Origin of the sequence: Pseudomonas multiresinivorans, from assembly GCF_012971725.1 — a bacterium.
GTDB classification, from domain to species: Bacteria; Pseudomonadota; Gammaproteobacteria; order Pseudomonadales; family Pseudomonadaceae; genus Pseudomonas; species Pseudomonas multiresinivorans.
On sequence record NZ_CP048833.1, the window covers coordinates 2,258,067 to 2,312,132 of the forward strand.

Genomic DNA, 54,066 nt, shown 5'->3' on the forward strand with positions numbered 1-54,066 from the left:
TTAGTCTTCTATATACAGACTCGGCTTAATAGCAAATACTAATACCGGACATCCGCCGGCACCTCCACCGAGAATTCGGGGCTTCAGCTTGTTGAAATGTGTAGTTGAAGCGCCGTAGGACGCACCTTTCCCGAGTTCATTAAAAATGCGCTGCAGCTCGCTGCTTCTGGTAATGATTACGCCGACACTGAGTGTCTTGAGCTCGAATAGAAGCCGGAAGTTATTCAAGTCACGATCATAGAACGGGTCTTTGTTATTCCATTCAATTTCGAGACCTATTCTATTCTTAAAGCAGTCAATGCTGTGCGTTGGTGTGATGCGCTCGATGTCGTCGACTTTGATCCTGGTGTCGAATTTCTTTTCCACCCATCCCATCTCATAGAGCGTGCCATCGAGGCCCTCAGATATTGGCGACTTTCTACCTCCGGGCTGCAAAACAGCGCTTCTATGCAGTCGAAAATTCGTCAACACATTGCATATTTGCTCCCACTCTTCTGGGAAGTCTTTTTCCAGAATGGCAGTTGCGTGGTGCCACTCAAGTATCTCGTAGTTGTCGCGAATGAATTCTGGAAGAGCAGAAAGCGCCATCGGTGGTAAACCTGTCCTTTGTGTGCTGGAAAGTGCACGCCCGTGCACAGCGTGGATCCAATAACACAGAACTGGAAAAAGATCTAGCTTTTCTGTAGAATGCCGCCGCAATGTATGCGCTTAAATTGCGCAAGGTTTTAGGTGTAAAAATTAGTATGAATAAGCTAGTCGAACGTGTTGATTCAGAATTGGATGCAGTCTCTGTAGATTGCGTCAATAGTGTCACGCGTTTGCTAGCGCCTAGAACGTATCCCCAGGTGATCAAGTACATGGGGTCGAAGGCGGCTATTCTTAACTTCATTGGCGAAGGTTTTTCGCGGCTTGATACTCAAGGGAAAACCTTAGTCGACCTTTTTGCTGGTGCTTGCTCTATTTCTGGTGGTTTTGGTCACAGCCACAGAATGATCTCTAACGATATTCAAAGCTATTCGGCATCTATCGCGTCGGTATATCTACGTCGAGCGACTCACATTGGTGAATTTGATATTGTCGAGCTTGCGCGCCCTATTGTCGCTGAGAACCTAAAGTCAATCTCTGTTGATGTGAGCTATCCGGCGACATGCTCGTTGGCTGAATTCAACGAGATCGAGGCGAGAAATAAGTCGCTCATTAATCATGAGTTCTCGTCGCCTTACCATCTTTTCACGAAGTACTACTCCGGGACCTGGTGGAGTGCAGAGCAGTGTGTCTGGATTGATGCCATAAAGCAGGTGATTGATGGGCTCGCTTTAAGCGGAAAGATCGATGAGGCGGACAAGGCGCTTGGGATAACCTGCTTGATGCATGCTATGGCTTATACAAGTCAAGGGACAGGGCATTACGCGCAATATCGAGATGCAAAGACCTTGTCGTCGATGAAGGATATTAATAAGTATCGTCAGGCATCGGTGGGTGGGTATTTTTCTAGGAAGTTTAATGCGCTGTTGAAATGGAATATTGATAACGTTGTCGATCTAGGTCACAAGATCGTTGCGATGGACTATAAGGAGTGTCTGAAGGGCTTGGATGGTGCTGTGGTCTATGCTGATCCCCCTTATGCTTTTGTTCACTATAGTCGCTTCTATCACGCGATTGAAACTCTGGTAAAGTATGACTATCCCGAGCTTCAATATAAGGCTGGCAACCTTGTTAAAGGGCGCTACCGCGAGGATCGCCATCAATCGCCCTTCTGTATCAGCTCGCAGGTAAAAGGCGCCTTCACCGATCTATTTGACGGTGTGAAGGATTCGAATAGCGAGCTTGTGCTCAGCTATTCGAATACTGGGATGATTGATATTGACGATCTGATTGATTTGGCGCACCAGGAGCTGGGCGCGCGCTATCAGGTCTGGTATGAGAATATCGACCATGATCATATGACCATGGGTCGTCGCGAAGACAGGACTCGAGAAGTAAAAGAGTCGATTATTCTGGCAAAGCATATTTAGATTTTTTGTCGTAAATACTTTATTGGAATTCCAAATTCATTTCTGAGATATCGGAGATACTTTTCGCTGTCTAAGTCAATCTTGAATTGGCTTACGACTACCAGTTCTCTGACTTTTATTTCTTGGTCAGGCCAGTAGGCGTACTCTAGAAGTTGAGATATCGCCTGTCTAATGGAGGCCTTTACTGAGATATTTGATTTTATCTCATAAATAGTAATTGTGCCGTCATGGTGGCGAACGGCTACGTCAATGTATGTCCCGCTGCCTGTATGAAGCTCCGTTCCGACGTACTGCTTTCCATGCTTTTCGACAAGTGAATCGTACAGCTTGTTCTGAATTGCATTGTGCACTAGCTTGAGTTCATACGCGGATCGGGGATTGGCTGCTTGAGCTTCTCCTTCTTTTCTGGGTTTGTGCCCAGCGATAAACTTAAACTTTTCGTGAATTGAAGTGTTTCCTGCGTCAAGGAAGAACTCCAAGTCTTTGGATGTCTCTACTTTGACAAGGCTTACATCTGAGTCGTCAATGTCCAACCAGTTGATTAGTCTATTGAAGCTAACGCCAAATAGCCTGTCGAGTTCGAGTCGGCTTATTTCTTCTAATAGCGAACTCTCTGATGGTAGCCAATTGGCTTTTTTAAGGCGTCGTTCAATGAGGTCTTTTACAAGTGGGCCTAGTTTCTCCAGTTCAAGAATTTCTCGGATGTCGAACTTGAAATACACTGGAGAGCTTTCTGTGCAAAAGCCTAAGTTTTGGACGCTACTGGAGAGATTAGTAAATTTTTTTGTTGTAGAGTCACTTGGCTTCCTTTCCGGGTTGTTTTGTTCTTCTCTGCTGAAGAAGAATTGCTTGTAGATTATACGATTGAAATCAGATTGATGCTCTGATCTCGTGAATGCGGATATATAGTCTTCATGGCTGAAGATTATTCCTATCATTGTTAGCGCATTCAAATAAAGTGGGCCGAGTTCTCGCGCGATATCCCATATTTTGGCGGGTTCTTCGTTCTTATTGGTTGCGAGAACTGCACTTGCTTGACTTAGGTCGAGCTTGTCTTGTGTCTCATCTTCACGGATTAATCTATCGAAGATGCCTGCAGTACCATGTTCTTCAATGATCCTGGCGATCTTATATGCGCCGTATTTTGTATGAGAGGTATTAAGCCTTCTAAGCTCGATCATCCAGGCTCCTAGCCTTTGTTTTTCATGTCTAACTTCTGAGTGTCGCTCTTATCCCTTGCTGAACCAACGCAGCGCTGCTTTCCGTGTCAGCCTTATCCCGCGTTGGGAGCTTCTAATTTTTCATTTGCTTCGTCGTACGCTGGACTAGTTTGGCCTATTTCAGGGGCAATATTTCCTGTTGTAAGCCAGTAGGCGTATTGAGGAAACAGTGTTACCACTGCTTCAATTTCTACTTCTTTAATTTCTCTTTCAGCTTTATTGCGGACGTTTTGCCATGTATAGCGGCTAATCCCCGTAGCCTCTTCTAATTCAGGGTTCTTGATTCCTGATTCCTTCAAAATGGTTATAAGCCGCTCTTTTATCATCTGAAAAAATTCTCAGGGTCCTGTAGCCATTTTGGCTTAAGTTAAGTAACTTAAGCTGAAACGGCTAAAGCGATTAGCGCTTTAGCCATGCAATTCCAATAGAAAAGAATAGTGCAGGAATGTGCATGGAACTGGAAGGACTCAAGCCCGAGCAATTCGTGAACTGCCCGCCTCTGATGCCATGGCGGGAATTTGCAATCTGGATCCATATGGGGGAAGACCAGGACCGCGTTCGCGGTTGGATCGACAAAGGCTATCTGCCGACGATTCGCCTGGGCCGCCACCGCATGGTCAACGTCGCCCTGGTGGTTAAGCAACTGCTGGAGCAGGAGGACTACTGATGAAGAGTGGGCCTCTCTGGATCGGTAAGGAGGCGGCAGCATGCTGAATTACTTGCTTGTGACCGCTGCTCTCGCAATGGCACTTGGCCTGGCCTTTGAAGTCCTGCGTCCGGTCGAAGAGAGCCTTACCTTCCACCTGGTCACCAGTACCGTCCGCGCACTGGTGCTCTGGGTCATACCCGCGACGGCAATCGCCACTCTGTTCTATGGCGCTTATTGGCTCGCAATACAGGGGAGGGGGCTATGAGTCATGCAGACCCTCTCGCAATACCTGTATCGCCCGCACGCACCGGACTGCGACTGCTCTGTGTGCTTTGTCACAAGGCTGGGGCCCGTATTGCTCAACCAGTCTGTGTGCGCCGACTGCCAGCCCCCTGGGCGCCCTTATCTACTCGATGGCCGCTGGCATTGCCGTCGCCGTTCTTACTGCGTGAAGCACGACCCAAGCCGCCGACCGCCGAAGTACTGGCACGTTGTCTACGACAGCGGCAAGCCGACTCCATTTGTTCCCATCCTCGAACCCTTCGAGCTGGAGGGCTGAACCATGGTCAGTAACCCCATCCCGCACCTGATCTTCTGGCTGCTGCTGGTGGCCTGCGTGCTAGTGGTGGGCCGCTACCACGCTCGCCACACCGTCCGCGCCTGGGCTGATCCGGTCAAGGGCCGCCGTACCGGCTTGTCCGAACACGCTTTACCGCTCGGACAAACGGAGCGCCGGGCGAAGCGAACCCTTGAACGCGCACCACCCTGAACAGCCTGACGGTGGGTGGCTCCGGGGGCTCTGCACCCGGGCCACCTGCCTCCCGGCGAGGGCGGGGATGACAAGGGGCAGCGCCCCTTTGTCTTGACCTGACCTGCAACCAGCACCACCGCAATCAACGAGCACCAACACCCCCGCTGAATGAACGGCAAAACGCGCCGCATTGCAGCAGTGGGCTAACTCACGCCCGAAAAAGGCGAACCAGGAGAAACACCATGCAATTCGAACTCATTGCCCTGTGCCTCAACGTCAAGAAAGTCACCGTCGAAGGCCGTACCTACTGCTCCGCGATCATCGCTCGTGAACCCATGACTGAACAGGAACGCCTGCAGAACCGCGGCTACCTGGTGCAGAAGGTCAGCGCGGAAACCACCGTCTTCGACCAGATCACCGACCTCGATAAGCCTGGCCAGCGCAAGTTTCTGGCCACCCTCGTCAACGCGGCTGGCGGCAAAAGCCAACCGCACTTGCTCGGTGTCGTGCCCATGCCTTCGAACAGCAAGGCTGCCGCGTAAATGACCGGCGTAGTTGCCGTTCAGGTCTGCACCAGCTGGGCGTCCACGGCGGACGGCCTGATGCGCTGCCAGCAGATCGAGTGGCAACAGGCCTATCTGATTCCGCCCGAGGCCGCTGGAGCAATTGAAATCCTGGTCAATGGCGGGTTCTCCCTGGAGGCCTTCAGCATCGGTGCTGCGGGCGTTCTCGGAGCTTTCGTGACGGGGCTTTTGACTGGCTGGGTCGCGTCACTTCTTCGTAAAGCCAAGTAGAGAGGAAACACTATGAACGCCATGAAACAACAGATCGCCAAGTTCAACCCGATCCGCTCCTTCCGCAACGTCTGCATCGCCGGCACCGTCACCGCCGTGACTTCGGTTCCGGCCTTCGCGGCCAGTGTCATCGACACCACCGCCGTCGAACAGGCCATCACCGACGGCAAGGGCGACATGTCCAACATCGGCGGCTACATCGTCGGCGCCCTGGTCATCCTGGCCGTCGCAGGCCTGATCTACAGCATGTTGCGCAAGGCGTAAGTGCTCTGGTCGGTGTGGTTGGGGGCGTTCTTCGCCGGCGCCTTCATCACCGGGTACCGATGCGGCGAATTCTTCTAACCGCCTGATGGAAGCGGAAAGCCCCTCGGTTGATTCCGCAGGGGCTTTTTTCTTGTCCGGAGTGGGGAATGAACAGATTTCTAAGGGGGCTGCTGTGGTGTTTGCCAGCACTGCTGTTGCCGCAGCTGGCCCAAGCGGCGCTGTACGGATTCCAGTACGGCAACCAGATGTACAGCTCTGCCGGTGCGGTCTGTGAGGCTTACCGGGCTTTAAACCAAAAGAACGCCCCTGGTAGCCCGCTGGAAGTCATTGTCACGATGACTAATCCAACGACGGTGAAGTGTCAGCTCAAGTTCACCAACTCTGGTTTCAGCGGCAGCACCACGTTTGGCCGAGCGGGTGACTCCTGCGGCACCGGCGCAGCCTGGAGCGCCACCAACGGCCAGTGTGAATGCCCGGCCGGTCAGCAACAGGATGCGTCGGGTAGCTGCGTGGTGCCGCCTACCTGCGAAGTTGGCATGCCGCTGCTGACCCGTGGCCCGGACTCACCGACCACCACCATCGCCGGCCGCGTCACCATTCTCAGCACACCGCCTTCATCGGTGTGCAGCGGCAGTTGCCAGTATCAACTGAGCTCCAGCAAGGCCACCTCCTGCTATCTCGTTCCTGGCTCTACTAGCCAAGGCTTCTGCAACTACTCGATGTCCAGCGACGGCCAGAACTGCGCCACCGATAACGCCCTGCCGCCCTCAGTAGGCGACTCACCGAATCCGGCACCGCCCGGCGAGACCGATCCCAATACCCCGCCTTCCGATCCCAACGACCCTGGCTGTCCGGACGGCTATTCGTGGTCCGGCACCACCTGCGTCAAGACCCCGACCGATCCCGGTACCGATCCGGGCGAGGGGGGCGGAACAGATCCCGGCACGGGCGGTGGCAATGGCGGGGGAGACGGTGGCGGCACTGACCCAGGCACAGGCGGCGGTAACGGCGGTGGAACCGATCCCGGTACCGGTGGCGGTGATGGATCCGGGTCAGGCAGCGGTAATGGAAACGGCTCCGGTAACGGAAACGGGGATGGCGATGGCGAAGGCCAATGCGACCCCGCCAAAGACCCGAACGGCTGCCAAGGCAATGGCCCCTCCAGCGAACTGAGCGAGCCCAAAGCTGGCAACTGGGAGGAGGCCAACAAGGAGTGGGAGCAGAAGGTTCAGGACGCCAAGAAAGACCTCAAGGACGCGGTGAAAGCCAACATCGATCAGCTCAAGGGCTCCTTCGATCTTCAGCTGTCCACCGGCGGCGGCCAACTGCCCTGCGACTCCTTCACCGTCTGGGGCAAGTCCTACCGCCTGTGCGTCGCCGACTACTCCACCCAACTCTCCTACATGCGTTTGGCGCTGCTGCTGATGGCCGCGCTGATCGCTGCCTTCGTCATCTTGAAGGACTGACTTATATGGAATGGCTCTCCGGCTTTCTCGACCAGATCATCGGCTTCTTTCAGTGGATCTGGGACTTCTTCGCGCAGGGCATCTACGACTTCGTCAAAGACGGCCTGGTGGTCGTAACCAAGGCGATCATCTACAGCACCCTGCAGACCTTCATCCTGCTGCTCGATGTCAGCTTCACCGTCGCTCGCGAACTGATCGACGGCCTCGGTATCCCCGCCATGGTTCGAGGTATGTACGCGGCGCTACCGGCCCCCATTGCGGCCGGCCTCGCGTTCTTCGGCGTGCCCCAGGCGCTCAACATCATCATGACCGCCGCCGCCACCCGGTTCTGCATGCGCTTCGTGCCGATCATTGGGAGGTGAGTCATGTCCATCAAGATTCACCACGGCCCCAATGGCTCGTACAAAACCTCCGGCGCGATCCAGGACGATGCCGTGCCCGCGCTCAAGGACGGCCGCGTCATCATCACCAACGTCCGGGGCTTCACCCTGGAGCGCGCCTACACCGTGTTCCCCGATCTGCCCAACTCCGCGCAGATCATCAACCTCGATCTTGAATCGCTGGCCGACCTCGAGCAGATGCGCACGTGGTTTCAGTGGGCACCGCGGGGCGCGTTCCTGATCTTCGATGAAACCCAACTGCTGTTCCCCAAGTCCTGGCGCGAACGCGACCTGGAGAAGTTCGACTACCCCGGCGGCCCCGAGGCAGCGCACGAAGCGGATCGGCCGATGGGCTGGCTGGATGCCTGGACCCGGCACCGGCACTTCAACTGGGACATCGTCCTGACTACCCCGAACATCAGCTACATCCGCGACGACATCCGCATGACCTGCGAGATGGCCTACAAGCACTCCAACCTCGCCGTCATCGGCATCCCCGGCCGGTACAAGGAGGCCCAGCATGACGCCCAGCTCAACCGCCCACCCGCTGACGGCACCATCGTCGAATACAAGCGAATCAAGAAGCAGACCTTCCGGCTCTACCAGTCCACCGCCACCGGCAAGACCCAGGACACCAAGGCCGGCAAAAGTCTGTTCCGGTCGCCTAAGTTGGTTCTTCTACTGGCACTGCTGGCCGGCACTATTGGCTTTGTCAGCTATATGGGACCTCTCAAGGTCATCGGCGGTAAGCCTCCTGAAACCGCTTCCGCGCCTCACATGGCGGCTCCTGCGGCTAGCCCTGATCCCGCTGCGCAAAGCCCTGCTGTGGCTAATTCGGCGCGTCCTGCTGCGAGTAGCTTTGTTCCTGCTGGTCTTCTACCTGCTGGGCCAGCTGGTGCGCCTGTTGACCTGAGCGCTCATCCCTTCGCCGACCGCCGCATCAGCATCCTCGCCCACGCCTACCGACAGTCGAAGGGCGACATCTACATGTTCGGACTGGATGACCCGGAAGGTCGGCATCTGGAACTGACCAGTTGGCAATTGATGGGGGCGGGCTACCGGGTTATACCCAAGGGCGAGTGCATGGCCGAACTCGCCTTTGAGAAGTGGAAGCAGACCATCACCTGCACCGGCTCACCGCCCAGAACGATGGCCGGCGTGAATCCCTCTGCACCCATCGCAGCCGCTACCAGTCCGCCGCCGAGCACTGCCCCATCGCTAACGGTGGTGCCCGACTCCGAATACGCCTCACGCCCCTGGAGGAAGCAATGACCCTGCACGGACTGATCAACGCCCTTGGGCTGCTCGCACTCGCTTATGCGCTCGGCTTTCTCACCGCCCTGCAGGTGATGCAGCCGGTGTCGGCGTTTCCGTTTTGAGTCGGCGAGCCGCGCCGCCGGCCGGGAGCGCCAGGCACGAGCGGTAGGCCGAAGGCGCGGCCTAGACGGCCCTGTAGCACGTCTTTAAACAGTCTCTGTATCGACACACACCAGCACATGAAGGCATTAACAATGAAGGCACCCAAGGACCTGATCCGCATCCACTTCGACGACACGGGCAACTTTGAAGAGTCTGCCTCCGGACGGTTCTTCCTGGACCCGGGCAACGGATCCTCAGTCGACCTTTCTGCCGTACGAATCCTCGGCTGCCACGTCGACACGGTTCGTCAGCTGTACACCGGAGTGCTTCGTCCTGAGGTCCTGGCCCTGTTCGAAGCCACGGAGCTGGTCAACTTCGCTGAACGGCAATGGCATCCCGGACGGGTAGGGCGGGACTCCGGCTACCAGTTCAAGCTGCAGAACGCAGACCTTGGCCTGGTCCTGCTGATCAAGAACTACAACGTCAAAGCCGAGTCACCAGGTCCCCACCTGAAGATCGAAGTCAGCCCCCACCTGATCGAGCAGCATTCCCCGGCCAACCTGCAGGTGATGCTCGATGACCTGGCTCGCGAGATCCTAATCGCAGTCGAGCCCCGGCAATGCGCAGTCCACCTCGCCGTGGACTTCCAAGGCTGGACGCCACCTTCCAGCCTGGTCAGCCGCATGCGTTGCAAATCGCGCAACGTGCGCCAGTTCGATGGCATCGGCGACGTGGTTTTCGACGAGCTGGCAGCCACCTACAGTCGTGGCCAGTCCTTCCTGTTCGGCTCAGCCTCCGCCATGCAGTGCGCGCTCTACAACAAGACCCGCCAGGCTAAGGCGGTAGACAAGCTGGATTACTGGGAAAACCGCTGGCAGGACCAGGACAACCCCTTCGACGCGGATCCGTCAAACTACGATCCGGACCAGGAGGTCTACCGCCTGGAGTTTCGCTTCCATCACTCGGTGGTCGAGCAGTTCGCGCAAGGATCCTGCGACCCATCCGGTGCAGTACTTGGATCCACCACCTTCGCCGAACTGTCCACCCACCTGCAGGGACTTTTCGAATACGGCTTGGACAACTTCCGCCTTCTGCACCGACCAGGCTACGTGGACCCGCTGTGGACACTGCTGCACAGCGACGCCAGATTCCTCGCACCGGTCGACCGTTTCTTCTACCGCCGCTACTACAAGACTGCTCGGGGCTTCTCGGGAAAGAACATAGAGCTGATGCTGGGCAACGCCATCACGCTCTTCGCGCGTAACCGCATGGACTTCCTGTCCTGCTGGGCCGCACTCAAGTCGTTGCCAATATTCCCGCTGATCGAGGAGTACTACCGGGAAAAGGGCAGGTCCACTACCTGGCTGAAGAAGCACTTGGCCAAGAAGTTGGAGGAACGGTACGTCCGCTATGGAATGGCCGCTTGATCCGGGCGTGGTTGCTATTCGGTCTAAATTTGGCCTAACCTGCCGACACAGTTCCAAGCGCCTCCGACATCCACGGCGCTCCCAGTAAGGAGGTTCAACCATGCGGGTTGAAACGATCAGCTACCTCAAGCGGCATGCCGCAGATCTCGACCTGGACGAACCAATGGTCGTCACCCAGAACGGCGTACCCACCCTGGTAGTGGAGTCCTACGCCGAGCGTAAGCGCCGCGACCAGGCTATCGCCCTGGTCAAGCTGCTCGCCATGGGATCGCGTGAGTACGCCGAAGGCAAGCACTGCTCTGCAGACGAGCTGAAGGCCCGCCTGGCCAAGCGACGTAGCCAGCAGTAAGCCTCGATGACAGCACGCGAGATCCGCTTCACTGAAACGGCAGTCTTCAGCATCCAGGACCAGGAAGAACACCTGGCCGAGTACCATCCTCCCGAACTTGCTGCAGCAAAGATCGATGGCTTGATCGATGAGATCCTGACCAGGCTGCAGGATGCTCCCGTGGGCTACCCCGTCAGCCGCCAGGCCTCCGACCTGGGAGTGACCCGCTACCGGGAGCTCAACCACGACGGATACCGCGTGTTCTACGAGGTGTACGAGCACGACAACGTGATTGCCGTCGAGCTGGTACTGCGACAGAAACAGGACGTCGAAGCAGCCCTGATCCGCTACTGCCTGGTCGGTATCTGAGCCCTGGAACAGTGTCGAAAAAGTGTCGAAAACGCAGTGCGATACAGTGGCTAAGAGTGCGCTGCGCCAGTCGTAACTAATTGATAGTGAAGGAAATGTGCAGGCATGTGCGGATTTTTGAAGGGTTCAAATCCCTATCTCTCCGCCATTATTGCAACGGCTGAAGCCCCTGAAATTCCTAGAGTTTCAGGGGCTTTGTCTTTTGCGGTGTCTAATTCTGGCGTTCGCTAGGCATGCGCGAGGCGGCTTCCTGCGCGATGCCGCGCTTGAATTGGGCGGGGGCAGTCATGGAGGCGGTCGCGGCTCTGCCCAAAGTACGCAGGTCGCAGGTACTTATCAGGTGGGTGTTTTTTATCGCAAACCCATCTTTAATTTCAGCCGCAATCTCATATTGTAACTCATGCGAAGAATGTTGTTGGCGATCAGCTGCCAACCCTCCTCTTTCCACTCTTTCTTGCAGGGTAAGGCAAGGTGGTGTGGTGTTCTGACCCTCTCGCTTGTTTTCTCGATTATGATGAATTGATCGTCCCCGCGGTCGCTCGATGCGTAGTTATGAGTCTTCATGAAATCTTCAATATGCTTGAAGTTCCACAGATGCCATGAAAATTCAGTATTGTGAGCGACAATTTTAAAGCCCGAATACTCAATGATTTTTTTCATTTCGGACTTCGTGAACTCTCGGAAATGCCAGTCGTACATCAGCGGCGCTTTGTGCGACAGCGCTTGCTGGATCGCCCAGAGACTGGCGGCGTTTGGCGTCGTGATCAGGGCGCGCCCGCCAACTCGAAGAACCCGATAGACCTCGTCCAGAAAGAAGAATATGCCGTCCAGTGTCGTGGCTTGTTTGTAGTTAATGTCGGAAATGTGCTCTATTACTTCCGTGCACAAGATGTTGTCTACCGAATTGTCGGCAAATTGCAGTGGGCGCTTACGGAGGTCATTTGATGTCCCGGTCACAGTGGCGTGTGGAAAGAAGGACCAGATGACTTTGGAGCTGAGATAATTCAGACTGCCTATTTCAACGCAATAACCGCTGTGAATATTGAACTCCCGGATGTAGCCGACTGTCAGGGCGAAGCGACGGGTGTCGAAATGCAGGCCGCCACCGCCAACTCCTAACTGGGCGCCTTCTTGTTCAACCGCTTTAGCGACTTCTTGAAGGGTTTCCTCATTTACGAAATCGGACGAGAAGTCGGTACCACTACTTACCTTTTCTATCTGCATCAGTCTTTCCATACGCTAGGCGGGCTCTTGCAGGGTAGTATTTGAAAGTCGAGTACTTACAGCATAGTGAGGTGAATTGGTCAAGAACGTTACAAAGTCGATACACTACGCGACACGCTCTCGGAGCGACTTTGATGTCAAATCGCCTTGGTCACTCCCTACCCCATCTTCCGGGTTGGTCTGCTCGTATTTCATATTGTTGGCTTGGCACCTAAACTGCTCCATCACCCGCAATACCCATCCATCTTCTCTCGATTCTTCTGCGTTGGGTCCGCTTGATACTGCTGCAGCCAGAACTGACATGGCGCGCTGTTGAAGCGTTTTTCCTGCTCCGATTTCTCTATCTGACGATTCTGCTGCTCCTGCAGGGACTGCTGGCGCTGCAGGTATTGCTGGAACATTTCTTCGTTGCTGCGCGTTGGCGGCGGCGCCGTGGGCGTTGTCGTTGGTGACGGGGCGAGGTGGGGGGCGAGAGCGAGCGGAGCGTCGCGCCAGAGCAGCCACGCGGTGGCGGCGACGGCCAGACAGCCGAGCCAGATGCCGGCGGCGATGGCGAGGGTGAGCTTCCAGTAGCTGAGGGTAGGCTGGGGCATGGGCAGCGGCTTTGGTTGGCTGAGCAGCACAGATAACCCATCGCACCCCTCAAGGGAAAGAGGTAGGCCCGCGGCGCCGAAGCGTCGCGGGTACAGGCTCATTTTAGCGCGGCGGCGGACTCGTAGGCTTCGAGGGCGCGCAGGGAGTAGATGTAGGCAGCGCCGGCATTGAGCGAGATGGCGGTGGCCAGGGTCTGGGCGATCTCGGCTTCGGTGGCGCCAGCCTTGCGGGCGGCCTCGGCGTGGACGCCGATGCAGCCGTCGCAGCGGGTTGTGATGGCCACGGCGATGGCAATCAGTTCGCGGGTCTTGGCATCCAGGGCGTCACCGTCAGCGGCGGCGGCTTCCAGGGCCTGGTAGGCGGCGATCATTTTCGGGTGTTTCTTGCCCAGGGCGCCGAAGGCTTTTTTCACGGCGGGGACGTACTCGGACCAGTTGAACAGCATGATGCTTCTCCTTGAGGCCGGGAGTGGGTGTGGCCTTGAAGCTTAGTCTGCGTCAGTCCGCGTGCCGGGTATTGTCTGTTCCGCTCAGATTTTTCATCGATGCGCTCGACTGCTGCTTTGCAGGGCGCAAGCGTCAACAGACGTCGAGGATTTCATAGCGTTGGCGTGCGCTGCCGGTTCCCACTTCGACTTCATCGCCGGGGTGACGCTGAAGCAGGGCGCTGCCCAGTGGGGCGCGGGTGGTGATGACCAGGATTTCGGTGCCTTCGTGCTGCACCTTGAGGCCGGCTCCGTCCGGGCCGAGGAATACCCAGCGCTGCTGGTCGCGCTCGTTGATCAGTTGTACCAGGGCACTGGCCTGGATGCCCTGTTCCTCGTCGAAATCGCGCAATTGAAGGTTCTCGAACAGCGAGAGGGCCTGGCGGATTTCTTCCACGCGACGTGATTGGCCTGCGGCGAGGTAGGCCGCTTCCAGGCCGAGGGTATCGTACTTGTTCTCGGCGATGTTTTCCTCGTGGGTCGCGGTCTCGTGGGCCGTCTGGGCGGCGCGCACGGCAACCTCCAGGTCTTCGGTGAGGCGAGCGAGGATCAGTTGGTAGACGCGTTTCTTGTCCATGGCGGCAGGCTGGAAATAAAGCCGCCTATCCTAGGGCCTTTGCCCAGTCCTGCGAAGGCGCTTTCAAGATTTTCCGGCAGCAGCCGATAGAGCGGCTGAACTCCCGGTACAAAGGACATCCGGCATGAGCCTTTCGATTACCTCGGCGAACCAGGCTTTCGCCAGTCAGCTACGCGTTGCCACCTCAACTACCACTGATACGCAGGCCGACAGCGCCAATGAAAGCTCCGGCAGCCCGCGTCTGCAGGCCGGCGGAACGGCGCAAAGCGAGAAGAGCAGCAGCTCCGCCAGTTCCGGCAAAGCCAGCACCACCGTTGAGCAATTGCAGAAGCGCCTGAAGGAATTGCAGAAGCAGTTGCAGCAGGAGCAGCGGGAGCTGGCCGACGCACAGAAGCGTCACTATTCCTCGGATGCCGAGCGCACCGCGGCGCTGATGGCCCTGCAGAGCCGCATCGCCAGTACCAGCGCAGCCATGCAGCAGACCGCCGCGGCGTTGGCCGAGGCGATCCGCAGGGCCGGTGGCAGTGGCGCCGGCTCGATGCTCAGCGCCAGTGCCTGAAGTAGATCAATAGCCGGCCAGGATGTTGACGATCAAGCCGCTGGCGATCGCTACCAGGATGTAGTCGCCGTTCACGTACAGCCAGCGATGGTCGTGCGGCGGTGCGTACAGGTGGCGCGCTTGCCAGTCGGTGACCCAGTAGCGGTCGCCGCGATAGTTCGGCTCCACGATCACGCCGCGGCGCCAGTCGCGGTGGGGCACGGGCATGCCGGCCTGAGGGCGGTAGTCCGGGTTCCTGTAGTAACGCGGATCCGCGTGGCCATTGCGCCCCTGGTTGTAGTTGCCGTGAGGCTGCTGTTGCTGGTCCGATCGTTGCTGCTGCTGGGGCGGCCGCTGCTGTTGTTGCGGCGGTCGATTGTCCGGATGGTTCGGGCCATTGTCCGGGCCGCCCCCCGGCTGGGCGAAACTCGCCAGCGGGCTGCCGAGCATCAGGGCGGCACAGAACAGGGCGACAGACTTCTTCATGGTGTTTCTCCTGGCGCAGCCGGCGTTGCCGGTGCGTGGCTCCTGCTTTCATCTCCCGGACGATCCGGGTGCTTCATGAGACCGCGTCGTCGGGTCAATGAATGCCAAGCCTAAGTAAATGTTCGGTAAAGAAATTCTCCGCTTTGTCAGCGCTTTGATACGGGGCTGTCGGGGGCGAGCGGCAGGTGACTTTTACCGCACTGCAGTCTTTGTGTGGTTACAGCATTTGGTGATATGTTTGCAGCAAATGCACTTGTTGGAGCTTTGCCATGAGCGCACTGCTGAAGGAAAACCCGGCTGCCGATACCGTCCTCGCGAAGGCGGTGTTGACTGCCCGCGAGCACCTGGCGATGACACAGCAGGAGCTGGCTGCCATCGTCGGTGTGGACCGCAGCGCGGTGAGCCGCTGGAAGCAGAATGGCCTGCGCGTGGACAGCAAGACCGGCGAGCTGGCGTTGCTGCTGGTGCGCATCTACCGCGCGCTGTTCGCTCTGTTTGGCGGTAATCATGAGGACATGCGCCACTTCCTGCGCACCGAGAACCGCCACCTGGGCGGCGTGCCGCTGCAGTTGATGGAGCGGGTGCAGGGGCTGGTCGCAGTGGTCGAGTACCTGGACGCCATCCGGGGCAAGGTCTGAATGTCCTTCGAAGCCGGCGCTCGCCTGTGGGCGAAGTATGAGGACTCGGTCGTCGCTCCCATCCGTGGGCGTCTGGTGCGACTGGTGGAGAGCCAGGGCCAGGTGGCGACGCTGCAACTGGTGGACACTCTGGAAGAGCAGGCACTGCTGGAAGAGTTGCTGGAAACCAGCAAGCCGCGCATGCCGCCCAGCGCCGAGCCGCTGCATTACCTGCTGAAGACACCGTTTCGCTACCCGCCGCTGCGCTGGGGCTCGCGCTTCGGCCGGCGGCATGAGCCGAGCCTGTTCTACGGCGCGCTCAAGCTGGAAACGGCGATGGCGGAATCGGCGTTCTACCGCTTCGTGCTGTGGGAGGGGATGGCCACGCCGCCGCCCAGTGGACGGATCCTTTCCGAGCACGCCTCCTTCGAGGCACGCTTCCAGGTGCAGAAGGGAGTGCGGCTGCACCTGCCGCCGTTCCGCGAGCACGCGGCCCTGCTCGATCCACAGGATTACAGCGTGACGCAGGGGATGGGCAGTGCGATGCGCGATGCGGGGGTGGAGGCTTTCGAATATCGTTCGGCGCGTTGCCCGCAGGGGGGCATCAATGTGGCGTTGTTCGTGCCTTCGGCCTTTACCGAGAAACGCCCGCGCAACCTGATGCCCTGGCTCTGCGAGACGACTTCGGAGTATGTCGCCTTCAAGCATGCCCAGGTGCCCGACAGCCCACGCATCTACCGGCGCGAACAGTACCTGGTGGACGGCAGGCTGCCCCATCCGGCCTGACCGTTCATCGTTTCGCCACTTACGCGTCATGTTGTGCGGTGTATGTTTCGGGATGGCCAAGCAGGGAGTGCCAGACCATGGATATACGGATAGCCGTCCATCCCAGCGACGATCGTCGCTGGCGTGTGTACCTCAATCAATTCTTCTATGACTGCAAGAGCCGCAGTTCGGCCGAGCGTATTTATGCGCGGGTCTGCGCCGCGGAGCAGTTGGCGATTCAGCTTCCCGAACCACCTCGCATCATCCGGCCGCAGCGTGTGCCGCGGCGCCAGGTTCAGATCGCCTGAAGTTTGCCGGGCATCGGCGTCGGAAAACGGACCTTCCGGCCTGTGCAGTGCCCGGCAGCAAGCACTGCCTGCCTGAGAACACTTCTTATCCACTGCCCTGAAACGGGGCGGTCGGCTGCTGCGTGGCGCGCACTTGTGCACAATGCTGACGCACTCTGTCAAGCCCCCGAAACATTGCACTTGGCCACCCCCTGAATTTCCTTGCGTTTTTTAACTTATTGAAAAATAAGGAGAATTTTGATTGGTGAAAAAATCACCAATCTGTCACACGGCCCCAGTTCACTGGGGGTATGGGCTGTTTTCAGCAAGTTCTCCACCGAGTTATCCACAGCTTCTGTGGATTGTCCCGAGCGCTTGCTCAGGAGCCTTGTCCCAGGGCCTTTACGGCGGACGAGGCCGCTCCCGGCGAGCGGCTGTTAGACTGGCGCGATCCTTTGCCACACCTCGGAGTCCTGCATGCCCCTCGATCTGTCCGCCCTGTTGATCGGTGCGCTCGCCGGATTGCTGCCCATGGCCGCGCTTGCCTGGCGTCTGCAAGCGCGAAGGGTGGAGGTGGAGCAGGAGGCGACCCTGCTGCGCGAGCGGCTGGCGACGGCGCAACTGGCTCAGGACGGGCTGTCCGCGCGGGCTGAGGCGGATCGCGATGCTTTCCAGCGCTTGAGTGGCCGGCATGGCGAACTCTCCGCCGAGGCGGCGGCGCTACGCCGCGAAGTTGAACTGGGCAAGGAAGAGCGGGCCCGCCTGGGTAACGCCGAGCAGGACTGGCAGGCCGAGCGCGCCGACAAGGAAACCGAGCTGCGCCGTCTTTCCGCCGAGCACGCGGCGCTCTCTGCCGAGCTGCGCGAGCAGCAGGACAATCACCAGCAACGCCTGGGCGACCTGCAATCGGCGCGAGACGATCTGCGGGCGCAATTTGCCGAGCTGGCCGGGAAGATCTTCGACGAGCGCGAACAGCGTTTTGCCGAGTCGAGCCAGCAGCGTCTCGGACAGTTGCTCGACCCGCTCAAGGAACGCATCCAGTCCTTCGAGAAACGTGTGGAGGAGAGCTACCAGGCCGAGGCTCGGGAGCGTTTCTCTCTGACCAAGGAGCTGGAGCGCCTGCAGCAGTTGAACCTGCGCCTGGGTGAAGAGGCCACCAACCTGACCCGCGCGCTGAAGGGCCAGAAGACCCAGGGCAACTGGGGCGAGCTGGTGCTGGAGCGCGTGCTGGAGCATGCCGGCCTGGAGAAGGGCCGTGAGTACGAAACCCAGGTCAGCCTACGCGCGCCGGATGGCGAGCGCTTCCAGCCGGATGTGCTGATCCGCCTGCCCGGCGACAAGCAGGTGGTGGTGGACGCGAAGGTCAGCCTGACGGCTTACCAGCAGTTCATTGCCGCCGAGGACGAGGTGATCCGCCAGCAGGCTCTCAAGGCCCATGTGCTGTCACTGCGCAACCATGTGAAGGGGCTGTCCGGCAAGGATTACCGACGCCTGGAAGGGCTGCACAGCCTCGACTTCGTGCTGCTGTTCATGCCAATCGAAGCGGCTTTTTCGGCGGCGCTGCAGGCCGAGCCGAACCTGTTCCAGGAGGCCTTCGAGCGCAACATCGTGATCGTCAGCCCGACCACCCTGCTGGCCACGCTGCGGGTGATCGACAGCCTGTGGCGCCAGGAGCGGCAGAACCAGAACGCCCGCGAGATCGCCGAGCGCGCCGGGGCGCTGTACGACAAGTTCGTGCTCTTCGTGCAGGACCTGGATGAGATGGGGACCCGCCTGCAGCAGTTGGACAAGACCTACGCCGCTGCGCGCAACAAGCTCTGCGAAGGGCGCGGCAACCTGATCAGCCGCGCCGAGCAGGTAAAACTGCTGGGTGCGCGGGCGAGCAAGAACCTGCCGTCGGAGTGGCTGGAGCGGGCATTGAGTGACGATGCGCCGCTGGTGGAAGAGGGCGAGTAGGCCCGGCTTGCAAACGGACCTGTAGGAGCGAGCTTGCTCGCGAACCCCTATCTCTCGTACACATCCATGGCCGACGGGGCCTGTTCGCGAGCAAGCTCGCTCCTACGAAGAGCCCAGCGTTGTTTCCGCGGTGGGGCGTATGCGCTCCGTCAGAACAGGGAGTAGGGCTTGCCCGCCGTGCCATCGGCGAATCGCTGCAGCCGGAAGGCGTGCAGGTCCATTCCGGGATCGCCCCTGTGTATCCACTGGCTCATCAACTGGCCGACGATCGGCCCCATGGCGAAGCCGTGGCCGCAGAAGCCCGTGGCGATCAGCAGTCCGGGTACTTGCGCGGGTGCATCGAGCACCGGAATGCCATCGGGCAGCACGTCGATCAGTCCCGCCCAGCTTTCCACGACTTTCACATTGCGTAGTGCCGGGAAGGCCTTCGCCAGATTCTGCTGTGCCGTGAAGACACGCGCGGTGTTTGCCTTTACCTGTGGATCGCGCTCGCCGAGTACTGGGCCGTTCACGCTCCTTTCCGAACCGGGCAGGCGCTGGCGCAAGTCGTGGAACAATGCGCCGTTGAGCTTGAAGGAGAAGCCCGCACGATGCTCCGGCAGGTGCGGCAGGTAGTATTTGGCGCCGCGCAGGTAGTCGAGGTTCAGGTCGATGTCGGCCTGGGTTTCGTCAGCGAGGTTGATGCTGCCATCGGCACGCTGGCGGAAGCCGATGCCGTGGCCGATGAAGCTTTGAGCGCCAACGTCCGGGCCGGGGCTGGTGCGCGAAACGGTGCAACGTACGGCCTGTTGCGGCAGTTCCAGGCCGAGGCTCTGCACCAGGCGCCAACTGCTGGCGCCCGCGCAGATCAGCAGGTGTCGGGTTTTCACATAGCCGCGTTCGGTCTGTACGCCGCAGACGGCGCCGGCGGCGCGGTCGATGCCGGTGACGCCGCAGCCTTCGACGAACATGGCGCCACGCTCAATGGCACGCAGCGCATAGCCGGGCGCCACGCGTCGCGGCTCGGCCTGGCCGTCATTGGCGGTGTACAGGGCGCCCAGGGCGGGATCGCTCAACGCCGGCATCAGCTGCGCGACTTCCGCGCGGCCCAGCAGCCGGGTGCCGAGGCCGAAGTTGGCGGCGACCTTCAGCCAGTCTTCGTACTTGCGCTGCTGCTCGGGTGTTTCGGCCAGGTACAGGCAGCCGCCCTGGCGCCATTCCAGCGGCAGTTGCAGCTCCTCTTCCAGGCGTTCCCACAGCGGGATCGCCGCCATCATCAACGGCACCTCCGCCGGATCGCGCGCCTGCTGGCGGACGAAGCCCCAGGCGCGGGTGGATTGCTGGCTGGCGATCCCGGCCTTGTCCAGCACCAGTACGCTCAGGCCCTGGCCGGCGAGCTGCCAGGCGGTGGCGCAGCCCATGATGCCGCTGCCGGCGATGACCACGTCCACCTGCTCCGGCAGGCGCTCCACACGGGAGGAAAGGGCGGGGTGAAGCGGATAGGTTCCCATCGGCATACGGCGGCATCCTTGAGTCCAATAACGGATGCCGCAGTATGCGATTGACGTGCGCCGCGCATCCACTGCGCGGGCGCGCCGACAGGCCCTATGAAGCGCGCGCGGCCCGGCTGGCGGCCGGCGAGCGGGCCAGGTAGTCCAGGGCTTCCTGGGTGTTGGCCTCGTGGTCCGGGTGGTACCAGGGCTTGAAGTAGCGCAGGAAGCTGGTGGCCAGGGAGCTGATCTTCGGCAGCACGCCAGACTTCGAACCATCGCGCCAGATCGCGGCGAAGGAGCGTGGTTTGGCGATGGTCGGGTCCTGCCGCGACAGGGTGCGGGTGCCGAAGGCGAACAGATAGATGATCAGCGGCCACACCACGAACATCCACAGCTGCCGGCTGACGAAGGTGCCGCCCAGATGCACGTGCAGGTCATGGGCGACATTGCGGTGCTCCACTTCCTCGGCGCCGTGCCAGCGGAAAAGGTCGAGCAGCACCGGATCGGCCTTGGCGCGGTCCAGCGCATCGGCTTCGAGAATCCACTTGCCGAGGATGCAGGTGAAGTGCTCCACCGCCGCGACGATGGCGCAGCGCTGGCCGATCCACCAGCGCTTGAGCCAGGGAGTGCGATTGAACAGTTCGATACCCAGCGGCGTGTCGCTGAGCAGCTGTTCGAACAGGTAGTCCATGACTTTCAGATAGCGCGTGGAGTCGATGCCGTGGTGGCTCAGGTAGCGCTCCAAGGCACCCGAGTGGGCGCGGGCGTGCATGGCTTCCTGGCGGATGAAGCCCTGCACGTCCTCGCGCAGCCGGCCTTCCTTCACGAAGGGCAGGGCCTTGTTGTACAGCCGGCAGAACCACAGTTCGCCCGCCGGCAGCATCATGTGGATGACATTGATCGCGTGGGACGCCTCGGGCTCGCCGGGAATCCAGTGCAGCGGCGAATCGGTGTAGTCGAACTGCACCTTGCGTTGCACGAGCTTGTGATGATGATCGTTCATGGCAGTTCTCAGGCAGTGAGATTAAGGCGGGCGAACAGGCGCGACAGCCAAGGCATGAAGCGCCATTGCAGGGCGCCCAGGTGCACTTCGCTGCCGACTTTCACCACCGGCTGGTTGCGTTCCACCGCGCGGGTGATGCGTTCGCCGACGGTGTCCGGGCTGAGCCGGCGCCGACGGTAGAAGCGCTGCACCTTGGCGCGGTGTTTCGCCTGTTGTTCGTCATCCAGGCCGGCGAAGCGCGTGGCCTGGACGATGCCGGTGTCGACGAAGCCCGGGCAGGCCGCGCTGACGCCGATGCCATGGCCCGCCAGTTCGGCGCGCAGGCACTCGCTGAGCATCAGCACTGCGGCCTTGCTGGTGGCGTAGGCCGGATAGTTGCGTGATGGCGCGAAAGCCACGCCGGAGGCAACGTTGACCAGGTGCCCCGGCTTGCCGGCCTCGACCATCTGCTTGCCGAACAGCCGGCAGCCGTCGATCACGCTCCACAGGTTGATGCGCAGCAGGCGCTCCCATTCCTGCGGGGTGGTCTTGAGCATCGGCCCGGCCATGCCGATGCCGGCGTTGCTGACCACCACGTCGGGCACGCCGAGGCTGCTCTTCACCCACTGCGCGAAGCGCTCCATGGCGGCGCTGTCGCCCACATCCACGCAATAGCTGCGAGCCGTGGCGCCGACCGCGCGGGCCAGCTCGGCACTACGTTCGGCAGCGGCCGGGTCGATGTCTGCGGCCAGCACGCTGGCGCCGCGTTCGGCGAAGCTCAGCAGGGTCGAACGACCGATACCGCCGCCCGCGCCAGTGACCACCACCAGCTTGCCGGCAAAGGGGCCGGCGCCGGGTTTCAGTGCCGCGCGCTGCAGCTCCGGGGTGGCTTCGCCGCCCTCGATGTGGCTGACGAATTCGTCGATCCACTTGCCCAGCCGGGTCGGTTCGGCGAGTAGTTGCCAGTGGCCGGCAGTGACATCGCGGCGCCACAGGCGTGGCGCCCACAGCGAGAGCTGCTGGAAGAGTTGCTGGCCGACGTAGCGGTCGCGGGTCGGCACGATGAGTTGTACCGGCACCTCGGTGTGGCGCTTGCGCGGCTTGAAGATCGAGGTGATGAAGTTGGCCCGGTAGAGCTTCACGCCGTGCTCGCCATCGCTGGCCTGGTGCGGGTTGCACACCGGGTTGCGGATGCCTTCGACCTTGCGCAGGTACTGCGGCCACGCCTTCGCCGCGCCGAACCGCCAGGACAGCGATGGCAGCAGCGGCAGGTGGAAGTAGTAGATGTACCAGGAATGCAGCAGCTGGCTGGCCATCTGCAGCAGCGCGCGCGGCGTCTTGCGGCGCAGGCGATCGCGCATCCAGAAACCGACGTGGTCCAGGCAGGGGCCGGAGACACTGGTATAGGACGCGATGCGGGCGCGAAGTTGTGGATCGGTGACGCTTTCCCAGGTCTGGATCGAGCCCCAGTCGTGGGCCACCAGATGCACCGCGCGCTGCGGGCTGACGGCATCGAGCACGGCCTTGAGGTCCTGGCTGAGAAGTTCCAGGCGGTAGTCGCGGGTCTTGCGCGGCTTGTCCGATTCGCCGGCGCCGCGCACGTCGTAGGCCACCAGTTGGAAGCGCCCCGAGAGGTGGCGGATCAGCGGCAGCCAGGTTTCATGGTTGTCCGGGTAGCCGTGGACGAACAACACCATCGGCAGGTGCGCCTCGCCCCAGCGCCAGACGGCCAGGCGTACGTTGCCGGACTGCACGTCCAGCCGTTCCGGCGCCGGCAGGGTCTTCTCCAGCATGGCGTTCATGCCACCTCCCGCCGCGCCGGGGCGCTGATCAGGCCTCGCTCGGTCCAGCGGCGCACGTGGGGCAGGTCGTCGTCGAGCCAATAGGCGTCGTCCTCGGTGACCACCAGCAGCTCCTCGAACTTGGCGCCCACGCCGCGCAGGCCCAGGTGCGGCTCGACGGCCCAGAGGCCCGGCGTGGGCGCATGTTGCGAACGATCATTGCTCGACCACAGCGGCGACCAGCCCTCGCGGCGGCCGGTGATCAGGGCGTTCTTCATCAGGGTGGCGATGTTGCGCACGCCAAAGCGCGCGACCGACGGGCCGGTGTTGCGCGCGCCAAGTTTTTCCACGCGGTGCGCCAGCACTTCGAAGGGATAGGCCTTGTGCCGCGGCAGGGTGCCCTGGCGGTGGCAGAGGCGGTCCACCGACTGGCTGACCTCGGCCAGAGGCAGGCGCTGGCGCACTTGTTCGACGATCAGGTTGCGGTGTGCCAGCAGGTCGTCCATCAGGCGCTCCACCAGCAGGTTGTGGCCCAGTGCGCCGGAGTAGCCGACGTCGGCGGTGTAGGCGCCCAGGGTCGGTGCGCAGTCGAGGATGAAGGGCATGCCTTCCTCCAGACGCTGCTTGCCGGGGTAGAAGGCCAGGTTGAAGCCGCCCAGGTGGCGCAGGCCGTCGAAGCCCTTGAAGGAAGTGCGGGTGCCGAACCAGGCGAAGGGTTGGTGGAACCAGTCGCGCACGCCGTGATCGAGCAGCCAGGTCTTCATCAATGCGGCGGTCTCGCGCTCGCTGATGCCCGGGCGCAGCTCGCCGGCAATGGTTTCGCAGCAGCGGTAGGCCAGTTGCTGAATCTCGCGGAAGTGCCGCAGGTCTTCGGGGGTGGGCACCCAGGCGCCTTGGGACATGACTTTCTCCAGGCTGGTTGTTGTTATCGTTACATCGAGCGATGTCACGATCGATGCTGACCCATCGGCTGCCATTGCGCCATGCGTGCGTGGCGGGCCTGGAGTGTTACCGGAGCGGAGAGCCGCTGGCGGCGCGGGTTGTGGGCGGGAGCGGGGAATCCGGTGGGTGCAGTTCCCGTCTTTGGTTGGGCCTCGGGGATGAGAAGGGGATCACCGAAGGATTAATCCTTCCGATTGTTCCGCGGGCATGTCGATGGCTATCATCCGGCCATGAGCACACCCCTGAACCTCCTGCAGCGCCTGCTGCAGCGCCCGGACGACGCGCCTTCCGCGCTGGAAGACGAGCGCGAGTATTCCGTGGATGAACTGGCCCGCGAGGGCGGCACCACGGTACGCAACCTGCGCGCCTACCAGGATCGCGGCCTGTTGCCGCCGCCCGAGCGCCGGGGCCGCGCCGGGGTGTATTTCGCCAGCCACCTGCGCCGCCTGCGGCTGATCAACCGCCTGCTGGAACGCGGCTACAACATCGCCAATATCAAGGAGCTGCTGCAGAGCTGGGAAAGCGGCCATGACCTGGACCATGTGCTCGGCCTCGACGAAGCCATCGTCGGGCCATGGAACCTGGAATCGCCCGGCAGCATCGAGTTCAGCGACCTGCAGGCGCTGTTTGGCGATGAGCTGAACGACGCCGTGATCGACCAGGCGCTGGCGCAAGGGCTGCTGGCGTTCGATGGCGAGCGCATCAGCATTCCCAGTCCGCGTCTGTTCAATGCCGGTGTCGAACTCTACCGTGCGGGTATTCCGTTGGCGTCGTTGCTGGATCATCTGGCTGTATTGCGCAGTGATACGGAACACTTGGCCGCCGGCATCGTGCGCCTGGTGGTGACCCACCTGGTGGACAAGCCCGGTGCCGATCTGCTGCCCGGCGCGGCCGATCTGGAGCGCCTGGCCGAAGTCTTCCAGCGCCTGCGGCCGGTGGCCGAACAGGTGGTGCTGGTGGAGCTGGCGCGAGGCCTGAAGCGCTCGGCCAACGAGATGCTCGGCGAGCGCGTCGGGGAAATCCTCCGTCGCCTGGAAACTCCGGAATAAGCAGTCAGCTGGCTGCCTGGGCCAGCCTGCCACGCAGCCAGCGTCGCGCCGGGTCATCCTCGCTGGCCTCCGACCAGATTTGCACGAAATCGAACGGTGCCAGTTTCAGCGGCGGCTCGAAGCTGGCCAGGCCGTGGCTTTCGAGATCCTCCGGAAGCATCCGCGCAGCAATCGTCAGCACCAGGTCGGTGCCCGCCAACAGGCTGGGCGCCACGCTGAAATGCGGCACGGTGGAGGCCACCTGACGGCGCCGGCCGAGTTTTTCCAGATGACTGTCGATCTCTTCCGCCGGGCTCTGCTGCAGGGCGACCCGCAGGTGCGGAGCGGCGAGGTAGGCGTCGAGGTCCAGGCGCTTGCGGCCGCCCAGGGTTTCGCTTGAGCACAGGCAGACAAAGCGTTCCTCGAACAGGCGCTGCACGCGCAGCCCTTCCGGCAGCATCGGGAAGACCCCGAGGGCGCCATCCAGTTCGCCGCTCGCCACCTGCTCGGCCATGCCCCCGCGCGAAGCCTGGCGGACGTCCAGGTGAATGCCCGGCGCCTCGCGGCGCAGGACCGGCAGCAGCGTCGGCAACACCACCCAGGCGCCGTAGTCGGACATGCCCAGGCGCAGCTCCAGCTCGGCGCTGGCCGGATCGAAATCATCGCCCAGCACCAGCCGACGTACGCCACCGAGGATTTCCCGCAGCGGGCCGGCCAGCTCGAAGGCGCGGCGGGTCAGTTGCATCTGGTTGCCGGCGCGCACCAGCAGCGGGTCATCCAGCAGGTCGCGCAGGCGGTTCAGCGCGTGGCTCACCGCCGGCTGGGTCATCGCCAGCCGCTCGGCGGCGCGGGAGACATGGCGCTCTTCCAGAAGGGCATCGAGGATCACCAGCAGGTTGAGGTCGATGCGGCGCAAGTCATGAATCGAGTGCATTCAGGCTGTACCAATCATTCATTTCCATGCGCTGGATGGATAGCAGAAGCTGAGCCCCATCGACAAGCCATGGAGAATCTTCGATGTCGAAACTGCTTCTGCTATTGCCTGCCATTGGCGTGGGCGCTCTGGTTGCCTTGCAGGCCGGCAGCAACTCGCTGCTGGGGCGCCAATTGGGTCATCCGCTGAGTGCCAGCCTGACCTCGCTGGGTGTCAGCCTGGCGGCGGTGATCGTTGCGTTGCTGGCGTTCCGCGTACCGCTCCCGGCCGCCGCCGGAATCGCCACCACGCCCTGGTGGGGCTGGCTGGGTGGGCTGTTCGGTGCGGCGTATCTGACGGTGGCGGTGATGCTGGCGCCGCAGCTGGGCGCGGCAACCTTCCTCGCCTGCGTGGTGGCGGGGCAGATGCTGATGTCGGCGCTGTGCGACCAGTTCGGCTGGGCCGGTTTTTCGGTGCGGCGGTTGTCGCCCGAAGGCTATCTGGCCATCGGGCTGATCATTGCCGGGGTGGTGTTGTTGCAGTGGCGGGGGAGGGTGGTTTGAAGTATCGCTGGCTGCCGGCGTTGGGCGGGTTCGCGAGCAAGCTCGCTCCTACAGTCAATGCTGACTTTGGAGCGTTTTTTGTAGGAGCGAGCTTGCTCGCGAACCGCGCGAACCGCGCGAACCGCCGCCGCTGCGAACGAACGGCGGGCGGACTTATCTCAGGCTCAGATGCCGACTCAACAACGCCCGCAGCGCCGCTGGCTTCACCGGCTTGGGCAGGAAGTCCAACCCAGCCGCATGGATCTGCGCCACCAGTTCGGGGCGGGCGTCCGCGCTGATCACCACGCCCGGCACCGGCTCGCCCAGGCGAGTGCGCAGCCAGGCCATGAGGTCAGTGCCCAGCTCGCCGTCGTCCAGGTGGTAGTCGATCAGCGCCAGTTGCGGGCGCGCGTCGCCGTCGAGCAGGGCCTGGCATTCTTCGCGGCTGCGTGCGGTGAGCACGCGGCAGCCCCAGCGGGTCAGCAGGCTGTTCATGCCGGTGAGAATGCTGTCTTCATTGTCGACGCAGAGCACCTGCGCGCCGTTGAGCTGTTCCGGGGTTTCCACCTTGTGCCCGTTCAGTGGCGCCGGGGCAGGTTGGCGAGCCAGCGGTACGCTGACGCTGAACACGCTGCCCTTGCCCGGCCAGGAACGGACTTCCAGGCGATGGTCGAGCACCTTGCACAGCCGGTCGGCGATGGCCAGGCCCAGGCCCAGGCCCTTCTCGGCGCGGGTCTGGTGGCTGTCCAGGCGTTTGAATTCCTCGAAGATCACCTGCAGCTTGTCCGGTGGGATGCCGGGGCCGTGGTCCCAGACTTCCAGGCGCAGGTGCCCGGCCTCGCGGCGTACACCAAGCAACACGTGACCCTTGGCGTAGCGGAAGGCATTGGTGAGGAAGTTCTGCAGCACGCGGCGCAGCAACTTGATGTCGCTTTCCACGCGCAGCTTGCTGCCGCGTACGTGGAAGTCGATGCCGTGCTCCTGGGCCAGTACGCGGAATTCTACGCCGAGGGTGTCGTACAGGTTGCTCAGCGGGAAGGCCGCGACGTCGGCGCTGACGCGGCCGCCTTCCAGGCGCGAGATGTCCAGCAGGTCGGTGATCAGGTCTTCCGCCGAGCGCAACGAGGAGTCCAGGTGGCGCACCAGTTCGGTGGCTTCCTCGGGCAGTTTTTCCTGATGGGCGAGGGCGGCGGAGAACAGTCGAGCGGCATTCAGCGGCTGCATCAGGTCATGACTCACCGCGGCGAGGAAACGCGACTTCGACTGGTTGGCCGCCTCGGCCGTACCCTTGGCCTCGGTGAGGGCCTGATTGAGCTGCGACAGCTCGAAGGTGCGCTCTTGCACGCGCTGCTCCAGGCCTTCGTTGGCGTCCTTCAGGCCCTGCTCGGCGTCGCGGTAGTTGGTGATGTCGGTGAAGCTCATGACGAAGCCGCCGCCGGGCATCGGGTTGCCGATCAGCTCGATCACCCGGCCGTTGGGGAACAGCCGTTCGGAGGTGTGCGGCGTGCCCTGGCGCATCCAGTACAGTCGCTTGGCGACGTGCAGGTCCGGGTCGCCCGGCCCGCAGAGGTTGCGCTCGGCGTTGTAGCGGATGATGTCGGCAATGGGGCGGCCGACGTAGATCAGCCCGTCCGGGTACTCGAACAGTTCGATGTAGCGGTGGTTCCAGGCCACCAGGCGCAGCGACTGGTCGACCACGCTGATGCCCTGGGTGATGTTCTCGATCGCGCCCTGCAGCAGCGCGCGGTTGAACTGCAGCACCTCGGAGGCTTCGTCGGCGATCTTCACCACGTCCTCCACCTGCATCTCGCGGCCTTCGATGGCGGCCTTCACCACGGCGCGCGCAGAAGAGGCGCCGAGCACGCCGGCGAGCAGGCGTTCGGTGTGGGCGATCCACTCGTCGTTGGCGTTCTGGCTGGGGGTGAAGCCCTTGCCCTGGCGGTAGGCGAAGCGGATGAAGCTCTGCCGCGCACGTTCCTCGCCGACGAAGCGGGCGGCGAGCATCAGCAGGTCTTCCAGCTGCACGGCGAGCATCGAGCGCGAGCTGAGCTTCTGGGAGATTTCCTGGCCGATGAAGCGGCTGGCCTGCCAGTGCTCCGAGACGCGGGTGCGGGAGAACACCGAGACCAGCCCGAACAGCGCGAAGTTGCCGATCAGCGAGAGCAGTACGCCCAGGGTCAGCGGCTCGATGGACAGGCCGAACGGGCGGCCGGCGAGCCAGGCCAGGCCGGGGAAGGTTTCCAGCGGCCAGCCCAGGCCCTTGGCGACGACCGGCAGCACCAGGGTATAGGCCCAGAGGAAGGAGCCAGCGGCGAGGCCGGCGAACACGCCGCGGCGGTTGGCCTGCTTCCAGTACAGCGCGCCGATCATTGCCGGGCCCAGCTGGGCGATGGCGGCGAAGGCGATCTGGCCGATGGTGGCCAGGCTCGCGGTGGAGCCCAGCAGGCGGTAGCTGACATAGGCCAGCAGGAGGATCAGCGCGATGCTCACCCGGCGCACGGTCAGCAGCCAGTGGCGGAACACCTCGAAAGGCTGCTCGGCCTCGCCTTTGCGGCGCAGCAGCCAGGGCAGCAACATGTCGTTGGAGACCATGGTGGACAGCGCCACGCTGGCGACGATCACCATGCCGGTGGCCGCCGAGGCGCCGCCGATGAAGGCCAGCAGCGCCAGTGCCGGGTGGGCTTCGGCCAGCGGCAGGCTGATCACGAAGGAGTCCGGCATGACGCCAGCCGGCAGGTGCATCTGCCCGGCGAGGGCGATGGGCACCACGAACAGCGCGGCCAGCACCAGGTAGATCGGGAACACCCAGCGCGCCAGGTTCAGATCGCGCGGCTCGATGTTTTCCACCACCAGCACGTGGAACTGGCGCGGCAGGCACATGATCGCGGTCATCGCCACGCCGGTCTGCAGCAGCATGCCCGGCCAGTGCACGGTTTCCTTCCAGTACTCGTTGAGCTGCGGGGCGACGCGGGCCTTGTCCAGCAGGTCGCCGAAGCCGTCGTAGAGGCCGTAGGTGACGAAGATGCCGACGGCGAGGAAGGCGGTCAGCTTCACCAGGGATTCGAAGGCGATCGCCAGCACCATGCCGCGGTGGTGCTCGGTGACGTCCAGGTTGCGGGTGCCGAAGACGATGGTGAACAGCGCGAGGATCAGCGACACGATCAGCGCCGTGTCCTGGGCGCGGATGCCAGTGGAGTCGGGGCCGGCGCCGATCAGCAGGTTCACCCCGAGGACGATGCCCTTGAGCTGCAGGGCGATGTAGGGCAGCACGCAGACCACGCAGATCAGCGCCACCACCACCGCCAGTGCCTGGGACTTGCCGTAGCGCGCGGCGATGAAGTCGGCGATGGAGGTGATGTTCTCCTGCTTGCTGATCATGATCATCTTCTGCAGCACCCAGGGCGCGAAGAGCATGAGCAGCACGGGGCCGACATAGATCGGCAGAAACGACCACAACTGGTCGGCGGCCTGGCCGACGGCGCCGAAGAAGGTCCAGCTGGTGCAGTACACGGCCAGCGAGAGGCTGTAGACCCAGGCGCGGACACGCGGCGAAAGAGGGGCGCGACGGCGGTCGCCATAGAACGCGATGGCGAACAGGACCGCCATGTAGAGCAGGGCGACCGTTGCGATCAACCCACTGGACAACGACATGCTGACTCCGGAAATGAACTGGCTCCCCCGCAGGAGCACTGGCAGCAGTTTCGCACCAAAGTCCGGAACTGTCAGACGCCTGCTACCAATGTCTCAGTGGCGCTGTGTCGCGCTTCTCACTTGAGGGGCAGGCGCGGTACTGGTAGCTTGCCGGGCTTTTCGCGGTCCGTCCGTCGCGCCCGGCTGGGTACGCGGCACTTCGCCGGGCCGCTACGCTCTGATGTGAGCGAAGATTTCGCGTCGTGTTTCGAGGAGGGCGCCATGTTCAGACCGTTACCCATCACCTTGCAGCGCGGGGCCCTGCGCCTGGAGCCGATGGTGGAGGCCGACGTGCCGGACCTGGTGACGCTGGCGGAACAGAACCGCGACGTCCTGCAGTTCATGAGTGCGCCGGGGCGCCCGGACTGGTACCGCCAGGGCCTGGCCGATCAGCGCGAGGGCCGCGCCCTGCCGCTGGTGGTGCGCCTGGGCAACCAGATCGTCGGCACCACGCGCTTCATGGACTTCCTCCCGGCGCTGCCGGCCTGCGAGATCGGCGCCACCTGGCTGGACCAGGGCCAGCACGGCAGCGGCCTCAACGCCACCATGAAGTACCTGATGCTGCGCCACGCCTTCGACAGCTGGAAGATGGTCCGCGTGCAGTTCAAGACCGCCGCCAGCAACGAACGCTCCCAGCGCGCCATCGAGAAGCTCGGCGCCGTGCGCGAGGGCGTGCTGCGCAACCACCGGCGCCTGGCCGGCGGGCGGCTCGACGACACCATCCTGTACAGCATCACCGACCAGGAATGGCCGCAGGTGAAGGCTGCGCTGGAAGCTGGGTTCGCCGGCTGAGTGATACTCTGCACCGCTTGCCCCCTCACCCTAACCCTCTCCCCAAGGGAGAGGGGACTGTTCGGCGCAGGAGGAAACTATCGTGTCAGCCGGCACAGACGCCTCCCTCTCCCTCTGGGAGAGGGCGGGGGTGAGGGAAAGCCCGGACGCCATTTTCCAGTAATGGCTGATATGCCTGCAGGGCACGGCATACGAAGAGTCCCTTGACGGGAGTGGTAGATGGCAGAAGACCACGCAAGCGGCGAACGCACCCGCTTCTGGCGCGCCCAGGAGCTGGGCGGCGTAGAGCTGCTGCACGCGCGCTATATCGAGCAGGTGTTCTCGCCCCACGTCCATGAAGGCTTCGCCTTCGTCATGATCGAGCAGGGTGCGCAGCGCTTTCACCATCGCGGCGCCGAGCACTTTGCCCCGGCTGGCAGCGTGGTGCTGATCAACCCCGACGAGGTCCACACCGGCTCCAAGGCCGACGAGGCCGGCTGGCGCTACCGCGGTTTCTATCCGGAGCTGGCGCAGGTTTCCGGAGTGCTGGAGGAGCTTGAACTGGGCAAGGGTGGCACGCCATCTTTCGATGCCAGCGTGGTGAATGATCCGGAACTGGTGCAGGCACTGTTCGCCGCGCACCGGTTGGTGGATTCCGACGCCACTGTTCTGCAGCGCCAGACCTGCTGGCGCGAGGCGCTGCTGTTGCTGTTCCAGCGTCACGCGCGAATTCCTGAAGCGCCGCCCGCGGGCAACGAACCAGTGGCGGTAGCGCGGGCCCGCGAGCTGCTCGGCTCGCGGTTGATGGAACCGCCGTCGCTGGAGGAACTGGCCGCGGCCGTCGGGCTGTCTGCCTTCCACTTCGCCCGCGTGTTCCGCAAGGCGACCGGCCTGCCGCCCCATGCCTGGCTCAAGCAGCGTCGGCTGGAGCAGGCGCGGGCGCTGCTCAAGCAGGGCTGCATGCCAGTGAACGTGGCGATGCAACTGGGCTTCGCCGACCAGAGCCATCTCAGCCGGCAGTTCAAGCAGGCCTACGGTGTCGGCCCTGGCGAATATCGCCAGGCTTGTGCACGGTCGTTCCGCCAGGCCTGACGTTTCCGCCGTATTCCCCTGAAGAACCCTGCCCTTGATGGGGTGCCGACTTTTTATCGACACGCCATTGAGCGATCGTTCGATACGACGAAAAGAGAATCTGAGTCAACCGGAATATTTTTTCATTTGCGATATATTTGCATTTACAAAATTTACATTCGGTTTTAATTTGCCGCCCCTTCACGAAGTACCCGGGGAGGGGGAAGCATGTCGCACGTTCGTTCGTGGTCGCGCCTGGCGATCGCCGTTGCCCTGGCCACGCCGCTGCTGCCGGCGCAGGCCGAAGAAGACACCAAGGAACTGGAGACCGTCACCGTCGTCGGTGACTGGCTCGGCGAGGCCGATCAGCAGGTGGTGCAGAACCACCCCGGCGCGCGCACCGTGGTGCGCCGCGAGCAGATGATCGAAGAGGGCGCGCAGAACGTGCGCGACGTGCTGCGCGGTATTCCCGGCGTGCAGGTGCAGGACAACAACGGCACCGGCGGCAGCGATGTTTCCCTCAACGTCGGCGTACGCGGCCTGACCTCGCGCCTGTCGCCGCGCTCCACCGTGCTCATCGATGGCGTCCCGGCCGCCGTGGCACCTTACGGCCAGCCGCAGCTGTCGATGTTCCCGCTGTCGGTGGGCAACCTCGACAGCGTCGATGTCGTGCGTGGCGCCGGTTCCGTGCGCTATGGGCCGCAGAACGTCGGCGGGGTGATCAACTTCGTCACCCGGGCGATTCCCAAGGAATTCTCCGGTGACGTCGGCAGCACCGTGGAAACCGCTTCCCACGGCGGCTGGAAGAAGCTCTACAACGCCTTCCTCGGCGGCACCGCCGACAACGGCATGGGCGCTGCGCTGCTGTATTCCGGCGTGAAGGGCGCGGGCTACCGCGACAGCAACGACGCCACCGACATCGACGACGTGATGTTCAAGACCCACTGGGCGCCCACCGATGTCGACGAGTTCTCCGCCAACTTCCACTACTACGACGGCAGCGCCGACATGCCCGGCGGCCTGACCCAGGCGCAGTTCGACAAGGACCCGTACCAGTCGGTGCGCGACTACGACAACTTCAGCGGTCGTCGCAAGGACGTCTCGCTCAAGTACAAGCGGCAGATCGACGACCTCACCCAGGTCGAAGTGCTGACCTACTACAGCGACAGCTTCCGTGGCAGCAACATTGCCAACCGCGACCTCAAGACCCTGGCGTCCTACCCGCGCGACTACCACACCTTCGGTATCGAGCCGCGCGTGTCGAAGATCTTCATGGTCGGCCCGACCACCCAGGAAGCCAGCATCGGCTATCGCTACCTGAAGGAGGCGATGCACGAGCGCGCCAGCCAGGTCGGCCTGGTGAACAACATCCCGACGCCGATCCCCGGCGCCGACGGCCACACCTACCAGGACCGCACAGGCGGTACCGAGGCGAACTCCATCTACCTCGACGACAAGATCGACGTGGGCAACTGGACCGTCACCCCGGGCATCCGCTTCGAGCGCATCTCCACCGACTGGCACGAGCGCCCCGTGCTCGACAACAAGGGCAAGCCGGTCCAGGAGAAGAACCGCAGCAAGGACTACAACGAGCCGCTGCCGGCGCTGGCGGTGATGTATCACCTGTCGGACGAGTGGAAGCTGTTCGCCAACTACGAGACCTCCTTCGGCAGCCTGCAGTACTTCCAGCTCGGCCAGGGCGGCAGCGGCAACGACACCGCCAGCGGCCTGCAGCCGGAGAAGGCGAAGACCTACGAAGTGGGCACGCGCTATGACAACGGCACCTGGGGTGGCGAAGTCACGCTGTTCTACATCGACTTCGACGACGAGCTGCAGTACATCAGCAATGACGTGGGCTGGACCAACCTGGGCGCTACCAAGCACCAGGGCATCGAGACCTCCGCGCACTACGACATGGCTGCGCTGGACCCGATACTCGCCGGACTGACTGCCTATGGCACCTTCACGTATACCCGCGCTACCTACGAAGGTGAGATCCCTTCGTTCAAGGGCCGTGATCTGCCGCTCTACTCGCGCCAAGTGGCAACCATCGGCCTGCGCTACGAGCACGACCGCTGGACCTACAACTTCGACGGTTTCGCCCAGTCGGGGCAGCGCGCGCCCGGCCCGACCACCAACTCCAACGGCAGCTTCACCGGCAACTACATCACCGAGCCGAGCGCCGATGGCCAGTACGGCGACATCCCCGGCTACGTGCTGTGGAACGCCCGCGTGGGCTACGACTTCGGCCCGCAGGCGTCGAACCTGAAGGTCGCCGCCGGGGTGAAGAACATCTTCGATCAGATGAACTACACCCGTTCCAGCGACAACAACGCCGGGATTTACCTGGGCGAGCCGCGCACTTTCTACGTGCAGGGCAGCGTCGGCTTCTGACGTCTTCCCGGCTCATTGAAAAGCCCGTCCTTCGCGACGGGCTTTTTCTTGCACGGATTACGGCGTTCGAATGGATTTGTGCGGAAAATGTGGCTTTTCTTCACGCTGTTGCCGTCATATCCGTGCTGTCATTCCGGCTCAAGGCCGCTACGCAGGTAAACAAGGACGATGTCTCAACACTCGCAATTCGCCCTGCTGGGCACCAAGCGATTCCTGCCCTTCTTCATCACCCAGCTGCTGGGTGCCTTCAACGACAACATCTTCAAGCAGTCGCTGATCCTGGCGATCCTCTACCACCTCACCGTCGGCGGTGACCGCAACCTGCTGGTCAACCTCTGCGCGCTGCTGTTCATCCTGCCGTTCTTCCTGTTCTCCGCCCTGGGCGGCCAGTTCGGCGAGAAATTCAACAAGGACGCGCTGATGCGCGCGCTGAAGCTGGCCGAGATCGTGATCATGGCGGTTGGCGCCGCGGGCTTCGTGTTCGGCAGCCTGCCGCTGCTGTTCCTCGCGCTGTTCGCCATGGGCACGCACTCGGCGCTGTTCGGCCCGGTGAAGTACTCGATCCTGCCGCAGCACCTGCGCGAGGACGAACTGGTGGGCGGTAACGCGCTGGTGGAGATGGGCACCTTCCTCGCCATCCTCTGCGGCACCATCGGCGCCGGCGTGCTGATGTCGCGGCAGGACTATGCAGCCGGCGTCGGCATCGCCGTGGTGCTGGTGGCTGTCTGCGGTTTCCTCGCCAGTCGCAAAATTCCCCGTGCGGCGGCCGCGCTGCCGGACCTGAAGGTCGACTGGAACATCTTCCGCCAGTCCTGGAGCATCCTCCTGCTCGGCCTGCGCCAGCGCCCGGCGGTGTCGCGCTCGCTGGTGGGCAACTCCTGGTTCTGGTTCCTCGGCGCGGTGTACCTGACGCAGATCCCGACCTACGCCAAGGAGCTGCTGCACGGCGACGAGAGCGTGGTGACACTGATCCTCACCGTGTTCTCGGTGGGTATCGCACTGGGCTCGATGCTCTGCGAAAAGCTTTCCGGCAAGAAGGTGGAGATCGGCCTGGTGCCCTTTGGCTCCATCGGCTTGAGCCTGTTCGGCATCCTCCTGTGGTGGCATTCGGGCGGCTTCCCGCAGGGCGAGCAGCCCTACAACTGGCTGGCCGTGCTGGAGCATTCGCAGTCCTGGGCGGTGCTGGCCGACATCCTCGGCATCGGCATCTTCGGCGGCTTCTACATCGTGCCGCTGTATGCGCTGATCCAGGCGCGCACCGAGGAAGACAAGCGCGCGCGGGTGATCGCGGCGAATAACATCCTCAACGCGCTGTTCATGGTGGTGGCGGCGATTGTCTCGATCCTGCTGTTGTCGGTGGCGAAGCTGACGATCCCCGAGCTGTTTCTTGTGCTCTCGCTGATGAACGTCGCGGTGAACGTGTACATCTTCAAGATCGTGCCCGAGTTCACCATGCGCTTCCTGGTCTGGCTGCTGACGCACTCGATGTACCGGGTGGATCATCGCAATCTCGAAGCCATCCCCGATGAAGGCCCGGCGGTGCTGGTGTGCAACCACGTATCCTTCGTCGATGCGCTGCTGATTGCGGGGTCGGTGCGGCGCCCGGTGCGCTTCGTCATGTACTACAAGATCTTCCGCATCCCGGTGCTCAATTTCATCTTCCGTACGGCCGGTGCGGTGCCGATCGCCGGGCGTAACGAGGATCCGGAGACCTACGAAAAGGCTTTCGCCAGGGTTGCCGAATACCTGCGCGAAGGAGAGGTGGTATGCATCTTCCCCGAGGGCATGCTGACCCTGGACGGAGAGATGAACGAGTTCCGCGGCGGCGTGGAGCGCATCATCAAGGAAACGCCGGTGCCGGTGATCCCGATGGCGCTACAGGGGTTGTGGGGCAGCTTCTTCAGCCGTGACCCGCACAAGGGCTTCTTCCGTCGGCTGTGGTCGCGAGTTTGTCTGGTGGCTGGTCAGCCAGTGGCGCCGGAAGAAGCCAGGCGCCTGCTGCTGCAGGAGCAGGTGGCCGAGCTGCGTGGCGCGGTACGCTGAGCCTGGTGGCGGAAAAGAAAAAGCCCCGGCATTGCCGGGGCTTTTTCGTGGTGCAGGACGAGGATCAGATAACCTGAACTTCGTCAGCCTGCAGGCCTTTCTGGCCTTCAACAACGATGAAGGAGACCTTCTGGCCTTCCTGCAGCGACTTGAAGCCATTGCCCTGGATGGAGCGGAAGTGAACGAACACATCGTTGCCGCTTTCCGGGGTGATGAAACCGAAGCCTTTAGCGTCGTTGAACCACTTGACGGTGCCGGTCTGACGATTGGACATGGAATTACACCTTGAACTATTGAAGATTGTTTTGCGGAAAAGGTCCGCGCTCGTCCTGAGTTGCAAGGTGCAGTCGAAGCCGGGTGGTGGGGAATGGCCCCACCAGGTCACGAGCCACAGTGACCCTAGCAAACACAGTGGCCCGCAGCATACCGACAAATTTTCGGGAAAGCGACAGCCCGCCGGTATCGAGAACCGATACAGCGTCAGTGGCTCATTTTCAGTCCGACCAGTCCGCACAGAATCAGCGCGACGCTGAGCATGCGCATTGGCGCCATGGACTCGCCGAACAGCACGATCCCGACGATCACGGTGCCGACAGCGCCGACGCCGGTCCAGATCGCGTAGGCGGTGCCCAGCGGCAGATTTCTCATGGCCAGGCCCAGCAGGCCCATGCTGGTGATGATCGCCAGCACGGTGAGAATGGTCGGTATCGGTCGGGTGAAACCTTCGGTGTATTTCAGGCCGACGGCCCAGCCCACTTCGAACAGGCCGGCGACGAACAGAATGATCCAGGACATGGAGCTCTCCAGACGGTGGATGGAATGGAGGGCCGTCCCCGCTGGAGCACCGGAAGGTGGTGAGGTCGTCCTCACAATGTGCATTATTTTGCACAAAAGCAGTGCGCCGGGCAACCCGGCGCCGGATGATTGCCCTATTGCGGGGCTTCTTTCTGGACGGATGGCTCGTCGGTCATGCGACGGAACCAGGTGGAAAGCGTGGCGCCGGAAATGTTGTGCCAGACGCTGAACAGCGCGCTGGGTACGGCCGCCAGCGGCGAGAAGTGCGCGCTGGCCAGGGCCGCGCCAAGGCCGGAGTTCTGCATGCCAACTTCCAGCGCCAGTGATTTGCGCTGCGCCAGCGGCAGGCCGAAGACCTTGGCGGTGAAGTAGCCGAGCAGGAAGCCGAAACCGTTGTGCAGAATCACCACGGCCATGATCAGCAGGCCGGATTCGGCGATCTTCGCCTGGCTGGCCGCGACCACGGCGGCGACGATGATCACGATGGAGACCACCGAGACCAGCGGCAGCACGTCCACCACATGGCGTACTCGTGCGCCGAGCACACGCTGGGCCACGAGGCCCAGCACGATGGGGACCACGACGACCTGCAGGATCGACCAGAACAGCGCGCCGAAGGAGACCGGCAGCCAGGCCGAGGCCAGCAGCCAGATCAGCGCCGGTGTCAGCAGCGGGGCGAGGAGGGTGGTCACGCCGGCGATGGCCACGGAAAGCGCCAGGTCGCCGCGCGAGAGCCAGGTCATCACGTTGGAAGCGGTACCGCTGGGGCAGCAGCCGACCAGGATCACGCCCACGGCGATTTCCGGCGGCAGGTGCATCAGTTGGCAGAGCAGCCAGGCCATGCCGGGCATGATCACGAAGTGGGCGATGACGCCGAGGGTGACACGCCAGGGATGCCGGGCGACTTCGGCGAAGTCCTCGACCTTGAGCGTCAGGCCCATGCCGAACATCACCACGCCGAGCATGGGGATGATGGCGACGGTGAACGGGGTGAAGAGGGAGGGAACGAAGAACGCCAGGATGGCGAAGAGCAGCACCCAGAGGGCGAAAGTGTTGCCCATGAAGCGGCTGAGCAGGATGAGAGCACGCATGGGCCGTCCTTCTTTTTATGTGGGCCTTATTGTGTTGTCAGGCGCCGCGTGTGCGCGGCGCCTGAGGGGGCATCAGATGCCTTCGGGCATCGCCTCGCCGCCGAGCGCTTCGATCAGCGCCGGGATGAACTCGGCGAAGGTCAGCATCATCAGGGTGAAGCTGGCGTCGAGCTGGCCGAGGGCGTCTTCGCCGCCGTCCTGCTCCGCCTTCTCCTGCAGCATGTCTTCGAAACGAAGACGCTTGATCGCGACCTTGTCGTCGAGGACGAAGGACAGCTTGTCCGACCAGGCCAGGGACAGCTGGGTAACCAGCTTGCCGGCGGTCAGGTGCAGCTGGATTTCCTCGCTGGTCAGGTCCTGGCGCTTGCAGCGCACCACGCCGCCGTCTTCGTGGGTGTCACGCAGCTCGCACTCGTCGAGGACGAAGAAGTCGCCGGCGGCTTCCTGGGTCTTCACCCAGTCGGTCAGGGTGGCGGTCGGCGCGGTCTTCACGGTCAGCGGGCGAACCGGCAGCGAACCCAGGGCCTCGCGCAGGGTGGACAGCAGATCTTCAGCCTTCTTCGCGCTGGAGGTGTCGACCAGGATCAGGCCGAGGCTCGGGGCGATGGCGGCGAAGGTCACCGAACGGCGGATGAAGGCGCGCGGCAGCAGGGTCTGGACGATTTCGTCCTTGAGCTGGTCGCGTTCCTTCTTGTAGACCTTGCGCATCTGCGCGGCTTCGATCTCGTCGACCTTCTCCTTGAGTGCGTCACGCACCACGCTGCCGGGGAGGATGCGCTCTTCCTTGCGTGCACTGATCAGGAAGAAACCCTCGCTGGCGTGAACCAGCGGCGCGTCCGGGCCCTTGCCGAAGGGGGCGGAGAAACCATAGGTAGTCAGCTCCTGGCTGGCGCAGGAGCGCGCCGGTTTGCTGGCCAGGGCCTTTTCCAGGGCATCGGCGTCGATCTGCAGATCCTGGGTGAGGCGATATACGAGCAGATTGCGGAACCACATGAGGGGCTAACTCCTGGACACAAAGGAGCCATTATTCCGTTCGGCGCGGTTCAGGCCAACCCCGTTTCGTCATTCGCCCTCTTCATCTAAGCCTTTGGAACATCTGAAAATTTTTTTCATCGAGGGGCTTGCCAGGTGCAAATGTCCTCCGTAGAATGCGCCCCACTTCGAGACGAAGGGTGATTAGCTCAGCCGGGAGAGCATCTGCCTTACAAGCAGAGGGTCGGCGGTTCGATCCCGTCATCACCCACCACTCGAGGTCCGACGCAGCGGTAGTTCAGTCGGTTAGAATACCGGCCTGTCACGCCGGGGGTCGCGGGTTCGAGTCCCGTCCGCTGCGCCACATTTCGAAAAGCCCTCAGGTAGCAATACCTGGGGGCTTTTTCTTTGCCTGCCTTTTCTTGTCTGCAAAAGTCTTTCCTGCGAAAGCTTCCCGTCAAAGTTGCCCGCTTCGATCACAGTGATTGCGTGCTGGCCGTCTGTCTTATCCTGTTAATTTTCTTATAAGTTTGCTGTGGGAACTTCTCTCTCGGCAGTGGTTCCTATTGCCCATAGCCACTGGCCACGAGCGCCTGATAAGCTCGCGGCTTCACTACTTAAGCCATGACGGCGCAAAGACAAGGATTCAGCATGAAACAACATCGGTTGGCGGCAGCGATCGCGCTGGTCGGCCTGGTTCTCGCGGGCTGCGACAAACAGGCCGCCGAAGTGGAACTCAAGACTCCTGCGCAGAAAGCTTCCTATGGCATCGGCCTGAACATGGGCAAGAGCCTCGCCCAGGAAGGCATGAATGACCTGGATTCGAAAGCCGTCGCCCTGGGTATCGAAGATGCCGTCGGCAAGCAGAAGCAGAAGCTGACCGACGAAGAGCTGACCGAAGCCTTCACCGCCCTGCAGAAGCGCACTGAAGAGCAGGTTGCCAAGAAGAATGCCGAGGCTCTGGAAGCCGGCAAGAAGTTCCTCGAGGAAAACGGCAAGCGTGATGGCGTGGTCACCACCAAGTCCGGCCTGCAATACGAAGTCGTGAAGAAAGCCGACGGCGCGCAGCCCAAGGCTACCGATGTCGTCACTGTTCACTACGAAGGCAAGCTGGTCGACGGTACTGTCTTCGACAGCTCCATCCAGCGTGGCAGCCCGATCGATCTGCCGGTTGGCGGCGTGATCCCGGGTTGGGTCGAAGCCCTGCAACTGATGCACGTCGGCGAGAAGATCAAGCTCTTCATCCCGAGCGAACTGGCCTACGGCGCGCAGAGCCCGAGCCCGACCATCCCGGCCAACTCGGTCCTGGTGTTCGACCTCGAACTGCTGGCCATCAAGGACCCGAATCAGCCTGACGCGGCTGAGGCTCCGGCCGCTTCGGCAGAGCAGCCCAAGAAGTAACTGAGTACCTTCGTACCAGTGGAAACGCCCCGTAACCTGCGGGGCGTTTTCGTTTGTGCGGGGAACGCTCTGGAACGGCGCGCTGACCGTCGGGTCTGAATGGGAGTAACCTTCAGCTCGGTGTTACCCTTATGCACATATTTGACGCAGTTGAAACAATCCCCTCCCCTTGACATTGCCGGGCCCTTCGCTTAGCCGCAACTGCATGATTTTTAACGCATTTGTAGGGGTGAACAAAAAATCGCCGATCTGTCTCCAGCCCTCGTGGCACGGGCGTTTGGGCGATATCGAGGGTGTCTTTCAACAGAGTTATCCACAGGAAAGGTGGATAACCTGAACCTGCTCTGTACGAATCTTCCTATCGAGGTAAATCGATGAAAAAGCCTCCGGGATTTGACCGTTTCCTCAAGCTCGCCAGCCGTTTCATCGCGGGTGGGCGAGTGCCCGCGCTGCTGTTCGCCGTCGCGCGCAAGAGTGGCCGGGTGAAGCTGGCGAGGACCGATCTGAAGCTGCTGCAGGAATTGCTGGTGGCCTGGGTGCGCGGCGATTACCGCGGCATCAGTTCCCAGGCGCTGGTTTCCGTGGTGACGGCGCTGCTGTATTTCCTTTCACCCGTGGACCTGGTGCCCGACTGGCTGCTGGGCGTCGGCTTCCTTGACGACCTGGCGGTGCTGGCCTGGGTGGTACGTCGCTGGCAATCGGAGATCGATGCCTTCAAGGTCTGGCGCGACGCGCAGGGCGTGGAAACCCGCGAAGCCCTGAAGCAACTGCCGCCGCCGGAAGCGATTCAGCGTCTCTGACGCAGCCGTGCGCTCTGCTCGCCGAGCAGGCGCTGGATGGAACCGTCGCTGACCATCGCCTGTAGCACGGCATCCAGTCGTTCGGCGGGCAGCGGAAGCGCAGGGCCGTACGAGCAGTAGATCGAGTAGTGCTGCACGTTGTTGCTGTGGATCGCCACTGGCAATTTGTGGTGCTGGGCAAGGAGAAACTCCAGCGGTCGGCGCATCTCGATCAATGCATCCAGGCGGCCGGCCTCGAGCATGTGCAGGCGCGTATCCAGGTCGCGGACATCGGCGCGCTTCACCCGTCCTTCGGCGAAGGCCTGCATCAGAGGGGCGGGGTAGACGTAGCCCAGGCTGGTGCCGATGCGGATGTCGTGCAGCTGCGCGAGGTTCTCCACAGGCGGCACATCCGCCCGCTGGGCCAGGGCATCTTCTTCCTCGAACAGGCTGGGAGACCAGTGCAGTTTCTCCGGCGCTTTCATCCACTGTGGATTGTTGATGCACAGCAGGTGGATCGCGCCCTGGGCGAGGGCGGGCTCGGCGCGCTTGTCCGGCGTTTCCACGAAGCGAATATCGAGCCCCAGGCGCTCCCCGACGGTTTCACCCAGATCGCGGATGAAGCCAGGTGCCAATTCATGGTCGATACTTTCCGCATAGGGCATGCCGTTGCTTGGCGAATAGCCCCAGCGCAGCTCTTCGGCGCCACACAGGGCGCTGGCCAGGCACAGGCAGAGTGGAATCAGGCGCTGCAAATCGTTCCCCCGATTTGTGGGCGTGACGGCGAGCGCAGTATAGCCGGCACAGCCCGGCGCCAGGCTGTTAAGATGGCCGCCTGCAAGGAGTGTTGTCATGAACGTTCAAGTCATCATGCGTGACGGCGAAGCGGAGTACGCCGTGGTTCCCTGGGCTGAGTACCAGGCGCTGCTGGCGGCTGCCGGCCGAGGTGCTGCTCAGCTCGTCAAGCCGGATGCGCCCGAGGCATTCGACGAGAAGCCGGACTGGAAAGCCCTACGGGAAGCCCGTGGCATCGCCATCGAAACGCTGGCGCGTTCGGTGGGCATCAGCCCGTCCTACCTGGAGCTGATAGAGAACGGCGAGCGCGAGGCCAGCGACGCCATCCAGCATGGCCTGCGTCGTGCCCTGGGCACTGGGGAGTCTGCTTCTTGAGCGTGCAGATCAGTCGCAAGCATTGGGAAGGCCTGCTCGGCGAGCTGGAAGACGCCCGCCGCCAGCGCCACCTGCTCACCTACCGGGCGCTGATCGAGCGCCTGCAATTGCCCACCCCGGCCATGACCGTGCTGACCGCCGCGCTGGAACACCTGGCTGCGCTGGATGCCCGTGCGGGGCGGCCGATACGCAGCTCGCTGGTGATCAGCCAGGGCGCCAGCCGCCTGCCCAGAACCGGCTTCTTCGAGCATGTCGAACGCCTGGGCCGATTCTCCGGTGCGCCGGATGGTCCTGCCGCCGCCGGCTGGCATGCGGCGGAAGTGGTGCGCGTGTTCGAGTTCGAGTACCCCGAGGAGCTCTGACGTGGCGACGCCTCGCGAGCTGTTCTGGAGTCTACGTGCACGGCTGAGCTATGCAGCGGCGCGGCGCCTGATGGGGTGGCCGTGGATGGTCCGCCAGGCGCGTTCCTGGGCCTGGATGCAGGGCCAGTTCGCACGCATGGCCGCGCTGGGGGACGTTGGCGCACAGAGCTTCTACGGCCACCTGCTGCTGTTCCGCGGGCAGGGCTTCGGCGCCCGCGAGGAAGGCCTGCGTCTGTTGCGCCTGGCCGCCACCGCAGGCGACCACAAGGCGGCGTACCAGTTGGGCGTGCAATCCCTCAAGGGTGATACCCGTCATGCCGGCGATGCGCAGGAAGCGGCGCGCTACTGGGGGCAGGCCGCCGAGGCGGGGCATCCGCTGGCGGCACGCAAGCTTGGCGAGTTGTACCGCAGTGGCGGCCCGGGTCTCGAACCCGATGTAGCCCAGGCCGAGCGCTACGAGACGCGCGCCCGCCAGTTGGGGCTCTGAATCATTCTGCTGTGAGAATGTGCAGGCTGTAGCCGGGCATGTTCTTCGCGTGGCGCTTGGCCTCCGAGGCCAGTCCGGCCAGTTGGCTGGCGTCCAGGCGCTGACCGGCGCCACTCTTCACGTGCACCACGCCGATCGACAGGGATAGCAACGGATATTCCTCGCGCCGTCCCTGGCGGTTGTGCGCGACGAAGCAGCCCGCATCCAGGTGCTCGCGGCTGTAGAAGCGCCGGCACTGGCCCTGGAAATCTTCCAGCAGGTGGTTGAGGCGTTCGCGCCAGTCCTGCGTCCCCAGCACCAGCATGAAGTCGTCGCCGCCGATGTGGCCCACGAAGTCCCGTGTCGGGTCTACGCGTTCGCCCAGGCACTGCGCCAGGCACAGCAGAACTTCATCGCCACGGGCATAGCCGTAGAGGTCGTTGAAGGGCTTGAAGCTGTCGATGTCGACATAGCACACCACCGCTTCGCGCCCCTGTTGCAGCAGGCGCGACAGGCACTGCTGGATGGGCACGTTGCCCGGTAGCAGCGTCAGTGGGTTGGCATGCCGGGCCTGGCGGATCTTCAGTTCGGTGATCAGCTTGAGCACGTCGATCACCCGGCCCAGCCCCAGGTAGCGACCGTTCAGGGTGATGATGAAGTCTTCCTCGATGCGCTGCCGCGCGCGGCTGGTGAGCAGCCGGCTGACCTGCTGCAGCGACTGGCTGCGTTCCACCGCGAGAAAGTCGTCGCTCATCAGCCGGCTGATCGGCTTGCGCGCATACAGCTCCGGCGCGAACGGCTTGAGCAGGGTGTCCGAGAGTGCATGGCGATGGACGATGCCGACCGGTTGATGGTGGCTGTCGAGCACCGCCAGGGAGTTGAGGTTGGCCTGGGCGCGGAAGGCTTCCAGCACGTCAGCGATGGGCGTGTTGTCGCGCACCGCCGGTTGCTCCAGCAGCAGTGGCTCGAGGTCCGCTTGATCCTCGGCCAGCAACGCGCCAGCACTTTCCACTTCCGGTAGCAGGGCGCGGGCGTCGCGGGGCGGAATTTCGTTGGGACGGCCAAGCAGGTAGCCCTGCACCAGGTCCACGCCCATCTCGGAAAGCACGGCCAGCTCTTCGGGAATCTCGATGCCTTCGGCGATCACCTGGGCGCGCGAGGCGTGGGCCATCTTCAGGATCGAGCCGACGAACTCGCGCTTCACCGCATCCAGGTGGATGCCTTCGATGAAGTGGCGGTCGATCTTCACGTAGTCGGGTCGCAACTCGGACCACAGGCGCAGGCTGGAGTAGCCGGCACCCAGGTCATCCAGGGCGATGGAAAAGCCCATGGCGCGGTAGTGGTGCAGCGCGGTATCGAGGAGGGTGAAGTCCTCGATGGGTGTCTGCTCGGTCAACTCGATCACCACGTCGCTGGGCGAAATGCCGAAAGTCTGCAGTAACTGCAGTGTGCGGCCGGGCTGGTGGGTCGGTTCCAGCAGGGATTCGGGCGACACGTTGAGGAACAGCTTGCCCTCGAGCTTCAGGTCGCGAAAGCGCGCGCAGGCCTTGCGCCGGCAGAGCAGCTCCAGTTGGCTCAGGCGGCCGCTGCTGCGGGCGATACTGAACAGCGGCAGGGGCGAGTGCAGGGGGCCGTTGGACGGGCCGCGCGTAAGGGCTTCGTAGCCCACCAGGCGCCTTTCCGAAAGCGACAGGATGGGCTGGAACAGGCAGTGCAGGTCGCCGTGAGCGAGGATCTGGTCCAGCGCGCTCAACTGCTCGGTGACGGTCATGACGGTTCTCGGTGGCTGGAAAAGCAAAGGGCCGGTTTCCCGGCCCTGTGCATTTCACGACAGTGTCATGACTGTTTGATGTCATCCGATCAGTGTTTGGCCACCTGGGAGTCCAGATTCAGGTAGTCGATCAGGATATGCCCGGACTCGGTAAGGTAGGCGTCGTCCTGCGGTTTGGTCTTGTCCTCTTCCGGCAGGGCGTTCTCGTCTTCCTTCTTCAGCTCCTTGAGCGGCTCCTGGCCCTTGGATTTGCGCAGGGCGTTCTCCATGGCCAGTTGGCGGTTCTCGATGCTGGTCTGCTGGGCGCGACGCTTGGCTTCGTTGAGGCTGACGGTCTTCTCCTTCATCAGCTCCTGGGCCAGGGCGAGGCGCTCGCGGGCGTAGACGAAGTCCGCGTTGTGCTCGGTGCGCGCGTCGTGACGGGTGCGCAGCTGGTCGAGGAACGGCTTGAACGGATCGGCCTGGGCCTTCAGCACCGGCTTAATGGTGTCCCACGGCATCGAGTCGGGCAGGGCGCTTTCGCCGATTTCCTTGTCGTCGACAATGGACGGGTAGCCGATGTCCGGGATCACGCCCTGATGCTGGGTGCTCTGGCCGGAGACGCGGTAGAACTTGGCCAGGGTCAGCTTCAGCTCGCCGTGGTTCAGCGGCTGGATGGTCTGCACGGTGCCCTTGCCGAAGGTCTGGCCGCCGACGATGAGCGCGCGGTGGTAGTCCTGCATGGCGCCGGCGAAGATCTCCGAGGCCGAGGCGGACAGGCGGTTGACCAGCACGGTCATCGGGCCGGTGTAGAACGCCTTGCCCTCGTCATCGTTGAGCACGTCGACGCGGCCGTCGCTGTTGCGCACCAGCACGGTCGGGCCCTGGTCGATGAACAGGCCGGTCAGCTCGGTGGCTTCCTGCAGGGAGCCGCCGCCGTTGTTGCGCAGGTCGATGACGATGCCGTCGACCTTGTCCTTCTGCAGTTCGGCGATGAGCTTCTTCACGTCGCGGGTGGTGGACTTGTAGTCTGGGTCGCCGGCGCGATAGGCCTTGAAGTCGAGGTAGAACGCGGGCACGTCGATGATGCCCAGCTTGTAGTTCTTGCCTTCGTGGTCGATGGTGATTTCCGACTTCTTCGCCGCCTGGTCTTCTAGCTTCACCGCCTCGCGGGTGATGGTGACGATCTTGCTGGTCTGGTCGTTCGGCGCGTTGGTCGACGGGATCACTTCCAGGCGGACCTGCGAGCCTTTCGGGCCGCGGATCAGCTTGACCACTTCATCCAGGCGCCAGCCGACCACGTCGACCATCTCGCCCTTGCCCTGGGCAACACCGATGATCTTGTCGGAAGTGGCGATCTGCTTGCTCTTCTCGGCGGGGCCGGCCGGTACCAGGCGCACGACCTTGACGTAGTCGTTGTCACTCTGCAGTACGGCGCCAATGCCTTCGAGCGAGAGGCTCATGTTGATGTCGAAGTTTTCCGCGCTGTCCGGCGACAGGTACTGGGTGTGCGGGTCGTAGGTCTGCGCGAAGGCATTGATGTAGGCCTGGAAGATGTCTTCGCTGCGGGTCTGCTCCAGGCGCATCAGCTGATTCTTGTAGCGCTTGGTCAGCTGTTCCTGGATGGCCTTGTTGTCCTTGCCGGCGATCTTCAGGCGCAGGACTTCGTCCTTCACCTTCTTGCGCCACAGGTCGTCGAGCGCCGCGCTGTCTTTCGCCCAGGGCGATTTCTCGCGGTCGATCTCCAGCGATTCGTCGGTCTTGAAGTCCATCTTGTCGACGCCCTTGTTCAGGGTGGCCAGGGCGAAGTCCAGGCGCTCCTTCAGGCGGTCGAGGTGACGCTTGTAGATGGTGAAGCCGGGCTCCAGTTCGCCGCTCTTGAGGAAGTCGTCGAACTGGGTGCGCCAGGGCGCGAACTGGTCGATGTCGGCCTGGGTGAAGTACATCCGCGCCGGATCGAGCGTCTTCAGGTAGCTGTCATAGATCTTCGCCGAGCGCTCGTCGTTCAGCGGCGGCTTGTTGTAGTGATGGCGCTTGAGCAGCTCAACGATGTTGAGGCTGGCGATCACTTGATCCCGGTCAGGCTGCAGGCCGTCCCAGACGTTCGGGCTGGTGGTTGCCGCGAACGAGGAAAAGGCGGTTGCGCCGAGGATGAACAACAGGGCGGTACGGGGCAAAAATCGCTTCATGCTGATTCGACTGATCGCGGAGTTATGACGCATATTAGGCCTTAATTGGCGGCGCCGGGTTCAATCGCAGGTGAATTCGGCGCGAAGAAAGGGCCCGACCTTTCGGGTCGGGCCCTGCAGGATCACTATGGAGGCAGCGTGAACGCATTGCAAGGCATCGAAGGGCGAGTGGAGTGGGCCGAGCGCCCCAACCCCGCTTGCGCACAAGGACAGATCCGCATCCAGGTCGCCGCCGCGGGACTCAACCGCGCCGACCTGCTGCAAGTGGCCGGGCTCTACCCGCCGCCGCCGGGGGCTAGCGACGTCATCGGCCTGGAATGTGCCGGCGTGGTGACCGAAGTCGGTGCCGGCAGTACCTGGCAGGTGGGCGACCGCGTCTGCGCCCTGCTGGCCGGCGGCGGCATGGCCGAGGAAGTGGTGGTGGACCAGCGCCATGCGCTGCCGGTGCCTGCCGGCTTGAGCCTGGTCGAGGCTGCTGCGCTGCCGGAGGTGTACGCCACCGCCTGGCTGAACCTGTTCATGCTTGGCGCTCTGCAACCCGGTGAAAAAGTCCTGCTGCACGCGGGCGCCAGCGGCGTAGGCTCGGCTGGCATCCAGCTGTGCAAGGCCTTTGGCAGCCCTTGCTGGGTCAGCGTCGGTTCAGCCGATCGCCTGGCCTACTGCGAGGCGCTGGGGGCCGAGGGCGGTGCGCTGCGTGGCGAGAACCTCGAATCGCTTCGGGATTTTGCCCCCTTCGATGTGATCCTCGATCCGGTGGGCGCCAACTACGCCAAGCTGGACCTGGAAATCCTCGGCCGCGATGGTCGATGGGTGGTCATCGGCCTGATGGGCGGTCGCAAGGCCGAGCTGGACCTGGCGCTGCTACTGGGCAAGCGTATCCAACTGATCGGCTCGACCCTGCGTTCCCGCGATGCCGACTTCAAGGCGCAGCTGATCGCCGAGCTGGGACAGAAGGTCTGGCCATTGTTCGAAACCGGCAAGCTGAGCCCGCAGCTGGAGCGCACCTTCCCGGTCCGCGATGCGCAGAGCGCGTTCGATGCGCTGGCGAGCAACCAGGTGCAGGGCAAGGTAGTGGTCGTGATCGATGAGAGCCTGAGCTAAGGGTCGCGAGCAAGCTCGCTCCTACAGGCGCCGCCAATGAAAAGGGCCGCATCAGCGACCCTTTTTTCGGGTGCAAACGTCACTTCCAGTTCAGAACGTCCCAGCCCATCTTCTGTGCGTGCTCCAGCAACACCGGGTCGGCGTTCACCACGTGCGGCTTGCCCACCAGCTTGAGCAGCGGCAGGTCATTGCGCGAGTCGGAGTAGAAGTGCGCATCGGCCAGTTGGCTGTCGTCGCCTTCGAGCAGGTCGAGCAGGCGCAGCACCTTGCCCTCGCGGTAGGTGAGGGTGCCGACGGTGCGGCCGGTGTAGTGCCCGTTCAGCACTTCCAGGTCGATGGCCAGCACTTCGTCGATGCCGATGCGTTCGGCGATGGGTTTGACCAGGTGCACGCCGGAGGCGGAGATCACCAGCGGGCGGTCGCCGGCTTCGCGGTGGCGGGCGAGGGTGGCGCACGCGTCGCTATGGATCAGCGGCTCGATTACGTCCTCGACGAAGGCTTCCACGTCGCGTTCGATTTCTTCCACGCTGCGCCCGGCCATCGGTTCCAGGGCGAAGGCCATGTAGTCCTCCATGGGCAGTTTGCCCTGCGCGTACAGCGCCATCAGTTCGGCGTCGCGCTTGAGGAACGACTCCGCGTCGACCCAGCCGAGATCGGCCATGCGCTTGCTCCACAGGCTCGCGCAGTCGCCGTCGATCAGGGTGTCATCGAGGTCGAATATCACCAGGGCCATCAGGCCACCTCCCGAATGCTTTCAATGTCTACGTGCAGGCCGAGCGTGGTGCCGGCCGGGTACAGGCGCTCGGCGCTGCGGTTGAGGACGTCCACGGTCAGCTCGACGCCATTGGCGTCCACCCGGTAGCGGATCACGTTGCCCAGCAGGCTGTGGGAGAGTACCCGAACCGGAATGCCCTCGCTCGCTTCGGCGCTCAGGCGCAGGGATTCGGGGCGGATGGCCACCTGTTGGCGGAAGGGACGATCCAGCAGCCTGGTTGCCTGGGCCGCGTCGAGCAGGTTGTAGTTGCCGATGAAGCCGGCGGCGAAAGCGTTTTCCGGGGCGGTGTAGAGCGTCTCGGCGTCACCGCTCTGGACGATGCGCCCGGCGTTCATCAGCACGATGCGGTCGGACAGCGTCAGCGCCTCTTCCTGGTCGTGGGTGACGAAGACCGTGGTCAGTTTCAGTTCCTGCTGAATGCGGCGGATCTGCTCGCGCAGGTGCTTGCGGATGCGTGCGTCCAGTGCCGACAGCGGCTCGTCGAGCAGCAGCAGGCGCGGGCGGGTGACCAGCGAGCGGGCCAGGGCCACGCGCTGGCACTGGCCGCCGGACAGCTGGTGCGGATAGCGTGCGGCGAGCGGGCCGAGTTCGACCATTTCCAGCACCTCGGCCACGCGCTGGGCGGATTCCGCTGCCGGCACCTTGTGCATGCGCAAACCGAAGCCGACGTTCTGCTCCACGGTCATGTTGGGGAACAGCGCGTAGCTCTGGAACACCATGGCGATGCCGCGCTTCTGCGGGCTCTTGGGCACGATGTCCTCGCCGTCCAGCAGGATGCGCCCGCTGTCCACCGCGGTGAGGCCGGCGATGCAGCGCAACAGGGTGGACTTGCCGCAGCCGCTGGGGCCGAGCAGGGTGACGAACTCGCCGCTCTCGGCGGCGAAATCGATGTCCTGGAACACCGTGGTGCTGCCGTAGCTCTTGTTCAGTGTCTCGACGCTGAGGAAGCTCATGCCTTGTCCTTGCTTAAACGGTTCGCCGCCCAGGTGAGCAGCAGGACGAAGAGGAAGTACGAGACCACCACCGCGCTGGTGTAGTGGCCGCTGCTGTTGCGCATGTTGTTGAGGAACACCTGCAGGGTTTCGTAGCGGGTGCCCACCAGCAGGTTGGCGAAGACGAACTCGCCGATGAGGAAGCTGAAGGACAGGAACAGCGCCACCATCAGCCCCTTGCGCAGGTTCGGCAGCACCACCAGCAGGGCGGCCTGCCAGGTGCTGGCGCCGAGCAGGTGGGCGGCGTCCATCAGATCGTGCAGGTTGATCGCCTGCAGGTTGTTGCTGATCGCCCGGTACATGAAGGGCAGCGCGATGGTGAAGTAGCAGCCGATGAGGATCCATGGCGTGCCGACGATGGGTACCGGGCCCGAGGCGTAGAGCTGTAGCAGGCCGACCGACGACACCACCGGCGGCACCGCGAAGGGCAGCAGGATCAGCACGTTCATCAGTGCGTCCAGGCGCGGGAAGTAGTAGTGGATGACGAACATCAGCGGCAGCACCAGCGCCACGCTCAGGATCAGCGCGCCGAAGCACACCAGCAGCGACTGGCCGAAGGCGACGAGGAAGCGCGGGTCGCTCCACAGGGTCAGGAACCACTTCAGGGTCAGCCCGTCCGGCAGCACGCTGGCGCTCCAGGAGGTGGCCAGTGAATAGAGCAGGGTGGCGGCCAGCGGCACCAGCAGGATCAGGAACAGCGCATAGACCACCACGCGGTGGTACAGCGCGTTAGCGTTTCTCGACATGGTAGCTCCGGCGCAGCAGCCACTGGTGGGCCAGGGTAATGATGCTCATCAGGCCGACCAGCACCATCGCCAGGGCGCTGGCCATGTTCGGGTCGAGGAACACGTCACCTGAGACCAGCCCGGCGATGCGGATCGGCACCACGTTGAAGTTGCCGGTGGTCAGCGAATAGACCGTGGCGTAGGCGCCCAGCGCGTTGGCCAGCAGGATGACGAAGGTGCCCAGCAGCGCGGGGGTCAGCACCGGGATGCCGATGTGCCGCCAGAACGCCCACTGGCTGGCGCCCAGCAATGCGGCGGATTCGCGCCAGTCTTCGCGCAGGGCGTCGAAGGCCGGGTAGAGCAGCATCACGCCCAGGGGAATCTGGAAGTAGGTGTAGAGGATGATCAGGCCGGTCTTCGAATAGAGGTTGAAGTCCTCGATGATCCCCGCCTGTTTCAGCAGCAGCGTGATGGCGCCGTTGAAGCCCAGGATGATGATGAAGGCGAAGGCCAGCGGCACCCCGGCGAAGTTGCTGGTCATGTTGGCGAAGGCCATCACGAAGTCGCGCAGCCTGCTGTCAACCTGGCGCAGCGAGTAGCTGCCAAGGATGGCGATGAACAGGCCGATCAGGCTCGACCACAGCGAGATTTCCAGGCTGTAGCGGATCGCCTGGAGGTAGAAGGGCGAGCCGAAGATCTCGCTAAAATTGCCCAGGCCCCAGCCGTCGCCGGTGCGCACGCTGTTGATCATCACCCACAGCAGTGGGGCGAGCTGGAAGGCGAAGAAGAACAGCGCGAAGGGCAGGAGGCAGAGCAGGGCGAAGAGTTTTCCGGTGTTCGATCTCATGCCTTGAGCAGCTCCCGGCAGACCGGTTTGTCGTGGGGCGCGCCGAGGATCTCGCACAGCGTGCCGCAGAGTTCGACCTGGCGCGGGCGTGCCTGGTCGTCGAGGCTGAATGCCTCGCCGAAGACGAACAGCGGCACTTCGCGCTCCTCCGGGAGGATGCCGCCGTGGCTGCGGTCGTCGTTCATGCCGTGGTCGGCGGTGACCATCACCTGGTAGCCGGCGGTCAGCCACTGGTGCAGGTATTCGGAAAGAATGATGTCGGCATGCCGTGCGCTGTTGCGGTACTGCGGCGTGACGAGGCCGTACTTGTGGCCGGCGTCGTCGATGTTCATCGGGTGCACCAGCAGGCAGTTGGGTGCGTGCCGGCGGCGCAGCGACTCGGCGTCGGTGAACAGGTGCGAGTCGGGGTAGTGATCCGTCCAGTAGAAGTGGCCGTGCTGGATCGGCAGGGATTCGTCGTCGGTATGACGATCGCGCGCCGGGTCGAAGGGCGTGCGGTTGTACAGCTCGCTGACCCAGTGATAGGCCGCCGCGGCGGTGGTCAGGCCGGCGTCGCGGGCGTAGTGGAACAGGCTGCGCTGGTTCGACAGGCGCGATACATCGTTGTGCAGGATTCCGCTATCGATGGGGCGCACGCCGGTGAGGATGCATTCATAGAGCGGGCGGGACAGCGACGGCAGCTCGCATTCGAGCCGGTACAACTGGCCGCGGCCGGCGTTGCACAGGGCTTGCAGGTGGCCCATGCAGTCGTGGGCGACGCTGTAGTTGAGGCCGTCGAGAACGACCAGGATGACGTCGTGGCGCATGGGCGGGGCCTTGGTCGGACGCGGCCGCCCCGGCGCGAACCGGGGCGGCTGGGCGTCACTGCATGTTGATGATGACGTTTTCCTGCCACTGGCGCGGCAGGCGCTTGGAGGTTTCTTCCCAGGCCTTGGGATCCTTGATCGGCTGGGCCTTGGCGTACTGCTCGTTGGGCAGCAGCTTGGCCTTCACCTCGGCCGGCAGGGGCAGGTGCTCGGCGCGGATCGGGCGCGCATTGCCCTTGGCCAGGTTGATCTGCCCGGCGTCGCTGAAGATGTACTCACGTGCCAGCTTGGCGGCGTTCGGGTTCTTCGCGTACTTGTTGATGATGGTGGTGTAGCCGGAGATCACCGAGCCGTCGGAGGGGATCAGCACCTCGAAGCGCGACGGGTCGATCTGGTCGCGGTAGCTCAGGCCGTTGAAGTCCCAGACGATGCCGACTTCCACTTCACCCTTCTCCAGGGTGTTGATCACCGGGTTGGTCAGCGACAGGCGGCCCTGCTTGGCCAGCTGGGCGAAGAACTCCAGGCCCGGCTTGATGTTCTTCTCGTCACCGCCGTTGGCGATGCTGGCGGCCAGCACGCCGTTGACGGCCTGGGCGGCGGCGCTGACGTCACCGATGGTGACCTTGTACTTGCCCTTGAGCAGGTCGGCCCAGCTGTGCGGAACGTCCTTCACCAGTTGCTTGTTGACGATGAAGGCGATGGTGCCGGTGTAGGCGAGTGCCCAATGGCCGTCCTTGTCCTTGGCCCATTCCGGGACCTGGTCCCAGGTGCTGGGTTTGTAGGGCTGGCTGACGTCCATCTGCATGGCGATGGGGCCGAAGGCGGCGCCGACGTCGCCGATGTCGGCGCTGGCGTTTTCCTTCTCGGCCTTGAACTTGGCCAGCTCCTGGGCCGAGCTCATGTCGGTGTCCATGTGCTTCAAGCCGTACTTGCTTTCCAGGTCCTTCCAGGTGTCCTTCCAGTTCGCCCAGCTGTCGGGCATGCCCACGCTGTTGACCTGGCCTTCCTTGCGGGCGGCGGCTTCCAGCGATTGCAGATCGGCGTTGGCCGCCATGGCGAGGCCGCTGCCAAGGGCAATGGCCGATCCCAGCAGTGAAGCAAGCAAGCGTTTCATTCGGTGCTCCTTCGGTTCAGTGTTTTCAGGCGTGGTCTAGATCAGCAAGACGCAGGCCAATCTAAGCCGGGCGGATGACAGTTTGATGTAAGCCCCTGGCGCGTCGGCCCGGCCTTGAGCGCCCAGCGGGTCGTCGGGGAAAAGCGTAGACCATGGCCAACGCCTTGATCCGCCTGGGCTACGCTGGTGTCGTTAACTGGCATGAGCGCTGCTTGCAAAGGCACTGTCACGGGACGGTCATCGGGCTTTCCTAGGATGACGACACCCCATCGGGGGTAAGAAATGCCCTGTTCTGGGGCTGGACTAGTCCAAAAGAGGGAATCGAATGCGCGATACGGCGCTACCCACGGTCACGGCGATCTGCCGCGCACTCATCGAACAGATCGACAGCGGCCTGCTCAGCGCGGGCGGCAAGCTGCCGGCCGAGCGCAAGCTGAGCGAGTTGTTCGATACCACGCGCATCACGCTGCGCGAGGCGCTGGGGCAACTCGAGGCGCAAGGCCTGATCTACCGCGAGGAGCGCCGCGGCTGGTTCGTCTCGCCGCCGCGCCT

The 54,066-nt window shown here is 62.8% G+C and carries 58 protein-coding genes, 2 tRNA genes and 1 pseudogene (1 of these 61 cut by a window edge); 34 read left to right on the forward strand and 27 right to left on the reverse strand.

Features of this window, described 5'->3' with window-relative positions:
• Positions 1–588: a BglII/BstYI family type II restriction endonuclease gene (locus tag G4G71_RS10415; RefSeq protein ID WP_169937362.1), complete on the reverse strand. Its 588-nt coding sequence runs from the start codon at positions 586–588 to the stop codon at positions 1–3.
• Between the two features lie 155 nt (positions 589–743).
• On the opposite strand from G4G71_RS10415, the gene G4G71_RS10420 reads away from it, so the two are divergent.
• A complete protein-coding gene (locus G4G71_RS10420) occupies positions 744–2,015 on the forward strand; it encodes a DNA adenine methylase (RefSeq protein ID WP_240964901.1) in 1,272 nt (423 codons plus the stop codon).
• Here G4G71_RS10420 and G4G71_RS10425 read toward each other — a convergent pair.
• Together G4G71_RS10425 and G4G71_RS10430 are read right to left on the reverse strand one after the other, a co-directional pair.
• Positions 2,012–3,196 (reverse strand): hypothetical protein, encoded by a 1,185-nt coding sequence (locus G4G71_RS10425; RefSeq protein ID WP_169937364.1) that lies wholly within the window; start codon positions 3,194–3,196, stop codon positions 2,012–2,014. The genes G4G71_RS10420 and G4G71_RS10425 overlap by 4 nt on opposite strands.
• 92 nt (positions 3,197–3,288) lie before the next feature.
• A complete protein-coding gene (locus G4G71_RS10430) occupies positions 3,289–3,561 on the reverse strand; it encodes a helix-turn-helix domain-containing protein (protein ID WP_169937366.1) in 273 nt (90 codons plus the stop codon).
• A 125-nt stretch (positions 3,562–3,686) separates the two neighbouring features.
• Between G4G71_RS10430 and G4G71_RS10435 the strand changes: the two genes are divergently transcribed.
• The 13 genes from G4G71_RS10435 (at position 3,687) to G4G71_RS10495 (ending at position 11,022) form a co-directional block, all read left to right on the forward strand.
• Complete coding sequence (locus tag G4G71_RS10435; RefSeq protein WP_169937368.1) at positions 3,687–3,902, forward strand: DNA-binding protein; 216 nt, start codon at positions 3,687–3,689, stop codon at positions 3,900–3,902.
• A gap of 40 nt (positions 3,903–3,942) precedes the next feature.
• Positions 3,943–4,149, forward strand: coding sequence for a hypothetical protein (locus G4G71_RS10440; RefSeq protein ID WP_169937370.1), 207 nt, complete (start codon positions 3,943–3,945; stop codon positions 4,147–4,149).
• 3 nt (positions 4,150–4,152) lie between these two features.
• Complete coding sequence (gene pflM, locus G4G71_RS10445) at positions 4,153–4,443, forward strand: lysogeny maintenance protein PflM (protein WP_169937373.1); 291 nt, start codon at positions 4,153–4,155, stop codon at positions 4,441–4,443.
• 3 nt (positions 4,444–4,446) lie between these two features.
• Positions 4,447–4,653: a hypothetical protein gene (locus G4G71_RS10450; RefSeq protein ID WP_169937375.1), complete on the forward strand. Its 207-nt coding sequence runs from the start codon at positions 4,447–4,449 to the stop codon at positions 4,651–4,653.
• A 224-nt stretch (positions 4,654–4,877) separates the two neighbouring features.
• On the forward strand, positions 4,878–5,177 hold the full coding sequence (locus tag G4G71_RS10455; protein ID WP_169937377.1) for a hypothetical protein: 300 nt from the start codon (positions 4,878–4,880) through the stop codon (positions 5,175–5,177).
• Positions 5,178–5,429 (forward strand): hypothetical protein, encoded by a 252-nt coding sequence (locus G4G71_RS10460; RefSeq protein WP_169937379.1) that lies wholly within the window; start codon positions 5,178–5,180, stop codon positions 5,427–5,429.
• A gap of 12 nt (positions 5,430–5,441) precedes the next feature.
• A complete protein-coding gene (locus tag G4G71_RS10465) occupies positions 5,442–5,693 on the forward strand; it encodes a major capsid protein (protein ID WP_169937381.1) in 252 nt (83 codons plus the stop codon).
• Between the two features lie 146 nt (positions 5,694–5,839).
• Positions 5,840–7,159 (forward strand): attachment protein, encoded by a 1,320-nt coding sequence (locus G4G71_RS10470; RefSeq protein ID WP_169937383.1) that lies wholly within the window; start codon positions 5,840–5,842, stop codon positions 7,157–7,159.
• Positions 7,160–7,164: 5 nt separating this feature from the next.
• Entirely contained in the window at positions 7,165–7,521 is a 357-nt protein-coding gene (locus tag G4G71_RS10475; protein WP_084358758.1) for a DUF2523 family protein, read from the forward strand.
• A 3-nt stretch (positions 7,522–7,524) separates the two neighbouring features.
• Positions 7,525–8,811 (forward strand): zonular occludens toxin domain-containing protein, encoded by a 1,287-nt coding sequence (locus G4G71_RS10480; RefSeq protein WP_169937385.1) that lies wholly within the window; start codon positions 7,525–7,527, stop codon positions 8,809–8,811.
• Between the two features lie 239 nt (positions 8,812–9,050).
• Positions 9,051–10,325 carry a hypothetical protein gene (locus G4G71_RS10485; RefSeq protein WP_169937387.1) on the forward strand — a complete coding sequence of 425 codons (1,275 nt, stop codon included), beginning with the start codon at positions 9,051–9,053 and terminating at the stop codon, positions 10,323–10,325.
• Positions 10,326–10,425: 100 nt separating this feature from the next.
• Complete coding sequence (locus tag G4G71_RS10490; RefSeq protein WP_024763399.1) at positions 10,426–10,674, forward strand: type II toxin-antitoxin system Phd/YefM family antitoxin; 249 nt, start codon at positions 10,426–10,428, stop codon at positions 10,672–10,674.
• 6 nt (positions 10,675–10,680) lie between these two features.
• Complete coding sequence (locus tag G4G71_RS10495) at positions 10,681–11,022, forward strand: type II toxin-antitoxin system RelE/ParE family toxin (RefSeq protein ID WP_169937389.1); 342 nt, start codon at positions 10,681–10,683, stop codon at positions 11,020–11,022.
• A gap of 351 nt (positions 11,023–11,373) precedes the next feature.
• Here the strand turns inward: G4G71_RS10495 and G4G71_RS10500 are convergent, their stop codons facing one another.
• The 4 genes from G4G71_RS10500 to G4G71_RS10515 form a co-directional block, all read right to left on the reverse strand.
• Positions 11,374–12,246, reverse strand: a complete 873-nt coding sequence (locus G4G71_RS10500; protein WP_169937391.1) for a methyltransferase domain-containing protein — start codon at positions 12,244–12,246, stop codon at positions 11,374–11,376.
• A 224-nt stretch (positions 12,247–12,470) separates the two neighbouring features.
• Positions 12,471–12,941 carry a hypothetical protein gene (locus tag G4G71_RS10505; RefSeq protein WP_240964902.1) on the reverse strand — a complete coding sequence of 157 codons (471 nt, stop codon included), beginning with the start codon at positions 12,939–12,941 and terminating at the stop codon, positions 12,471–12,473.
• A complete protein-coding gene (locus G4G71_RS10510) occupies positions 12,938–13,285 on the reverse strand; it encodes a carboxymuconolactone decarboxylase family protein (protein WP_169937394.1) in 348 nt (115 codons plus the stop codon). Before G4G71_RS10510 ends, G4G71_RS10505 begins: the two co-directional genes overlap by 4 nt.
• A 133-nt stretch (positions 13,286–13,418) precedes the next feature.
• Entirely contained in the window at positions 13,419–13,901 is a 483-nt protein-coding gene (locus G4G71_RS10515) for a GreA/GreB family elongation factor (protein WP_169937396.1), read from the reverse strand.
• Between the two features lie 124 nt (positions 13,902–14,025).
• Here G4G71_RS10515 and G4G71_RS10520 point away from each other — a divergent pair, with 124 nt between their 5' ends.
• Positions 14,026–14,460, forward strand: a complete 435-nt coding sequence (locus G4G71_RS10520; protein WP_169937398.1) for a hypothetical protein — start codon at positions 14,026–14,028, stop codon at positions 14,458–14,460.
• Positions 14,461–14,466: 6 nt separating this feature from the next.
• On the opposite strand, the gene G4G71_RS10525 is transcribed toward G4G71_RS10520, so the two are convergent.
• Positions 14,467–14,925 (reverse strand): RcnB family protein, encoded by a 459-nt coding sequence (locus tag G4G71_RS10525; protein WP_169937400.1) that lies wholly within the window; start codon positions 14,923–14,925, stop codon positions 14,467–14,469.
• Positions 14,926–15,194: 269 nt separating this feature from the next.
• On the opposite strand from G4G71_RS10525, the gene G4G71_RS10530 reads away from it, so the two are divergent.
• The 4 genes from G4G71_RS10530 to G4G71_RS10545 all read left to right on the forward strand — a co-directional run bounded on the left by G4G71_RS10530 (position 15,195) and on the right by G4G71_RS10545 (position 18,550).
• A complete protein-coding gene (locus G4G71_RS10530) occupies positions 15,195–15,563 on the forward strand; it encodes an MbcA/ParS/Xre antitoxin family protein (protein ID WP_024763405.1) in 369 nt (122 codons plus the stop codon).
• Positions 15,564–16,328, forward strand: coding sequence for an RES family NAD+ phosphorylase (locus tag G4G71_RS10535; RefSeq protein WP_169937403.1), 765 nt, complete (start codon positions 15,564–15,566; stop codon positions 16,326–16,328).
• 77 nt (positions 16,329–16,405) lie between these two features.
• Positions 16,406–16,615: a hypothetical protein gene (locus G4G71_RS10540; RefSeq protein ID WP_169937405.1), complete on the forward strand. Its 210-nt coding sequence runs from the start codon at positions 16,406–16,408 to the stop codon at positions 16,613–16,615.
• Positions 16,616–17,185: 570 nt separating this feature from the next.
• A complete protein-coding gene (locus G4G71_RS10545; RefSeq protein WP_169942607.1) occupies positions 17,186–18,550 on the forward strand; it encodes a DNA recombination protein RmuC in 1,365 nt (454 codons plus the stop codon).
• Positions 18,551–18,699: 149 nt separating this feature from the next.
• Here G4G71_RS10545 and G4G71_RS10550 read toward each other — a convergent pair whose 3' ends face one another.
• From G4G71_RS10550 to G4G71_RS10565, 4 genes are all read right to left on the reverse strand, one after another.
• Entirely contained in the window at positions 18,700–20,046 is a 1,347-nt protein-coding gene (locus G4G71_RS10550) for an NAD(P)/FAD-dependent oxidoreductase (protein WP_169937407.1), read from the reverse strand.
• 88 nt (positions 20,047–20,134) lie between these two features.
• Positions 20,135–21,025, reverse strand: coding sequence for a metal-dependent hydrolase (locus G4G71_RS10555; RefSeq protein ID WP_045210331.1), 891 nt, complete (start codon positions 21,023–21,025; stop codon positions 20,135–20,137).
• An 8-nt stretch (positions 21,026–21,033) separates the two neighbouring features.
• Positions 21,034–22,806, reverse strand: coding sequence for an SDR family oxidoreductase (locus G4G71_RS10560; protein ID WP_169937409.1), 1,773 nt, complete (start codon positions 22,804–22,806; stop codon positions 21,034–21,036).
• Entirely contained in the window at positions 22,803–23,687 is an 885-nt protein-coding gene (locus tag G4G71_RS10565; protein WP_169937412.1) for a M24 family metallopeptidase, read from the reverse strand. The genes G4G71_RS10560 and G4G71_RS10565 overlap by 4 nt, the downstream gene beginning before the upstream one ends.
• Positions 23,688–23,957: 270 nt before the next feature.
• On the opposite strand from G4G71_RS10565, the gene G4G71_RS10570 reads away from it, so the two are divergent.
• Positions 23,958–24,776, forward strand: a complete 819-nt coding sequence (locus G4G71_RS10570; RefSeq protein WP_240964903.1) for a MerR family transcriptional regulator — start codon at positions 23,958–23,960, stop codon at positions 24,774–24,776.
• 4 nt (positions 24,777–24,780) lie between these two features.
• On the opposite strand, the gene G4G71_RS10575 is transcribed toward G4G71_RS10570, so the two are convergent.
• Positions 24,781–25,689: a LysR family transcriptional regulator gene (locus G4G71_RS10575; protein ID WP_169937414.1), complete on the reverse strand. Its 909-nt coding sequence runs from the start codon at positions 25,687–25,689 to the stop codon at positions 24,781–24,783.
• Positions 25,690–25,772: 83 nt separating this feature from the next.
• Here G4G71_RS10575 and G4G71_RS10580 point away from each other — a divergent pair, with 83 nt between their 5' ends.
• Complete coding sequence (locus G4G71_RS10580; protein WP_169937417.1) at positions 25,773–26,231, forward strand: DMT family transporter; 459 nt, start codon at positions 25,773–25,775, stop codon at positions 26,229–26,231.
• A 153-nt stretch (positions 26,232–26,384) separates the two neighbouring features.
• Here the strand turns inward: G4G71_RS10580 and G4G71_RS10585 are convergent, their stop codons facing one another.
• Positions 26,385–29,861: a PAS domain-containing hybrid sensor histidine kinase/response regulator gene (locus tag G4G71_RS10585; RefSeq protein WP_169937419.1), complete on the reverse strand. Its 3,477-nt coding sequence runs from the start codon at positions 29,859–29,861 to the stop codon at positions 26,385–26,387.
• A 232-nt stretch (positions 29,862–30,093) separates the two neighbouring features.
• On the opposite strand from G4G71_RS10585, the pseudogene G4G71_RS10590 reads away from it, so the two are divergent.
• The 4 genes and pseudogenes from G4G71_RS10590 to G4G71_RS10605 all read left to right on the forward strand — a co-directional run bounded on the left by G4G71_RS10590 (position 30,094) and on the right by G4G71_RS10605 (position 36,179).
• Positions 30,094–30,692: pseudogene (locus G4G71_RS10590) on the forward strand (GNAT family N-acetyltransferase).
• Positions 30,693–30,911: 219 nt separating this feature from the next.
• Positions 30,912–31,763 (forward strand): helix-turn-helix transcriptional regulator, encoded by an 852-nt coding sequence (locus G4G71_RS10595; RefSeq protein ID WP_169937423.1) that lies wholly within the window; start codon positions 30,912–30,914, stop codon positions 31,761–31,763.
• Between the two features lie 207 nt (positions 31,764–31,970).
• Positions 31,971–34,136, forward strand: coding sequence for a TonB-dependent receptor family protein (locus tag G4G71_RS10600; protein ID WP_169937425.1), 2,166 nt, complete (start codon positions 31,971–31,973; stop codon positions 34,134–34,136).
• 168 nt (positions 34,137–34,304) lie between these two features.
• Entirely contained in the window at positions 34,305–36,179 is a 1,875-nt protein-coding gene (locus G4G71_RS10605) for an MFS transporter (RefSeq protein ID WP_169937427.1), read from the forward strand.
• 64 nt (positions 36,180–36,243) lie between these two features.
• Here the strand turns inward: G4G71_RS10605 and G4G71_RS10610 are convergent, their stop codons facing one another.
• The 4 genes from G4G71_RS10610 to rdgC all read right to left on the reverse strand — a co-directional run bounded on the left by G4G71_RS10610 (position 36,244) and on the right by rdgC (position 39,058).
• Positions 36,244–36,453: a cold-shock protein gene (locus G4G71_RS10610; protein WP_015478234.1), complete on the reverse strand. Its 210-nt coding sequence runs from the start codon at positions 36,451–36,453 to the stop codon at positions 36,244–36,246.
• A 206-nt stretch (positions 36,454–36,659) separates the two neighbouring features.
• Positions 36,660–36,974, reverse strand: a complete 315-nt coding sequence (sugE, locus tag G4G71_RS10615; protein ID WP_169937429.1) for a quaternary ammonium compound efflux SMR transporter SugE — start codon at positions 36,972–36,974, stop codon at positions 36,660–36,662.
• Positions 36,975–37,108: 134 nt separating this feature from the next.
• Positions 37,109–38,065 carry a bile acid:sodium symporter family protein gene (locus tag G4G71_RS10620; RefSeq protein ID WP_169937432.1) on the reverse strand — a complete coding sequence of 319 codons (957 nt, stop codon included), beginning with the start codon at positions 38,063–38,065 and terminating at the stop codon, positions 37,109–37,111.
• Positions 38,066–38,137: 72 nt separating this feature from the next.
• The gene (rdgC, locus tag G4G71_RS10625) at positions 38,138–39,058 is read right to left on the reverse strand and encodes a recombination-associated protein RdgC (RefSeq protein WP_169937434.1); all 921 of its coding nucleotides are present in this window, start codon (positions 39,056–39,058) and stop codon (positions 38,138–38,140) included.
• A 177-nt stretch (positions 39,059–39,235) separates the two neighbouring features.
• Between rdgC and G4G71_RS10630 the strand changes: the two genes are divergently transcribed.
• The 4 genes from G4G71_RS10630 to G4G71_RS10645 all read left to right on the forward strand — a co-directional run bounded on the left by G4G71_RS10630 (position 39,236) and on the right by G4G71_RS10645 (position 41,238).
• Positions 39,236–39,311, forward strand: a tRNA-Val gene (locus G4G71_RS10630).
• Between the two features lie 13 nt (positions 39,312–39,324).
• A tRNA-Asp gene (locus tag G4G71_RS10635) sits at positions 39,325–39,401 on the forward strand.
• 287 nt (positions 39,402–39,688) lie between these two features.
• Positions 39,689–40,438, forward strand: a complete 750-nt coding sequence (locus tag G4G71_RS10640) for a BamJ family beta-barrel-assembly machinery protein (RefSeq protein WP_054910891.1) — start codon at positions 39,689–39,691, stop codon at positions 40,436–40,438.
• A 374-nt stretch (positions 40,439–40,812) separates the two neighbouring features.
• The gene (locus G4G71_RS10645) at positions 40,813–41,238 is read left to right on the forward strand and encodes a YkvA family protein (protein ID WP_169937437.1); all 426 of its coding nucleotides are present in this window, start codon (positions 40,813–40,815) and stop codon (positions 41,236–41,238) included.
• On the opposite strand, the gene G4G71_RS10650 is transcribed toward G4G71_RS10645, so the two are convergent.
• Positions 41,226–41,972, reverse strand: a complete 747-nt coding sequence (locus tag G4G71_RS10650; protein WP_240964904.1) for a substrate-binding periplasmic protein — start codon at positions 41,970–41,972, stop codon at positions 41,226–41,228. The two genes, G4G71_RS10645 and G4G71_RS10650, sit on opposite strands and share 13 nt — an antisense overlap.
• A 97-nt stretch (positions 41,973–42,069) precedes the next feature.
• Here G4G71_RS10650 and G4G71_RS10655 point away from each other — a divergent pair, with 97 nt between their 5' ends.
• The 3 genes from G4G71_RS10655 (at position 42,070) to G4G71_RS10665 (ending at position 43,236) form a co-directional block, all read left to right on the forward strand.
• Positions 42,070–42,387, forward strand: coding sequence for a helix-turn-helix domain-containing protein (locus G4G71_RS10655; RefSeq protein WP_169937441.1), 318 nt, complete (start codon positions 42,070–42,072; stop codon positions 42,385–42,387).
• On the forward strand, positions 42,384–42,749 hold the full coding sequence (locus G4G71_RS10660) for a hypothetical protein (protein ID WP_024763424.1): 366 nt from the start codon (positions 42,384–42,386) through the stop codon (positions 42,747–42,749). Before G4G71_RS10655 ends, G4G71_RS10660 begins: the two co-directional genes overlap by 4 nt.
• Before the next feature lie 70 nt (positions 42,750–42,819).
• Positions 42,820–43,236 carry a tetratricopeptide repeat protein gene (locus G4G71_RS10665; RefSeq protein WP_240964945.1) on the forward strand — a complete coding sequence of 139 codons (417 nt, stop codon included), beginning with the start codon at positions 42,820–42,822 and terminating at the stop codon, positions 43,234–43,236.
• 1 nt (position 43,237) lies between these two features.
• Here the strand turns inward: G4G71_RS10665 and G4G71_RS10670 are convergent, their stop codons facing one another.
• Positions 43,238–44,986: a bifunctional diguanylate cyclase/phosphodiesterase gene (locus G4G71_RS10670; protein ID WP_169937445.1), complete on the reverse strand. Its 1,749-nt coding sequence runs from the start codon at positions 44,984–44,986 to the stop codon at positions 43,238–43,240.
• A gap of 89 nt (positions 44,987–45,075) precedes the next feature.
• Positions 45,076–47,154 (reverse strand): carboxy terminal-processing peptidase, encoded by a 2,079-nt coding sequence (locus G4G71_RS10675; protein WP_169937447.1) that lies wholly within the window; start codon positions 47,152–47,154, stop codon positions 45,076–45,078.
• Between the two features lie 138 nt (positions 47,155–47,292).
• Between G4G71_RS10675 and G4G71_RS10680 the strand changes: the two genes are divergently transcribed.
• A complete protein-coding gene (locus G4G71_RS10680; RefSeq protein ID WP_169937449.1) occupies positions 47,293–48,255 on the forward strand; it encodes an NAD(P)H-quinone oxidoreductase in 963 nt (320 codons plus the stop codon).
• Between the two features lie 79 nt (positions 48,256–48,334).
• Here the strand turns inward: G4G71_RS10680 and G4G71_RS10685 are convergent, their stop codons facing one another.
• The 6 genes from G4G71_RS10685 to G4G71_RS10710 are packed head-to-tail and all read right to left on the reverse strand — an operon-like array spanning position 48,335 to position 53,514.
• Complete coding sequence (locus G4G71_RS10685) at positions 48,335–48,988, reverse strand: HAD family hydrolase (protein WP_169937451.1); 654 nt, start codon at positions 48,986–48,988, stop codon at positions 48,335–48,337.
• Positions 48,988–49,983 (reverse strand): ABC transporter ATP-binding protein, encoded by a 996-nt coding sequence (locus G4G71_RS10690; RefSeq protein ID WP_054911164.1) that lies wholly within the window; start codon positions 49,981–49,983, stop codon positions 48,988–48,990. Before G4G71_RS10690 ends, G4G71_RS10685 begins: the two co-directional genes overlap by 1 nt.
• Entirely contained in the window at positions 49,980–50,768 is a 789-nt protein-coding gene (locus G4G71_RS10695) for an ABC transporter permease (protein WP_037009239.1), read from the reverse strand. Before G4G71_RS10695 ends, G4G71_RS10690 begins: the two co-directional genes overlap by 4 nt.
• Positions 50,752–51,594 carry an ABC transporter permease gene (locus tag G4G71_RS10700; RefSeq protein WP_169937454.1) on the reverse strand — a complete coding sequence of 281 codons (843 nt, stop codon included), beginning with the start codon at positions 51,592–51,594 and terminating at the stop codon, positions 50,752–50,754. The genes G4G71_RS10695 and G4G71_RS10700 overlap by 17 nt, the downstream gene beginning before the upstream one ends.
• Entirely contained in the window at positions 51,591–52,400 is an 810-nt protein-coding gene (locus G4G71_RS10705; RefSeq protein WP_169937456.1) for an alkaline phosphatase family protein, read from the reverse strand. The genes G4G71_RS10700 and G4G71_RS10705 overlap by 4 nt, the downstream gene beginning before the upstream one ends.
• A gap of 55 nt (positions 52,401–52,455) precedes the next feature.
• On the reverse strand, positions 52,456–53,514 hold the full coding sequence (locus G4G71_RS10710) for an ABC transporter substrate-binding protein (protein WP_169937458.1): 1,059 nt from the start codon (positions 53,512–53,514) through the stop codon (positions 52,456–52,458).
• Positions 53,515–53,839: 325 nt separating this feature from the next.
• Here G4G71_RS10710 and G4G71_RS10715 point away from each other — a divergent pair, with 325 nt between their 5' ends.
• Positions 53,840–54,066, forward strand: partial view of a UTRA domain-containing protein gene (locus G4G71_RS10715; RefSeq protein ID WP_054911168.1) — the 5' portion only. The gene runs 490 nt beyond the window's last position; only the first 227 of its 717 coding nucleotides appear in the window; it begins with the start codon at positions 53,840–53,842; the stop codon falls past the right edge of the window.

Coding starts and splice junctions, on each gene's coding strand:
- G4G71_RS10415 (WP_169937362.1), bottom strand. CDS start 588: ATGGCGCTTTCTGCTCTTCCAGAATTCATTCGCGACAACTACGAGATA.
- G4G71_RS10420 (WP_240964901.1), top strand. CDS start 744: ATGAATAAGCTAGTCGAACGTGTTGATTCAGAATTGGATGCAGTCTCT.
- G4G71_RS10425 (WP_169937364.1), bottom strand. CDS start 3,196: ATGATCGAGCTTAGAAGGCTTAATACCTCTCATACAAAATACGGCGCA.
- G4G71_RS10430 (WP_169937366.1), bottom strand. CDS start 3,561: ATGATAAAAGAGCGGCTTATAACCATTTTGAAGGAATCAGGAATCAAG.
- G4G71_RS10435 (WP_169937368.1), top strand. CDS start 3,687: ATGGAACTGGAAGGACTCAAGCCCGAGCAATTCGTGAACTGCCCGCCT.
- G4G71_RS10440 (WP_169937370.1), top strand. CDS start 3,943: ATGCTGAATTACTTGCTTGTGACCGCTGCTCTCGCAATGGCACTTGGC.
- pflM (WP_169937373.1), top strand. CDS start 4,153: ATGCAGACCCTCTCGCAATACCTGTATCGCCCGCACGCACCGGACTGC.
- G4G71_RS10450 (WP_169937375.1), top strand. CDS start 4,447: ATGGTCAGTAACCCCATCCCGCACCTGATCTTCTGGCTGCTGCTGGTG.
- G4G71_RS10455 (WP_169937377.1), top strand. CDS start 4,878: ATGCAATTCGAACTCATTGCCCTGTGCCTCAACGTCAAGAAAGTCACC.
- G4G71_RS10460 (WP_169937379.1), top strand. CDS start 5,178: ATGACCGGCGTAGTTGCCGTTCAGGTCTGCACCAGCTGGGCGTCCACG.
- G4G71_RS10465 (WP_169937381.1), top strand. CDS start 5,442: ATGAACGCCATGAAACAACAGATCGCCAAGTTCAACCCGATCCGCTCC.
- G4G71_RS10470 (WP_169937383.1), top strand. CDS start 5,840: ATGAACAGATTTCTAAGGGGGCTGCTGTGGTGTTTGCCAGCACTGCTG.
- G4G71_RS10475 (WP_084358758.1), top strand. CDS start 7,165: ATGGAATGGCTCTCCGGCTTTCTCGACCAGATCATCGGCTTCTTTCAG.
- G4G71_RS10480 (WP_169937385.1), top strand. CDS start 7,525: ATGTCCATCAAGATTCACCACGGCCCCAATGGCTCGTACAAAACCTCC.
- G4G71_RS10485 (WP_169937387.1), top strand. CDS start 9,051: ATGAAGGCACCCAAGGACCTGATCCGCATCCACTTCGACGACACGGGC.
- G4G71_RS10490 (WP_024763399.1), top strand. CDS start 10,426: ATGCGGGTTGAAACGATCAGCTACCTCAAGCGGCATGCCGCAGATCTC.
- G4G71_RS10495 (WP_169937389.1), top strand. CDS start 10,681: ATGACAGCACGCGAGATCCGCTTCACTGAAACGGCAGTCTTCAGCATC.
- G4G71_RS10500 (WP_169937391.1), bottom strand. CDS start 12,246: ATGCAGATAGAAAAGGTAAGTAGTGGTACCGACTTCTCGTCCGATTTC.
- G4G71_RS10505 (WP_240964902.1), bottom strand. CDS start 12,941: ATGAGCCTGTACCCGCGACGCTTCGGCGCCGCGGGCCTACCTCTTTCC.
- G4G71_RS10510 (WP_169937394.1), bottom strand. CDS start 13,285: ATGCTGTTCAACTGGTCCGAGTACGTCCCCGCCGTGAAAAAAGCCTTC.
- G4G71_RS10515 (WP_169937396.1), bottom strand. CDS start 13,901: ATGGACAAGAAACGCGTCTACCAACTGATCCTCGCTCGCCTCACCGAA.
- G4G71_RS10520 (WP_169937398.1), top strand. CDS start 14,026: ATGAGCCTTTCGATTACCTCGGCGAACCAGGCTTTCGCCAGTCAGCTA.
- G4G71_RS10525 (WP_169937400.1), bottom strand. CDS start 14,925: ATGAAGAAGTCTGTCGCCCTGTTCTGTGCCGCCCTGATGCTCGGCAGC.
- G4G71_RS10530 (WP_024763405.1), top strand. CDS start 15,195: ATGAGCGCACTGCTGAAGGAAAACCCGGCTGCCGATACCGTCCTCGCG.
- G4G71_RS10535 (WP_169937403.1), top strand. CDS start 15,564: ATGTCCTTCGAAGCCGGCGCTCGCCTGTGGGCGAAGTATGAGGACTCG.
- G4G71_RS10540 (WP_169937405.1), top strand. CDS start 16,406: ATGGATATACGGATAGCCGTCCATCCCAGCGACGATCGTCGCTGGCGT.
- G4G71_RS10550 (WP_169937407.1), bottom strand. CDS start 20,046: ATGCCGATGGGAACCTATCCGCTTCACCCCGCCCTTTCCTCCCGTGTG.
- G4G71_RS10555 (WP_045210331.1), bottom strand. CDS start 21,025: ATGAACGATCATCATCACAAGCTCGTGCAACGCAAGGTGCAGTTCGAC.
- G4G71_RS10560 (WP_169937409.1), bottom strand. CDS start 22,806: ATGAACGCCATGCTGGAGAAGACCCTGCCGGCGCCGGAACGGCTGGAC.
- G4G71_RS10565 (WP_169937412.1), bottom strand. CDS start 23,687: ATGTCCCAAGGCGCCTGGGTGCCCACCCCCGAAGACCTGCGGCACTTC.
- G4G71_RS10570 (WP_240964903.1), top strand. CDS start 23,958: ATGAGCACACCCCTGAACCTCCTGCAGCGCCTGCTGCAGCGCCCGGAC.
- G4G71_RS10575 (WP_169937414.1), bottom strand. CDS start 25,689: ATGCACTCGATTCATGACTTGCGCCGCATCGACCTCAACCTGCTGGTG.
- G4G71_RS10580 (WP_169937417.1), top strand. CDS start 25,773: ATGTCGAAACTGCTTCTGCTATTGCCTGCCATTGGCGTGGGCGCTCTG.
- G4G71_RS10585 (WP_169937419.1), bottom strand. CDS start 29,861: ATGTCGTTGTCCAGTGGGTTGATCGCAACGGTCGCCCTGCTCTACATG.
- G4G71_RS10595 (WP_169937423.1), top strand. CDS start 30,912: ATGGCAGAAGACCACGCAAGCGGCGAACGCACCCGCTTCTGGCGCGCC.
- G4G71_RS10600 (WP_169937425.1), top strand. CDS start 31,971: ATGTCGCACGTTCGTTCGTGGTCGCGCCTGGCGATCGCCGTTGCCCTG.
- G4G71_RS10605 (WP_169937427.1), top strand. CDS start 34,305: ATGTCTCAACACTCGCAATTCGCCCTGCTGGGCACCAAGCGATTCCTG.
- G4G71_RS10610 (WP_015478234.1), bottom strand. CDS start 36,453: ATGTCCAATCGTCAGACCGGCACCGTCAAGTGGTTCAACGACGCTAAA.
- sugE (WP_169937429.1), bottom strand. CDS start 36,974: ATGTCCTGGATCATTCTGTTCGTCGCCGGCCTGTTCGAAGTGGGCTGG.
- G4G71_RS10620 (WP_169937432.1), bottom strand. CDS start 38,065: ATGCGTGCTCTCATCCTGCTCAGCCGCTTCATGGGCAACACTTTCGCC.
- rdgC (WP_169937434.1), bottom strand. CDS start 39,058: ATGTGGTTCCGCAATCTGCTCGTATATCGCCTCACCCAGGATCTGCAG.
- G4G71_RS10640 (WP_054910891.1), top strand. CDS start 39,689: ATGAAACAACATCGGTTGGCGGCAGCGATCGCGCTGGTCGGCCTGGTT.
- G4G71_RS10645 (WP_169937437.1), top strand. CDS start 40,813: ATGAAAAAGCCTCCGGGATTTGACCGTTTCCTCAAGCTCGCCAGCCGT.
- G4G71_RS10655 (WP_169937441.1), top strand. CDS start 42,070: ATGAACGTTCAAGTCATCATGCGTGACGGCGAAGCGGAGTACGCCGTG.
- G4G71_RS10665 (WP_240964945.1), top strand. CDS start 42,820: ATGGGGTGGCCGTGGATGGTCCGCCAGGCGCGTTCCTGGGCCTGGATG.
- G4G71_RS10670 (WP_169937445.1), bottom strand. CDS start 44,986: ATGACCGTCACCGAGCAGTTGAGCGCGCTGGACCAGATCCTCGCTCAC.
- G4G71_RS10675 (WP_169937447.1), bottom strand. CDS start 47,154: ATGAAGCGATTTTTGCCCCGTACCGCCCTGTTGTTCATCCTCGGCGCA.
- G4G71_RS10685 (WP_169937451.1), bottom strand. CDS start 48,988: ATGGCCCTGGTGATATTCGACCTCGATGACACCCTGATCGACGGCGAC.
- G4G71_RS10690 (WP_054911164.1), bottom strand. CDS start 49,983: ATGAGCTTCCTCAGCGTCGAGACACTGAACAAGAGCTACGGCAGCACC.
- G4G71_RS10695 (WP_037009239.1), bottom strand. CDS start 50,768: ATGTCGAGAAACGCTAACGCGCTGTACCACCGCGTGGTGGTCTATGCG.
- G4G71_RS10700 (WP_169937454.1), bottom strand. CDS start 51,594: ATGAGATCGAACACCGGAAAACTCTTCGCCCTGCTCTGCCTCCTGCCC.
- G4G71_RS10705 (WP_169937456.1), bottom strand. CDS start 52,400: ATGCGCCACGACGTCATCCTGGTCGTTCTCGACGGCCTCAACTACAGC.
- G4G71_RS10710 (WP_169937458.1), bottom strand. CDS start 53,514: ATGAAACGCTTGCTTGCTTCACTGCTGGGATCGGCCATTGCCCTTGGC.